This is a genomic window from Variovorax beijingensis, from assembly GCF_007828835.1.
Lineage (GTDB): Bacteria > Pseudomonadota > Gammaproteobacteria > Burkholderiales > Burkholderiaceae_C > Variovorax > Variovorax beijingensis_A.
In genome coordinates this window covers 223092-277112 of sequence record NZ_VIVL01000007.1, presented here as the reverse complement: position 1 = coordinate 277112, position 54021 = coordinate 223092, and the positions used below count along the sequence as shown (strand labels likewise).

The window sequence follows — 54021 nt, the reverse complement described above, 5'->3', positions numbered from 1 at the left end:
TCTGCGAGCCGTACTTCGACCGGCCGCTGAAGGAGATCTCGCTCGGCATGGTGCTGATGCGCCTGTTCCAGACCTCGCGCCGCTTCCACGTCGAGATCCAGCCACAGCTGGTGCTGCTGCAGAAGACCCTGCTCAACATCGAGGGCCTGGGCCGCCAGCTCGACCCCGAACTCGACCTCTGGCACACCGCCAAGCCCTTCCTCGAGAAGTGGATGGTCGACCAGATCGGGCCGAAGAAGCTGTTCCAGCAGCTCAAGGCCGAAGCGCCGCGCTATGCAAAACTGCTGCCCCAATTGCCGCGCCTGCTGCACGATTTCCTTGAAAATCGGCCCGCCGACCACCGCCGCGAGCTGCTGGAACTGCTGGCCGCCCAGAAGCGCACCAACCGGCTGCTGCAGACCATCATCTACGGTGGCATAGGATTTGTATTGGGGTTGCTCGCCATGCAAGTGCTGGTGCGCGTGAAATTGTTCTAGAGGAGTGTCCCCGTGCTGCTGACGCTGGTTGTCGTTTATCTGCTGGTCACCATCGCGATCGGCCTGTACGCCGCCAAGCGGGTGAAGAACACCACCGACTTCGCCATCGCCGGGCGGCACCTGCCGCTCTACATGATCGTGACGACCACCTTCGCGACCTGGTTCGGCTCCGAAACGGTGCTCGGCATTCCGGCCAAGTTCATCGAAGGCGGCCTGAACGGGGTCATCGAAGACCCGTTCGGCGCCGGCACCTGCCTGATCCTGGTGGGCCTGTTCTTCGCGGGCAAGCTCTACCGCATGACGCTCCTGACCATCAGCGACTACTACCGCGAGCGCTACGGCCGCGGCGTCGAGGTGGCCTGTTCGCTCATCATCATGCTGAGCTACCTGGGCTGGGTGTCGGCGCAGGTCACGGCGCTGGGGTTGGTGTTCAACGTGCTTTCGGCCGGCGCTATCTCCATCCCCGCGGGCATGGTGATCGGCGTGGTCTCGATCCTGGCCTACACGCTGTTCGGCGGCATGTGGTCGGTGGCCGTGACCGATTTCATCCAGATGATCATCCTCGTGGCGGGGCTGGCCGGCATTGCGGTGTTTGCCGGCAACCTGGCCGGCGGCGCCGACAAGGTGGTGGCTTTCGCGGTCAGCAAGGAGCTCTTCAAGTTCTGGCCCGAGCCCAACTGGCACGACATGGTGTTCTTCTTTGCCGCGGCCATCACGATGATGCTGGGCTCCATTCCGCAGCAGGACGTGTTCCAGCGTGTGATGTCGGCCAACAGCGTCAAGGCCGCCACCCGCGGTCCGGTGATCGGCGGCGTGGCCTACATCCTGTTCGCCTTCGTGCCGATGTTCCTGGTGGCGAGCGCGCTGCTGATCATGCCGGAGCAGACCGCCGCGCTGCTGAAGGAAGATCCGCAGAAGGTGCTGCCCACGCTGGTGCTCGAGAAAATGCCCTTCGTGATGCAGGTGCTGTTCTTCGGCGCGCTGCTGTCGGCCATCAAGTCGACCGCCTCGGCCACGCTGCTCGCGCCGAGCGTCACATTCACCGAGAACATCTGGCGCCAGTTCCGGCCCGCGGGCACCGACCGCCAGAACCTCATGACCATGCGCATCACGGTGCTGGTCTTCAGTGCGGCCGTGCTGGCCTATGCCATCCGCATGCAGGGCACCCCCATCTACGAACTGGTGTCGGGCGCCTACCAGGTGCCGCTGGTCGGCGCCTTCGTGCCGCTGGTGTGCGGGCTCTACTGGCGCCGCGCTACCACGCAGGGCGCGCTGGCCTCCATTGTGCTGGGCATCGGCACCTGGCTGCTGTTCCTGGCCATGCCCTGGGGCCGCGAATTCCCGGCCCAGCTGGCCGGTGTGCTGGCCTCCTTTGCCGGCCTGGTGGCCGGATCGCTGGCGCCCCAATGGGTCGCCAACACCCGCACGCCGCACCGGATGCTGGCTGTCTAGGGCGTCCCCCCCGAAGCGCGGGGGCGCCCTTATAATCGAGGGCTTTGCGAGCGGTCCCTGCGTCATTTTTGCGCCGCTTTTTCACTCAATTCCATGCCCATCTACGCCTACAAGTGCAGCGCCTGCGGCTTCGCCAAGGACGCCCTGCAGAAAATGTCCGATGCACCCCTCACGGTGTGTCCGGCGTGCGGCGCAAGTGCATTCGAGAAGCAAGTCACCGCCGCCGGTTTCCAGCTCAAGGGTTCCGGCTGGTACGTGACCGATTTCCGCGATGGCGGCGGCAAGAAGGCCGAGCCTGCAACCGCGGCCAAGAACGGCGACGCCGCCGCCGCTCCGGCCGCCAGCACCGCGGAAGCTTCCAGCCCAGCGCCCGCCGCCGCCCCCGCCCCCGCCCCCAGCCCGGCCCCCGCGCCGGTTGCCGCCGCCAAGAGCGACTGAGAAGCCATCCATGCTCGCCCTGCGCAAATGGCTGTTCTCCGGCTTGCTGGTGATCGTTCCGCTGTTCATCACCCTGGCGGTGCTGAAGTGGATCATCGACACGCTGGACCAGACGCTCTGGGTGCTGCCTTCGGTCTGGCAGAAGTGGCTGTACGACAACAACGTGCGCGGGCTCGGCGTGCTGCTCACGCTGGCCATCCTGCTGGGCGTGGGCGCCATTGCGAGCAATTTCGTGGGCAAGCGCCTGCTCGGATGGGGCGACGCCGTGGTGCGGCGCATCCCGGTCGTGCGCTCGATCTACTCCAGCGTCAAGCAGGTGTCCGACACGCTGTTCTCCGAGAATGGCAACGCCTTCCGCACCGCGGTGCTGGTGCAGTGGCCCCGCGAGGGAGTCTGGACCATCGCCTTCGTGACCGGCATGCCCGGCGGCGACGTGGTCGAGCACCTGGGCGGTGGCGACTACCTCAGCGTCTACGTGCCGACCACGCCCAATCCCACGGGCGGCTATTTCGTGATGCTCAGGCGCAGCGACTGCATCGAACTCAAGATGAGCGTGGATGAAGCGCTCAAGTACATCGTCTCGATGGGGGTGGTCGTCCCCGGCGGCCCGTCCTCCCTCGCGAACAAGTAAAAAACGCGCCCCCGCGGCGCCGGAATCCAAGATATGGCCATGCGTACTCACTATTGCGGTCTCGTGACCGAAGCCCTGATGGGCCAAACCGTCACCCTGTGCGGCTGGGTCAACCGCCGCCGCGACCATGGCGGCGTGATCTTCATCGACGTGCGCGACCGCGAAGGCTACGTGCAGGTGGTGTGCGACCCCGACCGCGCCGCCACCTTCGCCGTGGCCGAGAACCTGCGCAACGAGTTCTGCGTGCAGATCACCGGCCTGGTGCGTTCGCGCCCCGAAGGCACCACCAACGACCACCTCAAGAGCGGCAAGATCGAAGTGCTGTGCCATGAGCTCAAGGTGCTGAACCCCTCGGTCACGCCGCCGTTCCTGCTGGACGACGACAACCTGTCCGAAACCACGCGCCTCACGCACCGCGTGCTCGACCTGCGCCGCCCGGCCATGCAGCGCAACATGATGCTGCGCTACAAGGTGACGATGGAAACGCGCAAGTTCCTCGACGCCAACGGTTTCATCGACATCGAGACCCCGATGCTCGGCAAGTCCACGCCCGAAGGCGCACGCGACTACCTGGTGCCCAGCCGCGTGCACGACGGCAGCTTCTTCGCGCTGCCGCAGTCGCCCCAGCTCTTCAAGCAATTGCTGATGGTGGCCGGCTACGACCGCTACTACCAGATCGTGAAGTGCTTCCGCGACGAAGACCTGCGCGCCGACCGCCAGCCCGAATTCACGCAGATCGACATCGAGACCTCGTTCCTCGCCGAGGAAGAGATCCGCGAGATGTTCGAGGGCATGATCCGCAACGTGTTCCGCAACGCCGCGGGCATCGACCTGCCGGTGTTCCCGACCATGACCTACGGCGACGCGATGTTCAAGTACGGCTCGGACAAGCCCGACCTGCGCGTGAAGCTCGAGTTCACCGAGCTCACCGAGCTCATGAAGCGCGTCGAGTTCAAGGTGTTCTCGAACGCCGCCACCATGAAGGGCGGCCGCGTGGTCGCACTGCGCGTGCCGGGCGGCGGCGCCGAGGGCGGCCTTTCGCGCGGCGAGATCGACGCCTACCAGGAGTTCGTCAAGATCTACGGCGCCAAGGGCCTGGCCTACATCAAGGTCAACGACGCCGCGGCCGGCCGCGAAGGCCTGCAGAGCCCGATCGTCAAGAACCTCGACGACGCCTCGCTGGCCGAGATCATCGCCCGCACGGGTGCGCGCAACGGCGACATCCTGTTCTTCGGCGCCGACAAGGAAAAGATCGTCAACGACGCGATCGGCGCGCTGCGCGTGAAGATCGGCCACAGCGCCTTCGGCAAGAAGGCCGGCCTGTTCGACGACCGCTGGGCACCGCTGTGGGTGGTGGACTTCCCGATGTTCGAGTTCGACGAGGAAGGCCAGCGCTGGAGCGCCGTGCACCATCCGTTCACCGCACCGAAGGACGGCCATGAAGACCTCATGGACACGGCTCCCGAGAAGTGCATCGCCAAGGCCTACGACATGGTGCTCAACGGCATCGAGATGGGCGGCGGCTCGGTGCGTATCCACCGCGAGGAAGTGCAGAGCAAGGTGTTCCGCGCGCTCAAGATCAGCGCCGAGGACGCGCAGCTCAAGTTCGGCTTCCTGCTCGACGCGCTGCAGTACGGCGCGCCGCCGCACGGCGGCATCGCCATCGGCCTGGACCGCCTGGTCATGCTCATGACCGGTGCCGAGTCGATCCGCGACGTGATCGCCTTCCCCAAGACCCAGCGCGCGCAGGACCTGCTCACGCAGGCGCCGAGCCCGGTCGACGAGAAGCAGCTGCGCGAGCTGCACATCCGGCTGCGCAACGTCCAGCAACCCGCGTGATGCGCCCATGACCGCCAGCGCCCGGCCCTGGAAGATTCCGGAGTCGGTGCTGGTCGTCATCCATACGCGGGCGCTCGATGTGCTGCTGATCCGCCGCGCCGACGCCGAGGACTTCTGGCAGTCGGTCACCGGCAGCAAGGACCTGGCCGACGAGCCGCTGGCGCTCACCGCCGCGCGCGAGGTGGCCGAGGAAACCGGCATCCAGTGCGGGGAGGGCAGCCCGCTCGCATCGCAGCTGGTCGACTGGCGGCTGCGCAACGTCTACGAGATCTATCCGCGCTGGCGCTCGCGCTATGCGCCCGGCGTGACGCACAACACCGAGCACCTGTTCGGGCTGTGCGTGCCCGAGCGCGTGGTGCCCACGCTGGCGCCGCGCGAGCACACCCACTGGAAGTGGCTGCCCTACCGCGAGGCGGCCGATGCGTGTTTTTCCCCATCCAACGCCGAAGCCATTCTGTTGCTGCCAGAATTTGTGCGATGAACCTGCCGGCATACAACCTCCGGGTGGCCACCTACAACATCCACAAGGGTGTGCAGGGCATCGGGCTGGCCCGGCGACTGGAAATCCACAACCTGGGGCATGCCATCGAGCAGCTCGATGCCGACATCGTCTGCCTGCAGGAGGTGCGCAAGATGAACCGGCAGGCCGCGCTTCGCTTCGAGCGCTGGCCCGAGCTTCCGCAGGCCGACTTCCTCGCGCCCGAGGGCTACACCGCCGTCTACGAGACCAACGCCATCACGCGCCACGGCGAGCACGGCAATGCGTTGCTCACCCGCTGGCCGGTGATCCGCACCGGCCACCAGGACATTTCCGACCACCGCTTCGAGCAGCGCGGCCTGCTGCACGTCGTCATCGAGGTGGAGGGGCGGCCGGTGCATGCCATCGTGGTGCACCTGGGGCTCATCAAGGGCAGCCGCGTGCGGCAGGTGGCGCGGCTGCGCGAATTCATTGACCGCGAGGTGCCGTCCGGCGAGGCGGTCGTCGTCGCGGGCGACTTCAACGACTGGGGCGCGCGCATGCGCTACGCCATGAACGCGATGGGCCTGCGCGACACCAGCGACCTGCGCGGGCCGCGAACCCTCACTTACCCTTCGCGCCTGCCAGTGGCGCAGCTCGATTTCGTCTACGGGCGCCAGCTCGAGCCGGTGGCCTGCTCGGTGCCGCGCGGCCCGATCTGGGCGCGGATGTCCGACCACCTGCCGCTGGTGGCCGATTTTGCGATGGCATGAACGGCGCCGGCGCGGTGTTCCCCGCCGGCCCCGGCCGGAATGCGTTCGCTGATACCATGCGCGGATGCTGAGGAAAACCGACGTGGAACCGCGCCCTGACGGCAACAACGACGACGAGGGTACGCCCGTCTCGGTGAAGATCCGCGAGCGCCTGACGGCCGCGCGCAGGCGCTTCAATGCCAACGACAACATTGCCGAGTTCATCGAACCCGGCGAGCTCGAGTCGCTGCTCGACGAGGTCGAGATCAAGATGAAGGGCGTGCTCGAAAGCCTGGTGATCGACCTCGAGAACGACCACAACACCGGCAACACCGCGCGCCGCGTGGCCAAGATGTACCTGAACGAAGTGTTCAAGGGCCGCTACGTGGCGCCGCCCTCGCTCACCGAATTCCCGAACGCCGAGCACCTGAACGAGCTGATGATCGTCGGCCCGATCACCGTGCGCAGCGCCTGCTCGCACCACTTCTGCCCGATCATCGGCAAGCTGTGGATCGGCATCATGCCCAACGAGCACACCAACGTCATCGGCCTGTCGAAGTACGCGCGCCTGGCCGAATGGGTGATGGGCCGCCCGCAAATCCAGGAAGAGGCCGTGGTGCAGCTGGCCGACCTCATTCAGGAAAAGACACAGCCCGACGGCCTTGCGCTCGTGATGGAAGCCGAGCATTTCTGCATGGCCTGGCGCGGCGTGAAGGAAATGGACAGCAAGATGATCAACTCCGTCATGCGCGGCGTGTTCCTGAAGGACCCGAGCCTGCGGCGCGAATTCCTTTCCCTGCTGCCACGAAGGAGCTGAACATGCTGGTCCGACTTCTCTACGCCAGCCGCGCGGTCGATACCAGCCCCGAGGCCATCGAAGCCATCCTCGCGCAATCGCGCACGCACAACCCGGCCTGCGGCATCACCGGCATTCTTTGCTACGGCGCGGGCACTTTCCTGCAGGCCATCGAGGGCGGGCGCATGGCCATCAGCGAGCTGTACGGTCACATCCAGCGCGATGCACGCCACAAGGACGTGGTGCTGCTGCACTACGAGGAAATCTCCGAGCGCCGCTTCGGCGGCTGGACCATGGGGCAGGTCAACCTCTCGAAGCTCAATGCCTCGACGCTGCTCAAGTATTCGGAAAAGCCCGAGCTCAATCCTTACGCAGTGTCGGGCAAGGTCTCGCTGGCATTGCTCGAGGAGCTGATGGCCACCGCGGCCATCGTCGGGCGCCACTGAACCCCGTTTTTCCGGGGTGCCGCTTTCCGCCTTTGCGCTGATCCTGCTTGCCGGGATCGTCCATGCCAGCTGGAACATCGCCGCCAAGAAGGCGAACGGCGATGCGCGCTTCGCCTTCCAGAGCGGCGTGTTCATGGCCATCGTCTGGGCGCCCGTGGGCATTGCACTGGGCTGGCGCGTGGTGCCGGGCTGGGGCTTGCGGGAGTGGGGCTTCGTCGCAGTGAGCGGCGTGCTGCACGTCTTCTACTACGTCATCCTGCTGCGCGGCTACCGCAAGTCCGACCTCACGGTGGTCTATCCGCTGGCTCGCGGCTCGGGTCCGCTGCTGTCGTCGCTGGTGGCCATCCTGTTCCTTGGCGAGCGCATCAGCCTGGTGGGTGTGGCGGGCATCTTGGGCGTGGTGCTCGGCGTGTTCCTGGTGGCGGGCGGGCCGGGCCTCTGGCGCAAGGCGCATGACCCTGTCCAGCGCGCGCGGGTGCACAAGGGCCTCCGCTACGGCGTGCTGACCGGCGCCTTCATTGCGGCCTACACGGTGGCCGACAGCTATGCCGTGAAGTTCCTGGCGATGTCGCCGATCCTGCTCGACTACTTCAGCAATTTCGTGCGCGTGGGGCTGCTGCTGCCCGCGGCGCTGCACGACCGCGCCGCTACCGCGCGGATGTGGCGCGCGCAGTGGAAGTACGCACTGCTGGTGGCGGCGATCAGCCCGGTCTCCTACGTGCTCGTGCTCTACGCGGTGCAGCAGGCGCCCATTTCGCATGTTGCGCCGGCGCGCGAGGTCTCGATGCTGTTCGCCGCGCTGATCGGCGGCCATCTGCTGCGCGAGGGCGACCGCCTGCTGCGGCTGCTGGGCGCCGGCTTCATCGCGGCTGGCGTGGTGGCACTCGCGCTGGGGTGACGATGAGCGCCGCGCTGCTGTTCGGCTGCGATTTCTCCTGCGCACCCACGGCGCGCAAGCCGATCGTCGTGGCCAGCGGCAGCATCGGCGATGCGGGCGAGCTGGTGCTGGCGGACCTGCGGCGTTTCGCGGCGCTCGATGCCTGGGCCGCATGGCTGCGCAGCGAACCCGCATGGATCGGCGGCTTCGATTTTCCGTTCGGGCTTCCGCGCGAGCTGGTGGAGCATCTGCATTGGCCGCGCGAATGGAAAGCGCTCATGAGCCACTACGCGGGCCTGGGCCGCGCCGAGATCCGCGCCACCTTCGCGGCCTTCTGCGCCGCCCGCCCGGCCGGCGGCAAGTTTGCGCACCGGGCGACCGACGGACCCGCGGGTTCGAGCACGTCGATGAAATGGGTCAATCCGCCCGTGGCTTTCATGCTCCATGCGGGCGTGCCGCCGCTGCTGGATGCAGGCGCGAGCCTGCCGGGGCTGCACGTCGGCAGCAACGGCAGCCGCGTTGCGCTCGAGGCCTATCCGGGGCTGCTCGCGCGCGAGCTGATCGGCCGCCGCAGCTACAAGAGCGATGAGCCTGCGAAGCAGACGCCCGAACGGCTGGCTGCACGCACCGACCTGCTCGCGGCGCTCGAAGGCGGCGCCACGCGGCTCGGCCTGCGGCTGGCGCTCAGTGGCACCCAGGTCACCGAGCTGCTCGGCGACGCCCGCGGCGACCACATCGATGCGGTGCTTTGCCTCGTGCAGGCCGCCTGGGGCGCGCAGCGCGCTTCCACGCCCGGCCCGGGCTACGGCTTGCCGGAGCAGTTCGATCCGCTCGAAGGCTGGATCGTCACGGCTTGACCCTTCCGTCCTACAGGGTTTCGCGCCGCCGGCCATCCTTGCCGGCTCGATCCGAAAGCTAGAGTGGGCCGTGGGCGGTCCCTTCGGACCACGCCCTTTCCTGCTCCCTGCGAGCGACTGGAGGATTCCAAATGAACAATATTCGTCGAACAACCATCGCCATGCCGTCTTCGCGCGCATGGCTCGCCGTGCTGCTGGCCGGTACCGCGCTGACCCTTGCCGCGTGCGACAACGCGGGCAACCGCACCGCGGGCGAGAAGCTGGACAGTGCCATCGAAAAGACCGAGAAGGCGGCCGACACGGCCGCCGCCAAGACCGCGGAAGCCCTGAAGGACGCGAAGGCGAAGATCGACGCCTCCGGCACCGCCGCCGAGGTGAAGGACGCGGCAAAGAACGCCGGCGCGGCCGTGAGTGCCACGGTGGACGATGCCGCGATCACCGCGTCGGTGTCCGCAGGCCTCGCCAAGGACCCGGACCTGAGCGCGATCAAGATCGACGTCGACACCAAGGGTGGCGTCGTGAACCTGAAGGGCCCCGCACCCACGGCAGCCGCCAAGGCGAGGGCCGAGGAAATCGCCAAGGGGGTGCAGGGCGTGACCTCGGTGAACAACCAGCTCGAGGTCAGAAGCTGACCGTTCCCTTGCCCAGCAAAAAGCCCGGTTCGTCCGGGCTTTTTGCTGGGCAAGAGAGGGCTGCGTTCGGCCCCCCGGAGATCGTGCTCAGTGGCCGAGCCAGTCCTTGAGTTCGTCCGCGTGCTCTTCCTCGTCGGAAAGAATGTCTTCCAGCATGCGCCGGGTGGTCGGATCCTTGTCGCCGATCAGCGCGATCATCTGCCGGTACGTTTCGACGGCGATGCGCTCGGCCACGAGATTGGCGCGCACCATGGCCTGCAGGTCGGTGGATTCGTCGTAGCTCGCGTGGCTGCGCTCGAGCAGGTGCGTCGGCGCGAAGTCTGGCTCCCCGCCCAGCTGGACGATGCGTTCCGCAATGCGGTCGGCATGGGCCGACTCCGCATTGGCGTGTACCAGGAATTCCTCGGCGATCTTGGGCGACGACACGCCGTTGGCCGTGAAGTAGTGGCGCTTGTAGCGCAGCACGCAAACCAGTTCGGTGGCCAGCGCGTCGTTCAGCAGCTTGAGTACATCGTCGCGCCAGGGGCCGTAGCTTGGCGTGACCGCGCCTTCGTCGAGGCTCCTGGCGGCGGCGCCGATGGCCTGCTCGTCGAGCACCAGGCGCTGATGTTGTGGCGCACCCGTGGCGGTGGAAGCATTGGCATTCATGGAGAATCCTTTCGTGGGCTGGTGTTTTTCTGCATCAACGTGTTGACGACGTCAGCCACGTCCGATGTCTTGAGCACAGCCGCCAGCACCGCCGTGAAGGAGAGCAGGCGCCACGGCTTGGTCAGCACGAGCACCGCCCCCGTGGCGGCCGCCAGCGCCATGAGCTTGGCAGGCTCCTTGCGGGCATAGTGTTCGAGCAGAGGGCGGGCGAGCTGGCCCACCGCATGGGCCGGATGGCGGCGCCACCAGCGCTCGGTCATGCTGCGGGCCATCGACACCCATTGATTGCGCCCGCGCGCCGACGAAGCTCGCCGGTGGTCCGCCGTTTCGCCGGCGGCGTGCATTTCTTCCGGACGTTCCTGCGCCGCGCGGCGCCTGCCGCGACCGCCACCGTCCTCAGGCTCATCCTCGCCATTCAACTGCCTGACGAGCGCACGGCGCGAGATGGCCAGCCGCTCCTGCGGCGTCAGGAAGCTGCGCTCATTGCCGTCCATGGCGAACTCCGGCTTCGTGCAGCGCCCTCAGGTCGGCATCGACCTGGGCGCGCAGATCGTCGAATCCATAGCCGGGGAACGGCCGGGCCGCCATCCAGGCGCAAATGGCGGCGATCACCAGCGCAACGCCGGGCACCGCCACCAGCACCCAGTGGAAGCTGCCGTGGAGCACGCCCATCAGCACGGCCACGCCGATCAGCCCGAGGGCCAGCAGAGCGCTGCCGACTGCCAGGACGCCGGCCACGATGCGGGCAACGATCCCGCGCCCCGCTTCCGAGGCCTCCTGTCTTACCAGCGCCGCGTAGTTGGCGGCGTGGTCGGCGATGAGTTCCGGATGCCCGAGCACCGTGGAAAAAATCGGATGAAGCATGGTGCGCGGAACGGGTGGAACTGCGTGCGTGCCTTCAGCGGATCAAATCAGTAGTCGTCCCGGCGGTTGCGGCTGGCCAGCACGATGAGGGCGGTGATCGCGGCGCCGGCTGCGGCCGCAATCAGCACCGAGCGCACGGGCTGGTCGGAGATATAGCGTCCGGTCACGTCGGCCGCCTGCTCCAGCCGGCGCTGTGCGCGCGCGCTGGTGGTGGAGGCCGCATCGAGGCCGCGCTGCACGGCCTGCTGTACGCGTGCGGCCAGTTGTTCGACCGCGGGTTCCGCGTCGCGGCGCAATTCGCGGACCTTCTCGCCGGCCGCATTCACCGCGTTCTGTGCATAGGCCCGGGTCGTTTCCACCGCATCGTTGGCGGTCTGGCGGGCCTCGTCGGCAATTTGCGAGGGAGTCTTGGTCGTGTTCATGAATTTTTCCTTTCCGGGGAGATGAATTGCGGGAGCCTGTGGATCGTACCTACGCTACTTGCGTCGTAGCAAGCCGGCCAGGAAACTGGCGATGGCAAGCACGGCGAAGATCACGAAAAGGATCTTGGCGATCCCTACCGCGCTGGCTGCAATGCCGCCGAAGCCGAACACGGCGGCGATCAGTGCGATGACCAGAAACACCACTGCGTAATACAACATGTGGACTCCTTCGAGGCTTCGCTCGTTGTTTGGAAATTGCGCGTCCAAGAGGAAATGAACGGCACGTGGGCAACCTTAAGTGGCCCCCCCTGCGAGGGGCTGTCAGCGGCTGGGCGCGGGGAGCGTAGGAGATGGCCGAGTTCCTTGCGCGCCGATCCGTGCAGAAATGCCGAAGGGGATGCCGGCGAGCGCTCAGAGCGGCTTCGCAATGGGCAGCATGGCGCTCACGCGGGTTCCGCGGCCCGGCGTCGAAGAGATCGTGAGCTTGCCCCGGGCCGCCTCGACCCGGTGGCGCATGCCGGCCAGGCCATGCGTCGAGGGGCGCAGGCGCTGGGGGTCGAAGCCCTTGCCGTTGTCGGCCACTTCCACCACCGCGTGGTTCTCGTAATTCTTCAGGACGATCGTCGCTTCGCTGGCCTCGGCGTACTTGCCGATGTTGGTCAGGCTCTCCTGCACCATGCGGTAGATCGTGAGCTGGCGCGATTCGTCCATGGCCACCGGTTCGAGCACCATCTGGACCTGGATGCCCGAGCGTTCGGCGAACTCGCGTCCGAGGATCTCGAGCGAGGCGACCAGCCCGAGGTTCGACAGCGACGACGGCCGCAGGTCCTCGATGATGCGGCGCTTGAGCGCGATGCCGCTGTTGAGCAGCTCGGTCAGGTGCTGCAGCCGCTGGGTGGCGTCGGGTGCCTCCAGCAGCCGCGACTTCAGGCGGGCCACGTCCAGCTTGGCGGCGGTCAGCAGCGAACCGAGTTCGTCGTGCAGCTCCCGCGCGAGATAGCCGCGCTCGGTTTCGCGCACGTCCTGCAGGTGCGTGGCCAGCTCGGCCAGCGATGCGGTGCGTTCGCGCACTTCGTCTTCGAGCGCATTGCGCTCGCGCTGCAGTGTTTCCTGCTGGCGCTCTCCGATGGTGCGCAGCGCGTGCGCCTGCCGCAGGTAGAGGAAGAAGGCCAGGAACGCGGCAAGCGCGACGATGGCGGTGCCGATGCGCGCGAGCCGCAGCGACTTCATCACCTGGATCTGGCTCTGGTGCAGGGTCTGGTTGCTGATCTCCGCCAATTCGCCGGCGGCCTTGCGAATGGAATCCATTTCCTCGCGCCCCACGTCCGTCGTGATGACGAATTTCCAGGCCTCGTCCTTGCCGTCCTGCCGCAGCCGCACGCTCATGTCCATTTCAGCGATCTTGCGCAGCACGTGCTTCGAAAGCTCCGCCAGCCGCGTGCGCTCGGCCGGGCGTTCGGCGTACAGTTGGCGCAGTGCCGCAAGGTGGCCGTCGACCTGCTTGACCGCCGTGTCGTAGGGTTGCCGGTAGCTGGCTTCGCCGGTCAGGAGGTAGCCTCGCTGGCCGGTTTCGGCATCGAGCATGTTCTGCAGGATCTGGTTGAGCGTACCGCGCACCTTCAGGGCCGCGTCGATGTCTGCCAGGGCGCGGCTCGACTGGCGGTAGCCGGCCTCGTTGATGCCGACGAGGGCCAGCGCGGCCAGCGCCGCGAGCAGCAGGCTCACGGCCATTTTTGGAGGGGCTAGCCAATGCATGAAACTTTCGAGGGTGCTTTCAACACAAGTTCGTGAATAATCGACAACAACCAGGGGACCGGCATGCTGCGGCTTGCGCAGGCGCGGCACAACGAAGAAAGTAACAGATGATCAAAATTGGAATTGTGGACGACCACGCCATCGTCAGATCTGGCCTGAGGCAGTTCTTCTCCGAACACGTCGATTTGCGCGTGGCCGGCGAAGCCGCCAGCGGGCGAGAGGCCATCGAGCTCGTGCGCACCACGGAGCTCGACGTGCTGGTGATGGACCTTTCCATGCCGGGGCAGAGCGGCATCGACGCGCTCGCCATGATCCGCGCCAAGGCGCCGGACGTGGGCATCCTCATCCTGAGCGGCTACCCTGAAGAGCACTACGCGATGAATCTCATCCGCCAGGGTGCGAGCGGCTACCTCAACAAGGAGTGCGATCCGATCGAGATCGTCAACGCCATTCGCACCATCTCGCTGGGCCGCCGCTACATCACGCCGGCTGTGGCGGAACTGCTGGCACGCCAACTCGACCGCAAGGACGATGCAGCGCCGCACGAGCAGCTGTCGGAGCGGGAGTTCCAGGTGTTCCTGAAGCTTGCCAAGGGCGAGACCGCGGGCGACATCGCCAAGACGCTCTCGCTGTCGGTGAAGACCGTCAGCACCTACCGCACGCGCCTGATGGAGAAGATGAACCTGTCCTCCAACAGCGACCTCACCTACTACGCGCTGAAGAACAAGCTGATCGATTGACGGCGGCTTCCGGCTTCCGGCTCTTTCTTCAGCCGGTGCCGCCGGTGCCGCTGGTGGGGCGGTGAGCCACTGCCTCCAGGATGCAGAAGTCGACCAGCGCGTCGATCTCGTTCGACTTGTCGAACACCGCATCCACGCCGAACTCGGCGCAGCGCCGCCGGATGTCGGGCGTTGCATAGTTGCTGAGCACCACCACCTTCTGGTTCGCCCGGCGCGAGGTGCAGGCCTGGAGCACGCCCAGGCCGCTGCCTTGTTTGAGAAAGAGGTCGACCACCGCCAGGTCCCACTCCTCGCCGTGATCGTGCAGCCACTGCCTCGCGTGGGCTTCGGTTTCGGCAAAGCCGACCACCGTCGTGCAGGTAAGTTCTTCCAGGGTGCCAATGAGGTTTTCACGGATCGTGAGGTTGTCTTCGACGATGTAGGTCTGCAATCTTGTCTCCATGCCGAACCGCGCTTCCTCTGACGTTGGCAGGTGTCTTCGACGCCCCGCTGGCGAATGCCTGCACACCGTAAATTTGTGGCGCCGCCGACGAGCATCATGCAAGTTTCGGGGGAAGGGTGTTGTAGGCGCGTTCTGACGAGAGGGCCGGCGAGGCCGTTCCGTAGGCAATGCCTCACGGTTTCTGCGGTCCATTGCCGACCCGCGATGCGGCGCGGCGGATATATCCAGCTTTCATGGCAACGAACGTCCTTCGCAACCGGCCGCTCTGGCTCAAGCTGCTTGCGGCTGTGGTGCTGCTGCTTGCCGCGCTGGCGGTGCTGCTGGTGTTCTTCCCGTGGGACACCTTGCGCGGGCCCGTGAATCGCTATGTCAGCGAGAAGACCGGGCGCAAATTCGAGATCACGCGCCAGCTCGATGTGGGCATCGGCCTGCGCGGCGCCACCGTCAAGGCCGACGGCATCGAGTTTGCCAATCCGCCCTGGGCCCGCGACCCCTACCTGGTCAAGGCCGAGCGTGCCGAGTTCGACATCCGGCTGTGGCCGCTGCTCCTCACGCAGAAGGTGGTGATCCCGCGGCTGGCGCTTTCTTCGCCCATCCTGGGCCTGCAAATGGAACAGGACGGGCGCCGCACGTGGGCGCTCGGCAAGGACACCTCCGATCCCGGCACCGTTCCGGTCATCGGCCAGATGCAGGTGGACAGCGGCGCGGTCGATTTCCTGGCCACGCACCTGGGCGTCGACCTGCATGCGGACGTGAGCTACGACACCAGCCGCGGGGCGCTTCCCCTGAACTTTCGCATCAAGGGCCGCTACAAGGGCCAGCCGCTGAGCGCGGAGGGCCGCACCGGCAACGTGCTGCAGCTCAAGGCGGCCGGCCAGCCGCCGTTCCCGATGGAGATCGATGCCGCGGCCGGCCACACCCGGCTGAAGGCATCGGGCACCGTGACCGACTTCGCCGACCTCGACGGCATCGAGGCCAGGTTTGATCTCAAGGGCCAGACCCTCGGCGCCCTGTTCCCGCTGCTGGGCATCGCACTGCCGGAAACCTCTCCTTATGCACTGAGCGGCGACTTGCGCAAGCGCGGCAAGCTGTGGGAGGTGGCGGGACTCAAGGGCCGGCTCGGCCTGTCCGACATCGCCGGCGACATGCGCTTCGACAAGGCCGGCCGGGTGCCGCATCTGGCAGGCGAGTTGCGCTCCCGGCTGATGGACATGGACGACCTGGGCCCGCTGATCGGCCTGCGGCCCACCGAACGCTCGGCCCGGGCGGTGGAAGGCGTGGCGCCGCCGCCGACCATCACCCAGGCCAGGCGCCCCGGCGGCAAGGTGCTGCCCGCGGCCCCGCTCGACTTCGAGCGCGTGCATGCGATGAACGCCGACGTGAAGTACACGGCGGACCGCATCCGGAACGTACGCGACATCCCGCTCGATCGCGGCAGCGTGCAGGTCAAGCTGGCCGACGGCGTGCTGACGCTCGATCCCCTCGACCTCGGCATAGCCGGCGGCAGGATGAGCGGTGCGATCCGCATCGATGCCTCGAAGAACCCGGCAGACATCCGGGCCTCGCTCGACGTGCGCGCGATGCAGCTGGCGCGAGTTTTCCCCAAGCTCGAAACCACGGGCAACAGCGTGGGGCGGCTGGACGGGCGCATCAACCTGTCGGGCCCGGGCAGCACCGTGGCCAACTGGCTCGGGGGCGCCTCGGGCGACGTGGCGGTCATGGCGGGGCGCGGCCAGTTCGGCAACCTGCTGCCTGTGTTCGCGACACTGGTGGGCGGCGACATCATCAAGTTCCTGCTGCGCGGCGACCGCAACGTCGAACTGCGCTGCGCGGCGCTGGCGTTCGACGTGAACAAGGGGCTGATGACGGGGCGCACGCTGATGCTGGACACGACCAATGCCGTGTTTACCGCCACGGGGCAGGCCAACCTGGCCACCGAGGGCCTCGATTTCGTGGTCTATCCGGAGCCCAAGAGCAAGAGCATTTTGTCGGTTCGCACGCCGCTGGTGGTGAGCGGCACCTTCGGCGCACCGAGAGGCGGCCTGAAGGTGGTTCCGCTGGCCCAGCGTGGCCTGGCCGCGCTGGCGCTGGGTGCCGTCAATCCGCTCCTGGCACTGGCCGCGACCGTCGAAAGCGGTCCGGGCGAAGACTCCGATTGCAAGAGCGTGCTGGGGCAGGCCAACAAGCCCAGCGCCGGTCCGGCGGCCGCTGGTGCCGCCAAGGCCAAGGGCGCGAGGGCGCGCTGAGCCGCAGGCGCCCGCTCAGGCGCGCGCGCGCTGCGCGCACACGCTGCAGTGCGGATCGCGCGCGATCTTCAGCGTATCGAAGGCGGTGCGCCGCCCGTCGAACATCAGGAGCTTGCCCGCGAGCGACGGCCCGATGCCTGCGAGCAGCTTGAGCGCTTCGCTGGCCTGCAGCGTGCCGATGGTGCCGACCACCGGGCCGAACACCCCGAGCACCGCGCAGCGCGTTTCCTCGAAGGCCGCATCGGGCGGGAAGATGCAGGCGTAGCAGGGCGAGGCGTCGTCGCGCGTGTCATACACGCTCAACTGGCCGTCGAAGCGGATCGCGGCGCCCGCCACCAGCGGCTTGCCGTGTGCCACGCAGGCCCGGTTGACCGCATGGCGGGTGGCAAAGTTGTCGCAGCAATCGACCACCACGTCCGCTGCCGCGACGAGGCGCGAAAGCAGGGCCTCGTCGGCACGCAGCGCGTGCGTCTCGATCGCGATGTCCGGGTTGATGTCGCGCATGGCCTGGGCCGCCGATTCGACCTTGGGCCGGCCGACGCGCGCATTCGTATGGGCGACTTGGCGCTGCAGGTTGGTGAGGTCGACCTCGTCGTCGTCAACCAGCGTGATCTGGCCGACGCCCGCGGCCGCGAGATAAAGCGCAACCGGCGAGCCCAGCCCGCCGGCACCGATGACAAGAACGCGGCCGGCGCTCACGCGCGCCTGCCCGTCGATGCCGAATTCCTCGAGGAGGATGTGCCGCGAGTAGCGCAGCAGGTCGTGGTCGTCCATGCGCGCGTCGGGCCGCTGCCTCTGGGGCTGCGCGGCTTCAGTTTTCCTTCTTCTCTTCCTTGTTTTCGACAATGACCTGGGTCTTGCTGACCAGCACCGGCTGGCCCTTGAGGCGGTTGAGCGCCTGCACCAGCGGGAAGTCCTTGTCGGTGCCGAACTCGGGCACCTTGCGGTCCTGCGGCGGCTTCTTGGCTTCTTCCTCGAGGCGCTTGCGGGCTTCGTCGCGGGCCTTTTCGCGTTCCGGGTCCTTGGTTTCAGGGCCCTGGCCGCTGGCCAGGTGCTTTTCGAGGTCAGCCTCGCGCATGCGCAGGGCGGCGAAGGGGCTGCCCTCGGCGCTTTCGTCGATCAGCACGTTGGGCACGATGCCCTTGGCCTGGATCGAGGTGCCGCTGGGCGTGTAGTAGCGCGCCGTGGTGATCTTGAGGCCCGTGTCCGGACCGAGCGGGCGCACCGTCTGCACCGAGCCCTTGCCGAAGGTCTGGCTCCCCATGATGGTGGCGCGCTTGTGGTCCTGCAGCGCGCCGGCCACGATCTCGCTCGCGGAGGCCGAGCCTTCGTTCACCAGCACCACCAGCGGCACGGTCTTGAGCGCCGCGGGCAGGTTGCGCAGCGGGTCGCTGCCGGAGCGGCGCTGGTAGAACTCGGGCGCCGCCTTGTAGACGGACTTGCTCTCGGCCAGCTGGCCGTCGGTCGACACCACGGTGACGTTCTCGGGCAGGAAGGCGGCCGAGATGGCGACGGCCGCGTCGAGCAGGCCGCCCGGGTCGTTGCGCAGGTCGAGCACCAGGCCCTTGAGGTTGGGCTCTTCCTTGTAGATGTCCTCGACCTTCTTCACGAAGTCGTCGACCGTGCGTTCCTGGAACTGCGACAGCCGGATCCAGCCGTAGCCGGGCTCCATGACCTTGCCGCGCACCGACTGGGTACGGATTTCCTCGCGCGTGATCGTGACCGGGAAGGTGCGGCTCTCGTCCTTGCGGAAGATGGTCAGCAGCACCTTGGTGTTGGCCTCGCCGCGCATGCGCTTGACGGCTTCGTTGAGCGACAGGCCGCGCACGGCCGTGTCGTCGATCTTGGTGATCAGGTCGTTGGGCTTCAGGCCCGCGCGGAAGGCCGGCGAGCCCTCGATCGGCGACACCACCTTGATGAGTCCGTCTTCCTGGGAAATTTCGATGCCCACGCCGACGAAGCGGCCGGTGGTGCCTTCCCGGAATTCCTTGAAGGACTTCTTGTCGAAGTACTGGGAATGCGGATCGAGTCCGGCCACCATCCCCGAGATGGCGTCGGAAATGAGCTTTTTCTCGTCGACCGGCTCGACATAGTCGCTCTTGACCATGCCGAACACCGCGGCGAGCTGCTGCAATTCTTCGAGTGGGAGCGGCGCAAGCGAACCGCGTGCAACCGTCTGCAACGAGACGGTGGTCAAGACGCCGGCAACGGCGCCGGCGGCAACCCAGCCGGTAATCTTCAGTTTCTGACCCATCATGAGTGATTGTCCTTGTCGGCTGTCGAACCAATATACACAGCTTGGAAGCAAATTGCCTGCCGGGGTTCCACGGGGGAGCGCCGCCGAGGGGCTTTCTTTTTTCAGCCCTTGCCCTGCGAGGCCACCGCTGCGGCGGCCTTTTCGGCGGCTGCGGCGTCGCCGAGGTAGTAGTGCCGCAGCGGCTTGAGCTCGTCGTCGAGTTCGTAGACCAGCGGGATGCCGTTCGGGATGTTCAGGCCGACGATGGCGTCGTCCGAAATGCCGTCGAGGTACTTGACCAGCGCCCGGATCGAATTGCCGTGCGCAGCCACCACCAGGCGGCGCCCGGCGCGGATGGCCGGTGCCATCGATTCGTTCCAGAACGGCAGCACGCGCGCCACCGTGTCCTTCAGGCACTCGGTCAGCGGGATCTGCTCGGGCGCGAGCTTGGCGTAGCGCACGTCGGAGCGTTCGCTGCGCGGGTCGTCGGCTTCCAGGGGCGGCGGCGGGGTGCCGTAGCTGCGGCGCCAGACCAGCACCTGCTCGTCGCCGTACTTCTTGGCGGTTTCAGCCTTGTTGAGGCCCTGCAGGGCGCCGTAGTGGCGCTCGTTCAGGCGCCACGAATGCACCACGGGCAGCCAGGTGCGGTCGAGCTCGTCCAGGGTGTGCCAGAGCGTGCGGGTGGCGCGCTTGAGCACGCTGGTGTAGGCCACGTCGAAGTCGTAGCCCTCGGCCTTGAGCAGCCGGCCGGCCTGCTTGGCCTGTTCGATGCCGGTTTCGGTCAGGTCGACGTCGGTCCAGCCGGTGAAACGGTTTTCGAGATTCCAGGTCGATTCGCCATGGCGGATCAGTACCAGTTTGTGCATGTGGGAAGCCTTTGGCAGCGCTTGGGAAAACCAGCATTCTAAAATCCCGGGTTTGCCATCCAAGGAACCCCCGTGAAATTGATCGAATTCGTCACCGCGAACTGGATGCTGATCCTGATCGCACTCAGCTCGGGTGGCATGCTGGCCTGGCCGCTCGTGCGCGGCGCCGGCGGCGGCACGCTCACGGCCCAGGGGGCGGTGCATCTCATCAACCGCGAACGCGCGGTGCTGGTCGACGTGCGCGAACCCGAAGAGTTCGCCACCGGCCACATGATCGGCGCCAAGAACGTGCCCCTGAACCAGCTCGAGGAAAAACTGACCGGCGCGGTCAAGAACAAGAACGTGCCGCTGCTGCTGGTGTGCGCCACGGGCGCCCGCGCCCAGCGCGCCGTGGCCATGGCCAAGAAACTCGGCTACGAGCAGGCCCAAGCGGTTTCCGGCGGCCTCAAGGCCTGGAAAGAGGCTAACCTGCCGGTTGAAAAAGCCTAGTCATCGGCTCGCCCCCAGTCTTCGCGCACTTCGTGTCGCTTCGCCAACCCCCTACCGGGGGCAACGCCAGCGGCCCGGCGAAGCCGGTTCCGCGGCGTTTCCCCTGAAGGGAGTGCGGCATGGCCGAAGCTGTTGAAATTCTCAAAGTCTTCCCAAGGTACAGCGTATGCAAGCCGTCAAGATGTACACCACCGCCTTCTGCCCGTACTGCGTCCGCGCCAAGCAGATCCTCAAGTCCAAGGGTGTCGAGGAGATCGAAGAGATCCGCATCGACAGCGATCCCGCGGCCCGCAGCACCATGATGGAGATCACCCAGCGCCGCACGGTGCCGCAGATCTTCATCGGCGACACCCATGTGGGCGGCTGCGACGACCTGGTGGCGCTGGACGGCCGCGGTGGCCTGATGCCCCTGCTGCAAGGCGCTTGATGAGGCGCTCCCCCAGTCTTCGCGCACCTTCGCCCACCCCCTCGCCGGGGGCAGCACCTGCGGCCCGGCAAAGCCGGTTCCGCGGTGTTTCACGAATGGGTCCGGGCGCCGGGCGATAATCGTTTACCCATTCATCTGCAGCCCGCTGCGGGAAGCTCTCCCCGGCGGGCATTGTTTTGATCCTCGAAAGTTCAGCCATGGCCGACCAGCAAGCCCAAGATCCCGTTTTCCAGATCCAGCGCGTCTACCTCAAGGACCTGTCGCTCGAACAGCCCAATTCGCCCGCCATCCTGCTCGAGCAGGAGCAGCCCACGGTCGACATCCAGCTCGGCGTGGACGCTCAGCCGGTGGCCGAAGGCATCTTCGAGATCACCGTCTCGGCCACGGTGCAGACCAAGATCCAGGACAAGACCGTGTTCCTGGTCGAAGCCAAGCAGGCCGGCATCTTCGAGATCCGCAACCTGCCCGAAGACCAGATGGGCCCGATCCTCGGCATCGCCTGCCCGCAGATCGTCTATCCGTACCTGCGCGGCAACGTGGCCGACGTGATCCAGCGCGGCGGCTTCCCGCCCGTGCACCTGGCGGAAATCAACTTCCAGGCGATGTACGAGCAGCAGCAGGCGCAGGCCGCCGGCCAGCCCTCGCCGATCGTCACGCAGTAAAGCCGGCGCAGCGCCGCAACGCCGATGAAGATCTGCGTTCATGGCGCCGGTGCCTGGGGCACGGCGCTGGCTGTCAACGCGGCGGGCCGCCACGAGGTCACGCTCTGGGCGCGTGACGCGGCCCAGGCGGCGGCCATGTCCAAGGCGCGCGAAAACGTCCGCTACCTGCCCGGCCTGGCACTGCCCCCCGCACTCACGGTGCGCGCCGGCGACCTGCGCCAGGCCCAGGCGGGTGCCGAACTCGTCGTCGTGGCCACGCCCATGGCCGCCTTGCGCCAGCAGCTCATTGCCCTGCGCGGCACCTCCGTGCCGGTGGCGTGGCTGTGCAAGGGCGTCGAGCCCGCGCTCGATGCCTCTTCTCCCACCTCCTACGGCCTGCTGGCCCACGAAATCTGGGGACAGGTCGCGCCTGAACTGATGGCCGGCGTGCTCAGCGGCCCGAGCTTTGCGCAGGAAGTCGCCGAAGGCCGCCCGACGGCGCTGGTGGCCGCAAGCCCCCATGCCGCGGTGCGCGACGCGCTGGTCGACGCCTTCCACGGACCGGCCCTGCGCGTCTACGCCAACGACGACATCGTGGGCGTCGAGGTCGGCGGCGCCGTCAAGAACGTGCTGGCGATTGCCACCGGCCTCTGCGACGGCCTGGCGCTGGGGCTCAATGCGCGCGCGGCGCTCATCACGCGGGGCCTGGCCGAAATGACGCGCTTCGGACTGGCGCTTGGCGCCCGCGCCGAGACCTTCATGGGCCTTTCGGGCCTTGGCGACCTGGTGCTGACGGCCACCGGCGACCTCTCGCGCAACCGCAAGGTGGGCCTGCTGCTGGCCCAGGGCCACACGCTCGCGCAGGCCGTCGCTTCGCTGGGCCATGTGGCCGAAGGCGTCTATTGCGCGCGCACCGTGGTGCAGCGCGCGCGTGGCCTGGGCGTGGAAATGCCCATCGCCGAAGGCGTGGTCGCGCTGCTCGACGGCCGGCTGAGCCCGCAGCAGGCGGTGGCTTCGCTGACCGGCCGCGATCCGGTCCCTGAATCCGTCAGGGGCTAAGGGACGCACACCTCGAATCGCATGCCAAGGCCCTGCCGCATGCCATGAATCACCACAAGACTGAAGAGACAAGACAGCCATGAGCCCTCGCTTTGATTTTTCGGCGCCGGCCGTGGCCGCGCTGGCCCAGGCCGACGCCGCCCGGGCCCTGCAGGAAGACGTGGCCGACGGCGACCTGACCGCCTCGCTGGTCGACCCCGGCCGCCGCGCCCATGCCAGGGTGCTGGCGCGCGAGGCGGCCGTGCTCTGCGGCGCGCCCTGGGTCGAAGCCACCGTGCGGCAGCTCGATCCGCAGGCCCGCATCCGCTGGCTGTGTGGCGAGGGCGAGCGCTGTGCGGCCGACCAGACCGTGCTCGAGATCGAGGGCACCGCGCGCGCACTGCTCACGGCCGAGCGCACCGCGCTCAACTTTCTTCAGCTCCTGAGCGGGGTCGCCACCAAGACGGCGGCCTACGCCGACGCGGTGCGCGGCACGCGCGCGCGCATCGTCGACACCCGCAAGACCCTGCCGGGCCTGCGCCTGGCGCAGAAGTACGCGGTGCGCACGGGCGGCGGCGTGAACCACCGCATCGGCCTTTACGACGCGGTGCTCATCAAGGAAAACCACATTGCCGCGGCCGGCGGCGTGGCCGCGGCGCTGCGCGCGGTGGCACCGGTGGCGCAGCGCGCGGCCTTCGTCGAGGTCGAGGTCGAAACCCTGGCGCAGCTGCGCGAGGCGCTGGAGGCGGGCGCGCGCATGGTGCTGCTCGACAACATGGACCTGCCGACCCTGCGCGAAGCCGTCCGCATCAACGCGCAAGCTGGCGAGGACCGCAAGGCCGTGCTCGAAATTTCGGGCGGCGTGACGCTCGAGGGCCTGCGCACGCTGGCCGACACCGGCGTGGACCGCATCTCCATCGGCGCGCTCACCAAGGACGTGAAGGCGATCGATTTCTCCATGCGTTTCCAGGAAGGCTGAGCGCGCCATGGCTGCTCCTTCCTTCGTCATCGACGTCGACTACGAACAACCCGCGGCCGGGGCCGGCGCGGCCTGCGACACGCGCCACGCCTGGGCCCGCGTGCCGCCCGAGCCCTCGCCCGGCGAACGCAGCGCGCTCAAGGAACGCATCCGCCGCCTGCTGCGCGAACGCAATGCCGTGATGGTGTCGCACTTCTACGTGCACCCCGACCTGCAGGACCTGGCCGAGGAAACCGGCGGCATCGTGAGCGATTCGCTCGAGATGGCGCGCTTCGGCCGCGACCATGCGGCGCAGACGCTGGTGGTGTCGGGCGTGCGCTTCATGGGCGAGACCGCCAAGATCCTCTCGCCCGAGAAGCGCGTGCTCATGCCCGATCTGGACGCCAACTGCTCGCTCGACCTGGGCTGTCCGGTCGACGAATTCAGCGCCTTCTGCGACCGGCACCCGGACCGCACCGTGGTGGTCTACGCCAACACCAGCGCGGCCGTGAAGGCGCGCGCCGACTGGCTCGTCACCTCGAGCTGCGCGCTCGACGTGGTGAGCGCGCTGCATGCGCAGGGCCGCAAGATCCTCTGGGGCCCCGACCGCCACCTGGGCGACTACATCCAGCGCCAGACCGGCGCCGACATGGTGAGCTGGAACGGCGCCTGCATCGTGCACGACGAATTCAAGGCGCTGGAGCTCGAGTTGCTCAAGAAGGCGCACCCGGCCGCGAAGGTGCTGGTGCATCCCGAATCGCCGGCCGACGTGATCGCGCTGGCCGATGCGGTGGGTTCCACCTCGGCCATCCTGAACGCGGCGCAGCGCCTGGACGCGAGCGAATTCATCGTCGCCACCGACACCGGCATGCTGCACAAGCTGCGTACGCTGAACCCCGGCAAGACCTTCATCGAGGCGCCCACGGCCGGCAACGGTGGCACTTGCAAGAGTTGCGCGCATTGCCCGTGGATGGCGATGAATGGGTTGGTGGAGCTGGCGAATGCGCTGGAGACGGGTGCGGGCGAGATCCACGTCGATCCGGCGCTGGGGCTGCGCGCGCGCGTGCCGATCGATCGGATGCTGGCGTTCACGGCGGGGCTGAAGAATGGACAGGCGCCCGGCAGCCTGGTTGCGGGCATCGGCGCGGCCTGATTGCGTATATGGGGGCGGGCAGTGCGCTCGATGGAGGCGCCGCTTGCCCCCACCCCGACCCTCCCCCGGAAGGGGAGGGAGTAAAACCTAGAACTCCAGCGTACAGCTGTCCCCCAGCGCCTCGCGCCACACGCGCACCCGCGCGAGCGAGGGACGGAATTCGGGCAGCGCGTCCGCAATGAACAGGCACAGGTTTTCGAGCGTCGGCGGATGCAGTCCCGCCACGTCGTCGAGCAGGTGATGGTCGAGCTGCTCGCGCACGTCGTCGAGCCGGCGGCGCAGCAATCCGAGGTCGACGACCATGCCCGTGACGGGGTCGCGCTGGCCCGCAAGCCAGACTTCGGCATGGTAGGTATGGCCGTGGATACGGCGGCTGCCTTCGGCTTCGATCTCGCGCTTGAGCGTGTGCGCGGCGTCGAAGAAAAAGCGTTGGCTGATGGTGAATCGCATCTGAAGAAATTCCGCGCTCAGCGGATGCCGGTGATCTTGTGGGTCTGCACGCTCAGGCGCCACGCCGGATGGCGCATGCATTCGGTAATGCACAGCTCGGTGTTGGCCGCGCGGTCGGGCCCGTCCATCGGCTGCAGGAAGCGGTGCGTGAACTCGCCGGTGCATGCCATGGTGTCGAGATCGAACCCGGTCTGCGGCCACACCAGCTTGAGTTCCTGTCCGCGCTGCTGCACCCAGGGCGCGCCGGCCTTGGGGCTGATGCAGAGCCAGTCGATGCCCTCGGGTGCGGCGACCGTGCCGTTGCTCTCCACCGCGATGCGAAAGCGCCGCGCGTGCAGCGCGTCGACCAGCGCGGCGTCCACCTGCAGCAGCGGCTCGCCGCCGGTCAGCACGACCAACCGATGCTTGGCGTCGTCGGCCGGCCATTGCGCGGCGATGGTGTCGGCCAGCAGCTCGGAATCCTTGAACTTGCCGCCCAGCGTGCCGTCGGTGCCGACGAAGTCGGTGTCGCAGAAACGGCAGACGGCCGTGGCGCGGTCTTCCTCGCGGCCGGTCCAGAGGTTGCAGCCCGCGAAGCGGCAGAACACGGCCGGCATGCCGGCCTGGCCGCCTTCGCCCTGCAGGGTGTAGAAGATTTCCTTGACGCTGTAGGTCATGACGGTATTGCGTCGATTTCGAGGTTGTCGATCAGCCGCGTACCGCCCAGCCGCGCCGCGGCCAGCGCTACCAGCGGCTCGCCGGCCGAGGGCGCCTGCAGATCGGAGCGGCGCCGCAGTACAAGATAGTCCGGTTGCCAGCCGCGCTGCGCCAGCGCCTGCATTGCCCGCGCTTCGATCGCGGCCAAATCGCGTTCGCCGGCTTGCACGGCTTCGGCCATGGCCTTCAGCGCCTTCGAGAGCTGCACGGCTTCCGCGCGCTCGGCCTCGCTCAGGTAGCCGTTGCGCGACGACAGCGCGAGTCCGTCGTCGGCGCGGAAGGTCTCGCCGCCGACGATCTCGATCGGCAGCGCGAACTGCCGCACCATGTGGCGGATCATCATGAGCTGCTGGTAGTCCTTCTTGCCGAACACCGCCACGCGCGGCTGCACGCACTGGAAGAGCTTGAGCACCACCGTGCACACGCCGACGAAGAAGCCCGGGCGGAAGTGGCCTTCGAGGATGTCGGCCAGCGCCGGGTCCGGGTGCACCTTGCAGGTTTGCGGCTCGGGGTAGAGCGCCTTTTCGTCGGGCGCAAAGAGCACGTCGCAGCCGGCCGTGCGCAGCTTCTCGCAGTCGCTGTCCCAGGTGCGCGGGTAGGTGTCGAAATCCTCGTGCGGCAGGAACTGCAGGCGGTTCACGAAGATGCTCGCCACGGTGACGTCGCCCAGCGGCCTGGCCTGCTGCACGAGGGCCAGGTGGCCGTCGTGCAGGTTGCCCATGGTGGGGACGAAGGCAGGGCGCTTGAAGGCCGCCAGATGGTTGCGCAGTTCGGCGATGGTGTGTGCGATGTACATGGTCTCGGTTCCTTCCTTACCAGGCGTGGAGTTGGTCGTCGGGGAAGCTGCCGTCCTTGACGGCCTGCACGTAGGCTTTGAGGGCGGGCAGCACGCCCGGCGCGTCGGCCATGAAGTTGCGCACGAACTTCGGCATCTTTCCGAGGTTGATGCCCAGCATGTCGTGCAACACCAGCACTTGCCCGGCGGTGCCCTTGCCCGCGCCGATGCCGATGGTGGCGCAGTGCTTCAGCTCATTCGTGAGCTCGGCGGCCAGCGCGGCCGGCACCATCTCGAGCACCAGCATCGTCGCGCCCGCGTCCTGCAGCGCATGGGCCTGCTGCTTGAGGAGCGCGCCGGCATCGCCCTTGCCCTGCACGCGGTAGCCGCCGAGCGCATGCACGGTCTGCGGCGTCAGGCCCAGGTGCGCGCACACCGGAATGCCGCGCTCGACCAGGAAGCGCACCGTCTCGGTGGTCCAGCCGCCGCCTTCGAGCTTGACCATGTGGGCGCCGACTTGCATCAGCACCGTGGCGCTGCGCAAGGCCTGCTCGCGCGATTCCTGGTAGCTGCCGAAGGGCAGGTCGGCAATCAGCCAGGCCGTGCCCTGCACGCGGCGCAGGCCGCGCGAGACGCTGTCGGTGTGGTAGCGCATGGTGTCCAGCGTCACGCCCACGGTGCTCGCCAGGCCCTGGCAGACCATGCCGAGCGAATCGCCGACCAAAAGGCAGTCGATGCCGGCCGCGTCGGCCATGGCCGCAAAGGTGGCGTCGTAGGCGGTGAGCATGGTGATCTTCTCGCCGCGCGCATGCATGTCGGCCAGGCGCGGCAGGCTCACGGGCTTGCGCGAGGCGGGCGTCGAAGCGGGCGGCAGCGTGCCGTAGGGCGAGGCTGGTGTGGTCTCTGGCTGTGGGGTGGTGGTGTTCGACATGGTTGGGTTTCTCCCTGCGGGCGTCGGTGGCCGGGCATCCTTGAGTGAAGAAAAGACGAAACGGGGTGGGTCAGTCGGCCGGCGGCACCAGCACCGTGGGCGCGGTGGGCTCGGCGAGCGAGGGGTAGTCACGGCTGAAATGCAGGCCGCGGCTCTCGTGGCGGGCCTGCGCGCAGCGCACGATCAGCTCGGCCACTTGCACCAGGTTGCGCAGTTCGAGCAGGTCGCGCGTGACGTGGAAGTTCGCGTAGAACTCCTGGATCTCGGCCTGCAGCAGCGCGATGCGGTGGCTCGCACGCTCCAGGCGCTTGTTGGTTCGCACGATGCCGACGTAGTCCCACATGAAGCGGCGCAGTTCGTCCCAGTTGTGCGAGATGACCACGGCCTCGTCGGCATCGGTGACGCGGCTTTCGTCCCAGGCCGGCAGCTCGATGCGCTCGCGCGCCGGTGCCGCGGCAATGGCGCCGGCCGCGGCGCGTGCGAACACCATGCACTCGACCAGCGAATTGCTCGCGAGGCGGTTGGCGCCATGCAGGCCGGTGCAGGCGGTCTCGCCGATGGCGTAGAGGCCGGGCAGGTCGGTGCGCCCGGCCAGGTCGCTCCGTACGCCGCCGCAGGTGTAGTGCGCGGCCGGCACCACGGGAATGGGATCGCGCGTGATGTCGATGCCCAGCTCCAGGCAGCGCGCCAGGATGTTGGGGAAGTGTTCCTGGAGAAACTCCGGCGGCTGGTGAGAGATGTCGAGGTACACGCAGTCCAGGCCGTGCTTCTTCATCTCGAAGTCGATGGCGCGGGCCACCACGTCGCGCGGCGCGAGTTCGGCGCGTTCATCATGCTTTGGCATGAAGCGCGTGCCGTCGGGCAACTTGAGCAAGCCGCCTTCGCCGCGCACCGCCTCGCTGATCAGGAAGGACTTGGCGTGCGGGTGGTAGAGGCAGGTCGGGTGGAACTGGATGAACTCCATGTTCGACACCCGGCAGCCCGCGCGCCAGGCCGCGGCAATGCCGTCGCCGGTGGCGGTGTCGGGGTTGGTGGTGTAGAGGTACACCTTGCCCGCGCCGCCGGTCGCCAGGATGGTGTGCGGCGCGCGGAAGGCCAGCACTTCATCGGTTTGGCTGTCGAGCGCATAGAGGCCCACGCAGGCGGGGTCCTTCAGGCCCAGCTTGGTGCCGGTGACCAGGTCGACCAGCGTGTGGTGCTCGAAGAGCGAGATGTTGGGCGTGCGGCGCACCTGCTCGATCAGCGTGCGCTGCACGGCCGCGCCGGTGGCGTCGGTCACGTGCACGATGCGGCGCTGGCTGTGGCCGCCTTCGCGCGTCAGGTGCAGGCCGCCGCCTTCCTCCGAGAACGGCACGCCGAGTTCGCGCAGCCAGGCGATGGCCTGCGGCGCGCCCTCGACGACCAGGCGCGTGGCCTCGGGGTCGCACAGGCCGGCACCGGCAATCAGCGTGTCTTCGACATGGGCGTCGAAGCTGTCGCCCGCGGCCAGCACCGCGGCAATGCCGCCCTGCGCCCAGGCGCTGGAGCCGTCGTTGAGCGCGCGCTTGGTCAGCACGGCCACGCGGTGCGTGGGCGCCAGGTGCAGCGCGGCGGAGAGGCCTGCAAGGCCGCTGCCGACGATGAGGACGTCGAAGTCGTGCACGGCGGAATTCTCGGAGTGGGGGATGGGTTCAGGCCGGCGAGTAAGCGAGGCGAACGTAGATCGGCGCGAAGGCTTCCGCCTGCGTGATGTCGATCAGCGTTTCCTTCGCGAGCTCGAGCATCGCGATGAAGGTGACGATCAGCACCGGCGCGCCGCGCGACACGTCGAACAGCTTCTCGAACTCGACGAAGCGCTGCCCCTGCAGGTGGCGCAGCACGATGCTCATGTGCTCGCGCACGTTGAGCTCCTCGCGCGAGATCTTGTGGTGCTGCACGAGCTTGGCGCGCTTCATGATGTCGGCCCAGGCGTCGCGCAGCTCGATCACGTTCACATCGGGAAAGCGCGGCTTGAGCGACTGCTCGATGTAGACCTGCCCCTTCCAGAAGTCGCGCCCGTAGGTCGGCAGCGCGCTGATGGCGGCGGCCTGCAGCTTGGTCTGCTCGTACTCGAGCAGGCGGCGCACGAGTTCGGCGCGCGGGTCTTCGGCCTCTTCGCCGTCGGCCACCTTCTTGGGCGGCAGCAGCATGCGCGACTTGATCTCGATCAGCATCGCGGCCATCAGCAAATACTCGGCCGCGAGCTCGAGGTTGGTCTGGCGGATCTCGTCGACGTAGCTCAGGTACTGTCGCGTGAGCCCCGCCATCGGGATGTCGAGGATGTTGAAGTTCTGCTTCCTGATCAGGTAGAGCAGCAAATCGAGCGGGCCTTCGAAGGCCTCCAGGAAGACCTGCAGCGCCTCCGGCGGGATGTACAGGTCCTTCGGCATCGCGAACAACGGCTCGCCATAGAGCCTGGCGAGCGCGACCTGGTCGACCACTTCGGGCATGCTGGCCACGAGCGTGTCGCTGTCCTCGTTGTCCTTCATCGGGTGCTTGCTATCATTTCAATAGCTGCGCACGATGGATGCCGGCTGGGCACCATTACTTGGCTTGGGTCTGGTAGACGTAGGGCTGCTGCGGCACGCGGGCTTCGCTGTACTCCTCGAGCAGGCTGCGGTCGAGGTGCTTGTCCCAGAGCAGGGCGCGGCCGGCACGCTGTTCGGCTTCCAGCGTCGGCTTCTTGGCTTTCATCTCCTCGATGAAGTTGGTGATCTCGGAGGTGTAGTGGGGGCGGCGGAAGATGGACATAGACTGGACCTTTGTGGTGCGAATTTTACCGGGGATGGAATGAAGCAGCGAAAACAGTGGCGGATCGGCATGGCGGCGGCACTGCTGGCGGGTGTGATGGGGCTTGCGGGCTGCGACAACCAGCGCATCGCAGAACTGGAGGAAGGCGTCTCCACCGAAGCCGACGTGCGCGCCCGGTTCGGCCAGCCCGAGAACATCTGGGACGCGCCCAGCGGCCGCGTGTTCGAGTACAACCGCCAGCCGCAGGGCCAGAAGAACTACATGATCACCATCGGCGCCGACGGCAAGATGAGTGCGCTGCGCCAGGTGCTCACGCCCGAGAATTTCGCCAAGGTGCAGCCGGGCATGATGATGGAAGACCTGCGCAAGATGCTCGGCAAGCCCGCGAAGATCTCGCCCTATGCGCTCAAGCGCGAAACCGAGTGGGAGTGGCGCTGGGTCCAGCCGCCGAATTCGCCCATGGTGTTCACTGCCACGCTCAACGACGACCAGCGCGTGGTGCGCAGCGGCTCTTCGCCCGACCGGAGCACCGAGGCCAACTAGCCTTCCGCCGCGCGCGGCTGGCCGCTCGTCAGCTCGTCGGCAAACCCCGAGCGCACGATCACCTCGAGCGGCTGCGGCTGCAGCGACTCCACCCGCAGCAGCCCGCCGCGCGCCAGCACCGCGCGGTGCAGCTGGCGCAGCGCATCGACGCCCGTGGCGTCCAGGTAGATGAGGTGCGTGGCGTCGAGCACCACCGTCATGCCGCGCGGCGCGCTTTCGGCGGCGTTGACGGCCTCGTCCAGCTTGGCCGCCGCCCCGAAGAACAGCGCCCCATAGAGCCGGTAGGTGAGCACCGGCGGCTGCATCGTGACCAGTTCGACGCTGAAGAGCTCGCTCATGCGCCGGATGAAGAGCGCGCAGGCCAGCACAAGGCCCACCTGCACCGCCACCGTCAGGTCGAACACCACCGTGAGAAAGAAGGTGCCGAGCATCAGCAGCCGGTAGTGGCGGCTGAAGTGGCGCAGCTGCCCCGGCGTGAACTCGCGCCATTCGCCCATGTTCAGGCCCACGAAGACCAGGATGCCCGCCAGCACCGCGAGCGGCACGTGGCGCGCGAGCGGCGCGGCCAGCAGCACCACCACCATCAGCGTGAGTGCATGCACGATGCCCGCGATCGGCGAACTGGCGCCCGAGCGGATGTTGGTCACCGTGCGCGCGATGGTGCCGGTGGCCGGCATGCCGCCGAAGAAAGGCGCCACCACGTTGGCGATGCCCTGAGCCATCAGCTCCTGGTTCGGGTCGTGGCGCGGCTGGCCGCTGACCTGGTCCGACACGCGCGCGCACAGCAGCGACTCGATGGCGCCCAGGATCGCGATGGTCAGCGTCGGCGTGACCAGCTGCTTGACCGTCTCCCACGAAAAGTCGGGCAGCGCAAAGGCCGGCAGGCCTTCGGGAATGCCGCCGAAGCGCGTGCCGATGGTTTCCACCGGCAGGTTGAAGCCCCACGACACCAGCGTGAGCGTGACCAGCGCGACGATCGGCCCCGGCATGCGCGCACCCGCCTGAACCGCGCGCGTGCGCGCCATGCGCCCGGCCAGGCGCTGCACCGCATGGCCCACCTTCGATTCGTCGCTCAGCAGCAGCGGCCAGATCGCGAGGCCGGCCAGGCAGGCCAGTCCGAGCGCGAAGGCATAGGGATTGAAGGTGCCGATCTGCAGCGCCATGGCATGCAGCTGCGAGAACACGTCCGCCGGCATCTTGGCGACCGTGAGCCCGAGCAGGTCCTTGAGCTGCGACAGCAGGATGAGCACCGCGATGCCGTTGGTGAACCCGACCACGATCGACAGCGGCACGAAGCGCACCAGCCGCCCGAGCCCGAACAACCCCGCCGCGAACAGCAGCACGCCGGCGCAGGCGGTGGAAATCAGCAGGTTCGCCACGCCATAGCGTTCGACGATGCCGTAGACGATCACGATGAAGGCGCCGGCCGGCCCGCCGATCTGCACCGCCGAGCCGCCCAGCAGCGAGATCAGCAAGCCCGTGATGATTGCCGTCCAGATGCCGGCCTCGGGCTTGAGCCCGGAGGCGATGGCAAAGGCCATGGCCAGCGGCAGCGCCACGATGCCCACCGTGGCGCCTGCCCCCAGGTCCTTGAAGAAGCGCTCCCGGCTGTAGCTCGCCATGGCGTCCAGCAGGCGCGGGCGGAAGCGGGTGATGTTCAGCGGTGACTGCATGTGGCGCCCATTGTGACCCGCGCGCAGCGTGCGCGGGAAGGCTTGTGGACAGCGCGCCGGGGCGCTGACGGCTCAGTCGCTGTCTGGAATCACCGCGTCGGCGGCCGCGCCCACGGCCTTGCCGGTGATGCGCGCGGTGCCGATGGCGGCATCCGCCGCGAGGCCGACCGCGCCGGCGCCCACGCTCACGGCGGTGCCGGCCACGGTGACCACGGCGCAGCCGCCCAGCAGCAGGGCGCCCACGAGGCTGAGCGCGGCGAACACGAAAGGTCGGAAGCGGGAGCGAGGGCTTTGCATGCGCGGATTTTGCACCGTGCGCCTACGGCCGCGCTCAGCGGCCCTTGAAGACCGGCGTGCGCTTCTCGCGCCAGGCGCGGCCGCCCTCGGCCAGGTCTTCGGATGCGACAGTGCGCTGCACCTCGCGCTGGATCGAGGCGGCGTCGGCCGTGCCGCGCGCGATCTGGTTCAGGTGCTTCTTCATGCCCAAAAGCGCAAGTGGCGCCATCCCGGCGAGCGTGGTGCGCAGGCGCAGAACCTCCGCGTCGAGCGCCGCCGCGTCCTCGGCCAGGTGCGTGAGGAATCCGCATTCGCGCATCGCGCTGCCGTCGAGCTTCTCGGCGGTCAGGAAGAGCCGCTTGGCCGTGTCCAGCCCGAGGCGGGAGACATAGCGCTCCATGCCGCTCTGGTAGTAGTGCAGGCCGAGCCGGACGGCCGGCATGAACATCTCGGCGGCCCGCACGCCCACGCGGAAGTCGCAGGCCAGCACCAGGTCGGTGGCGCCGCCGAAGACGCCGCCGTGCACCGCCGCGATGGTGACGGGACGGCAGTTTTCCAGCGCATCGACCATCTCGCCGAAGCTGCGGCCCTCGGTCTGGCTGCTGGCGGCGACCTCTGAAATGTCGTAGCCGCTGCAAAAATACTTGCCCTCCGAGCGCACGACCAGCACCAGCACGTCCGGCGAGCCATTCACCGCCTCCAGGTGGCTGACGATGGCCGGCAGGTCCTCCGGCGTCAGCTTGTTGGCGGCCTGCGGACGGCGCAGGGTGAGGTAGGCGGCGTGGCCGTCGATCTGGAGCGTGGGAAGCATGGGTGTATTGAAATCAGTCCTGGCGGGTCGCCAAGCTTCTGCGTCAGCGCACGCGCATGCCCGGCGTCGCGCCCGGCCAGGGCTCGAGCACGTGGATGCCGGGGTGGGCCTTTTCGTCGCCATGGCTCGCGGCCAGCACCATGCCTTCGCTGATGCCGAACTTCATCTTGCGCGGCGCCAGGTTGGCGACCAGCACCGTGAGCTTGCCCACGAGCTGCTCCGGCTGGTAGGCCGAGGCGATGCCGCTGAACACGTTGCGGGTCTTGCCTTCGCCCGCATCGAGCGTCAGGCGCAGCAGCTTGGTCGAGCCCTCGACCTTCTCGCAGGCGACGATCTTTGCGATGCGCAGGTCGATCTTGGCGAAGTCGTCGATGGTGATGGCGGGCGCAATGGCCTCGCCGCCCGGCAGTGCTTCCTGCGCCACGGCGGCGGCCGGCGCCGGCTCGGGCGCGTCGAACAGCTTGTCGACCACCTTGGCGTCGGCGCGCTGCATCAGGTGCTTGTACTCGCCGATGGCATGGCCCGCGGGCAGCGATTGCGCCGCATCCGCCCAGGCCAGCGGCGAGATCTTCAGGAAGGCCTCGACATTCGCCGCCAGCGCCGGCAGCACCGGCTTCAGGTACAGCGTGAGTAGGCGGAAGGCCTCGATGCACACGGTGCACACGTCGTGCAGCCGCGCCTCCTGGCCTTCCTTCTTGGCCAGCTCCCAGGGCTTGTTCTGGTCGACGTACTCGTTCACCTTGTCGGCCAGCGCCATCACCTCGCGCAGTGCGCGGGCGTAGTCGCGGCCGTCGTAGAGCGAATGCAGCTGCGGCGCCGCATCGCGCAGCGCGAACAGCAGCGCGTCGCCGTCGGCCGACACCTCGCCCAGCTTGCCGCCGAAGCGCTTGCCGATGAAGCCCGCCGCGCGGCTCGCGATGTTGATGTACTTGCCCACGAGGTCGCTGTTGACGCGCGCGACGAAGTCCTCGGGGTTGAAGTCGATGTCCTCGTTGCGGCCGTTGAGCTTGGCCGCGATGTAGTAGCGCAGCCACTCCGGGTCGAGCCCGATCGACAGGTACCTGAGCGGGTCGATGCCGGTGCCGCGGCTCTTGCTCATCTTCTCGCCGCTGACCGTGAGGTGGCCGTGCACGTACACCGCGTCGGGCGCCTTGCGGCCGCTGAAGTGCAGCATCGCGGGCCAGAACAGGGTGTGGAAGGTGATGATGTCCTTGCCGATGAAGTGCACCTGCTCCAGGTCGGGGTCGGCCATGTACTCGGTGTACGAGATGCCGTCGCCGCCGAGCTCGATGCAGCGCTTGTCGAGCAGGTTCTTGAGCGACGCCAGGTAGCCCACGGGCGCATCGAGCCACACGTAGAAGTACTTGCCCGGCGCATCGGGAATCTCGATGCCGAAGTAGGGCGCGTCGCGGCTGATGTCCCAGTCGCCGAGGCCGCCCTTGCCTTCGTCGTCCTTGTAGAGCCACTCGCGGATCTTGTTCTGCACCTCGGACTGCACGTGGCCGGGCGCGGCGGTCCATTCCTTCAGGTAGGCCTCGCAGCGCGGGTCCGAGAGCTTGAAGAAGAAGTGGTCCGAGCTGCGCAGCTCGGGCTTGGCACCCGACAGCGCCGAGTAGGGATTGATCAGCTCGGTGGGCGCGTACACGGCGCCGCACACCTCGCAGTTGTCGCCGTACTGGTCCTTCGAATGGCAGTTGGGGCACTCGCCCTTGATGAAGCGGTCGGCCAGGAACATGCCCTTTTCGGGGTCGTAGAACTGCTCGACGCTCTTGGTTTCGATGAGGCCGTTGGCGCGCAGGTCGCGGTAGATGTCCTGCGCGAGCTGGTGGTTCTCGGGCGCGTCGGTCGAGTGCCAGTTGTCGAACGAGATGTAGTAGCCGTCGAGGTAGGGCTTGCGGCCCGCGGCGATCTCGGCCACGAAGGCCTGCGGCGTCACGCCGGCCTTGTCGGCCGCGATGGTGATGGCCGCGCCGTGCGCGTCGTCGGCGCAGACGAAGTTGACTTCGGCGCCATTCATTCGCTGGTTCCGCACCCAGATGTCGGCCTGGATGTATTCCATCATGTGGCCGATGTGGAACTTGCCGTTGGCATACGGCAGGGCGGTGGTGACGAAGAGCTTGCGCGGGGCGGACATCGGGGAGGGCGCTTTCGGGGAGTGGCGAACGAACTTGCGGGAACCGGGCATTTTAGGTGGCAGCACCGCGGCATGCCGAATGCCGTCGATCCGGGCGCCTGCATCAGCGGTTTTGCCGCGCCGGGCGGACCCAGTGACCCGCAAGGTGCCGGGGTGTCTCCGGCGCGACGTATGCTCCATGCCGCGCATTTCGCGAACGCCCTCTCTGCTGATAGGGCGAAGAGATATACAAGATGGATATACAGAAAGCGAGTTTCCGATGACCACCCCCATTCCCGCAACCCTGATTCCCGGCGATGGCATCGGCCCCGAAATCGTCGACGCCACCCTGGCCGCGCTCGACGCGCTGAAGGCGCCCTTCGAGTGGGACCGCCAGATTGCCGGCCTCGGCGGCGTCCAGGCCTCGGGCGATCCGCTGCCGCAGGCCACGCTGGACAGCATCCGCCGCACCCGCCTCGCCCTCAAGGGCCCGCTGGAGACGCCCTCGGGCGGCGGCTACCGCTCGTCGAACGTGCGGCTGCGCGAGGAATTCCAGCTCTATGCCAACCTGCGCCCCGCGCGCACCATCATTCCGGGCGGCCGCTTCGACAAGATCGACCTGATGGTCGTGCGCGAGAACCTCGAAGGCCTGTACATCGGCCACGAGCACTATGTGCGCATCGACGGCGACCCGCATGCCGTGGGCATGGCCACCGGCATCAACACGCGCCAGGGCTGCCTGCGCCTGCTCGAATACGCCTTCGAGACCGCCGTGGCCACCGGCCGCAAGAAGGTCACGCTGGTGCACAAGGCCAACATCATGAAGGTGCTGACCGGCCTGTTCCTGGAGACGGGCCTGCGGCTCTACGAAGAAAAGTACAAGGGCAAGTTCGAGCTCGACACCATCATCGTCGACGCCTGCGCGATGAAGCTGGTGCTCAATCCGTGGCAGTTCGACATGCTGGTGACGACCAACCTGTTCGGCGACATCCTGTCCGACCTGGTGGCGGGCCTGGTGGGCGGCTTGGGCATGGCGCCCGGCGCCAACATCGGCGCCGATGCGGCGATCTTCGAGGCCGTGCACGGCTCGGCGCCCGACATCGCCGGCAAGAGCATCGCCAATCCCACGGCACTGCTGTTGGCCGCCGCGCTGATGCTCGAGCACGTCAGGCTGCCCGAGCTGGCCGCGCGCCTGCGCAAGGCCATCGACGACACGCTCAACATCGACAAGGTGCGCACTGGCGACCTCGGCGGCAGCGCTGGCACGGCGGCATTCACCAAGGCACTGGTCAGCCGCATTCAAAACGGCTGAAGCAGGTGCGCCGCGGCTGCGGGGTTCGATGAGAAAGCTGCTGCTACTGCTGGCCCTGTGCGTGGCTGGTGCGGCCGGCCTGGCCTCCGCGGCAGCCGCCGAACCGCGCTATACCGTCGTGAAGATCGATCTGCGCCGGGAACGGCTCGAGCTGTTCCTGCGCGACGACACGGGCGCCCCGTTCAAGCGCCTCGACCGCCTCGAAGCCTGGCTCGCCGCGCGCAACCGGCAACTCGTGTTCGCGATGAACGCCGGCATGTACCACGCCGATTTTTCCCCCGTCGGCCTGCTGGTGCAGGAGGGGCAGGAAGTGGCGCCGCTCAACCTGGCGGCCGGCACGGGCAACTTCTTCCTCAAGCCGAACGGCGTGTTCCTGGTGTCGGGCGAGGGGCGGCCGCGCGTGGTCGAGTCGTCGGAGTACCCGGCGCTGTCCAGGGGCGTCCGGCTGGCGACCCAGTCGGGCCCGCTGCTGCTGCGCCGCGGCGTGGTGCATCCCGCCTTCATCCCGAATTCGGATTCGCGCAAGATCCGCAACGGCGTGGGCGTGTCGGGCCACACGGCGATCTTCGTGATCAGCGAGCAGCCGGTGAATTTCTACGAGTTCGCGCGCTATTTCCGCGACGTGCTGCATGTGCGCGACGCGCTCTACCTCGACGGCACCGTCTCCGCGCTGCATTCGCCCGCGCTCGGGCGCAGCGACTTCACCAGGGAGCTGGGACCGATACTCGGCGTGGCGGTGCCGTGAACAAGCGGCCTTTGCCGCCATCGTTTTCATTCAGGATTCCTTCCGCAATGACCCAGGCCCTTCCCATTCTTTCGCTCGTCGAAACCCGCGTGCTCGGCGTGCTGGCCGAGAAGCAGCGCACCGTGCCCGACAGCTATCCGCTGACGCTCAATTCGCTGGTGTCCGGCTGCAACCAGAAGACCAGCCGCAACCCGGTGCTCGAACTGAGCGAGGCCCAGGTGCAGGCCGCCATCGACAGCCTCAAGGGCTACAGCCTGGTGGCCGAAACCAGCGGCGGCCGGGCGTTCCGCTACGAGCACAACATCGACCGCGTGCTGCGCATTCCGTCGCAGTCGGTGATCCTGCTCACCGTGCTGATGCTGCGCGGGCCGCAAACGGCGGGCGAACTGCGCATTGCCTGCGACCGCATGCACAACTTCGCCGACATCTCGTCGGTCGAGGGCTTTCTCGACGAACTGGCGGAGCGCCCGGCCGGCGCGCTGGTGGTCAAGCTCGCGCGCCTGCCGGGTGCGCGCGAAAGCCGCTGGGCGCATCTTTTGAGCGGCGCGCCGGCGGAAGAACTGGCCGGGCCGGGCGCATCGGCCGACGGGGCGCATGCATCGCACGATGCGTCGCTCGGCGAGGTGGCCGCCCTCAAGGCCAACGTGGCGCGGCTCGAGGCCGAACTCGCATCGCTGAAGGCGCTGGTGGGACGGGTGTGCTCGGAGCTCGGGATTTCCGAAGCGGGTTAGCGCCTCGAGGTGTGTTCCCGCCGAGAGCTGCAGTGCACGCTGATCGGCTTCAGACCGCCGCATCCCACCCGAAGAAGCGCAGCACCTCGCCCTGCTGGCGCATCGCGTCGGCCCGCCCGAGCGCCATCAGCTCGCGCGTGTAGCCGGCCTCGAACAGCAGGTAGCTCGCGAGCGCGCCGCCCTTCACATCGGCCGCAACCCTGGAGCCGCCCAGCAGATGGCGCACCGCGCCGGGCAGCGCATCGACATGGCGCGCCGCAATCACGTCCAGGCGCTCCGACGGCGCGATCACCAGCAGGTCGAGCGGGCGCAGCGTGCTCGATGCGCGCGCTTCCTCGGGAATCAGGCCGAGCGTGTGGTTGATGCGCCGCAGCCGCTCGATGTCCACCGCCAGCGCGTCGAGAAAGATGCTCGACAGCGCATGGCCCGCAATCTGCGCCATGGTGGGATAGCCGCTGTAGGTGTTGGGCGCGTCGGCGTCGCGCGGCTCGTGCATGCGGCCCGCGCCGATCACCAGGATGCGCCGGGCGCCGAGGTGGATGGCCGCCGCGATGGGGGCCGACTGGCGCATCGAGCCGTCGCCGAAATATTCGGTATGCCCCTGCATCGGCAGCGCGGTGGCCGGAAACACGAAGGGAATGGCCGAGGAGGCCAGCAGGTGCGCGTGGCTGATGCGGTCGCGCACCGACAGCCGCTGCGAGCGCACCCAGGGCTCCATCGGCACCGCGGCCTCGAAGAAGGTGACGTGCTCGCCCGAGCTGTAGCTCGATGCGGTCACGGCCAGCGCCTGCAGGTGGCCCTGCCGCATGAGCTGCGGCAGGCGCTCGAGCGGCACCATGCGCGCCAGCAGCTCGGCCAGCGGCGCGTTGTCCAGCAGCGAGCGCGGCTTGATGCGCATCCAGTTGGCGGCAAAGCGCCCGAGCCCGAGCAGCATGCGCCAGCGCGTGCCGCTGCCGAGCACCGAGAGCGAGTCGGCGCGGTAGACCTGCCCGGCGTGGAAGTCGCGCCAGACCTGCGCGATGCGCTCGACGGCCCCTTCGAAGTCGTCGGCGCCGCAGGCCAGCGCGGCCGCATTGATCGCGCCGGCCGAGGTGCCCGTGATCACTTCGAAGGGATTGCGCTGGCCGGCAAAGCCCGCCACGCGCCGGATCCCGGCAATGGCCTCGAGCACGCCGACCTGGTAGGCGGCCCGGGCGCCGCCGCCGGTGAGCAGGAGACCGGTGGCGGGGGGTGTCTCTGGCATTGGATTGGTGTCGTTGTCCCCGGTGGGGGAAAGGCGAAGCGTGCGCACCCGGGGGCGAGCCATGAGACCCACTAGACTACCCGCCATTCAGGAGTTAGATCAATGGCACTCACCCCAGAAGGGATCATGGACGCGCTCAAGGCCGTCGCAGACCCCAACACCGGCAAGAATTTCGTGGCGACCCGGTCGCTCAAGAACCTGCAGATATCGGAGGGCGACGTGTCGTTCGACCTCGAGCTCGGCTACCCGGCCAAGAGCCAGCACGCGGCCATGCGCAAGGCGCTGGTGGCAGCGGCAAAGACGGTGCCGGGCGTGAGCAACGTCTCGGTCAACATCACGACCAAGGTCATCAGCCATGCGGTGCAGCGCGGCGTGCAGCTGATGCCCAACGTGAAGAACATCATCGCGGTGGCGTCCGGCAAGGGCGGCGTGGGCAAGAGCACCACGGCGGCCAACCTGGCGCTGGCGCTGGCCGCCGAAGGCGCGGCCGTCGGGCTGCTGGACGCCGACATCTACGGCCCGAGCCAGCCGATGATGCTGGGCATCGAGGGCCGGCCCGAGAGCGAGGACGGCAAGACCATGGAGCCGCTCGAGAACCACGGCGTGCAGGTCATGTCGATCGGCTTCCTGGTCGACCAGGACGAGGCCATGATCTGGCGCGGCCCCATGGCCACCCAGGCGCTGGAGCAGCTGCTGCGCCAGACCAACTGGAAAGACCTCGACTACCTGATCGTCGACATGCCGCCCGGCACCGGCGACATCCAGCTGACCCTTTCGCAGCGGGTGCCGATGACCGGCGCCGTGATCGTCACCACGCCGCAGGACATCGCATTGCTCGATGCCAAGAAGGGCATCAAGATGTTCGAGAAGGTCGGCGTGCCGATCCTGGGCATCGTGGAGAACATGGCGGTGCACATCTGCTCCAACTGCGGCCACGTCGAGCACATCTTCGGCTCCGAGGGTGGCAAGAAGATGGCTGAGCAGTACCAGATGGAATACCTGGGCGCGCTGCCGCTGGACATCAACATCCGGCTGCAGGCCGACAGCGGCAAGCCGACCGTGGTGGCCGACCCCGACGGCGAAGTGGCCGGCATCTACAAGGCCGTCGCACGGCAGGTGGCGGTGGGCATCGCCGAGAAGGCCAAGGACTTCTCGGCGAAGTTCCCGACCATCTCCATCAGCAAGAACACCTGATCGGCGGCGCGCCCGTGAATCTTCTCGCGTCGATGCGCTATCTGGTTGCGCTCAGCGAGCACAAGCATTTCGGACGCGCGGCGCAGGCCTGCCACATCACGCAGCCGGCGCTTTCGAACGCGCTGCGCTCGCTCGAAAGCGAATTCGGCGTGGTCATCGTCAAGCGTGCGCGCGTCTACGTGGGGCTCACGCACGAAGGCGAGCGGGTGCTGGCCACGGCCCAGCGCATGCTGCGCGACAACGAGGTGCTGCAGCAGGAGCTGCGCAGCGAAGAGGGCCATCCGCGCGGACGGCTGCGCATGGCGGCGGTGCCCACCGCCATTCCGATGCTGTCGCGCTTTGCCGCGATGCTGCACGAGCTGCACCCGGGCATCGTGCCGGCGGTGCTCTCGATGAGCTCGCAAGACCTGGAAACGGGGCTCGAAAGCCTCTCGGTCGACCTCGCGCTCGGCTATACCGAGCGCATGCATTTGCCTGGCATCAAGCTCACGGCCTGGCCGCAGAGCGTGGAGCACTACTTCCTGCTGCGGCGCGCGGCCAGGCCCTCGGCCGACCGGCTGCGCATCGGCCAGCCGATGTCATGGGCCGAGGCCGGCCAGCGGCCGCTGTGCCTGCTCACGCCCGACATGCACAACCGCTCCATCATCGACCAGGCGCTGCGCGACGCCGGCATTGCGCTGGAGCCGGCGATCGAGACCAACTCGGTACTTACCCTTGCATTGGCCGTGCTCGCGGGCACCGTGAGCAGCGTGCTGCCGGGGTCGATGGTGGCGGCCGTGCGCAGCTACCGCGAGCTGGAGGCCTTGCCGCTGGTCGCTCCCGAGGTCAAGACCCCGCTGGGCTTCATGACCCAGACCGGCGTGCGCCCCTCGCGCGCGCTCGATGCCGCCCTGGTGTTCCTGCAGACGCCGGCATGGCGCGAGCAGGTGCGGCTGCACAGCGGCGCCCTCGGCGAATAGCCTCGGTGCGGCGGCCGCCCCGGACGGCCATTTAGTTATTGAATCGATCGATGTGCCGATCGAATTTGACGCGCCCAGGGCCGCCCCACACACTCGGTCAGCCTCAAGCATTGTTGGGGCATTTCCGAGACATCGAAAAAAGGCCCAGGCAGTGAACAACCACCCAGCCACGACCCGCGAGACAACAACAAAGGCGGCCAGCACGCACACCATCGTGCCGCTCGCCACCGCCGACGAGATGCGCGAGCGCATCCGCCGCAAGAGCAAGCTCAAGGGCCGCCAGCCCGAGGAAGCGGCGCTCGTCGAAGTGCGCACGCTGATCGGCGCGCGTCCGGCCGAGGGCCACCGGCGCGACCTGCTCATCGAGCACCTGCACAAGCTCAACGACGCCTTCCGCTGCCTGCACGACCGCCACCTGGTGGCGCTGGCACGGGAAATGAACATTCCCATGGCCGAGGTCTACGAGGTGGCGACCTTCTATCACCACTTCGAAGTGGTGCGCGGCGACGAAGCGGCGCCGGGCCTCACGGTCCGCGTGTGCGACGGCCTGGCCTGCGAACTGGCCGGTGCGAAGGACCTGATGGCGCGGCTGCCCGAACTGCTCGGCGTCGAGGGCGGCGACGTGCGCGTGATTGCGGCGCCCTGCATCGGCCGCTGCGAGCAGGCGCCCGCAGTGGCCGTCGACCGGCAGGCCGTGCCGCTTGCGACCACGGCCAAGGTGCTGCAGGCCCTGAAGTCCGATCCCGACGAAGCCACGGTCGCGTATTTCGACGCAGCCGCGTTCGCCGAGAAAAGCATCTCGCCGCTGCCCGGCGCCATCGAACGCATGCCGGCCTTCACCGACTACGCCACCTACCGCGCGCACGGCGGCTACGCGCTCGCATCCGCGCTCGTCAACGGCGAGGAAGACGCCGAAGCCATCATCAAGACCATGGAAGACTCGGGCCTGCGCGGCCTGGGCGGCGCGGGCTTTCCGGCCGGGCGCAAGTGGCGCATCGTGCGCGACCAGCCCGCGCCCCGGCTCATGGCGGTGAACATCGACGAAGGCGAGCCCGGCACCTTCAAGGACCGCACGTATCTCGAGCGCGACCCGCACCGTTTTCTCGAAGGCCTGGTGGTGGCGGCACAGATCGTCGGCATCGAGCAGTGCTACATCTACCTGCGCGACGAATACCACGACTGCCGCGCGCTGCTCGAAACCGAGCTGGCCCGGCTGCAGGCCGATCCGCCCTGCGCGCTGCCGCGCATCGAGCTGCGGCGCGGCGCGGGCGCCTACATCTGCGGCGAAGAGTCGGCCATGATCGAAAGCATCGAGGGCAAGCGCGGCGAACCGCGCATGCGCCCGCCCTACATCGCGCAGGTGGGCCTGTTCGGCCGCCCGACGCTGGAGCACAACTTCGAAACCCTCTACTGGGTGCGCGACATCGTCGAAAAAGGTGCGGCCTGGTTCAGCGGCTTCGGCCGCCACGGCCGCAAGGGCCTGCGCAGCTTCAGCGTGAGCGGCCGCGTGAAGCACCCGGGCGTCAAGCTCGCACCCGCGGGCATCACGGTGCAGGAGCTCATCGACGAATACTGCGGCGGCATGCTCGATGGCCACTCGCTGTACGCCTACCTGCCGGGCGGTGCCTCGGGAGGCATCCTGCCGGCGCGCATGAACGACATTCCGCTCGACTTCGACACGCTGCAGCCCTACGGCTGCTTCATCGGCTCGGCTGCCGTGATGGTGCTGAGCCAGCACGACCGCGCCCGAGACGCCGCGCTCAACGTGATGCGCTTCTTCGAGCACGAGAGCTGCGGCCAGTGCACGCCCTGCCGCGTCGGCACCGCCAAGGCCGCGGCACTGATGCATGCGCCGGTATGGGACAACGCCACGCTCGAAGACCTGGCGCAGGTGATGGGCGATGCCTCCATCTGCGGGCTCGGCCAGGCGGCCCCCAACCCGATCCGCTGCATCCAGCAATATTTCCCGGAGGAGGTGGCATGAACGCCCCGTCCAAGCTCGCGGAGCTGATGCCGCAAACCATCGAATTCACGCTCGACGGCCAAGCCATCCAGGCCTTCGACGGCGAGACCATCTACAAGGCGGCCGAGCGCCACGGCGTCGAGATTCCCCACCTGTGCTTCAAGGACGGCTACCGCGCTGACGGCAACTGCCGCGCCTGCGTGGTCGAGGTGAAGGGCGAGCGTACGCTCGCACCCAGCTGCTGCCGCAACGTGACGGCCGGCATGGAAGTGAAGGCCACCAGCGAGCGCGCGCTCAAGAGCCAGAAGATGGTGGTCGAGATGCTGCTGTCCGACATGCCCGACGCCGGCTACAAGTGGATCGGCGACGACGCCACCCAGCAGCACGGCGAGCTCAGCGCCTGGGCGAAGAAGCTCGACATCGCGGTGCGGCCCGAACTCAAGGCGCTGCGCCGCGAGCAGCCCAAGGCCGACATCTCGCATCCCGCGATGGCCGTCAACCTCGATGCCTGCATCCAGTGCAACCGCTGCGTGCGCGCCTGCCGTGAGGAGCAGGTCAACGACGTCATCGGCTATGCGCTGCGCGGCGGCGACAGCAAGATCGTGTTCGACCTGGACGACCCGATGGGCGACAGCACCTGCGTGGCCTGCGGCGAATGCGTGCAGGCCTGCCCGACCGGCGCGCTGATGCCCAAGAGCCACATTGGCTCGCAGCAGGTCGACCGCAAGGTCGATTCGGTGTGCCCGTTCTGCGGCGTGGGCTGCCTCGTGACCTACAACGTGAAGGACGAAAAGATCGTCAGCGTCGACGGCCGCGACGGCCCGGCCAACCATAACCGCCTGTGCGTGAAGGGCCGCTTCGGCTTCGACTACGCGCACCATCCGCAGCGCCTGACCAAGCCGCTGATCCGCAAGGCCGGCGTGCCGAAGGACTTCGGCGACACGCCGCGGCCGGACGACTGGAGCGAATATTTCCGCGAGGCCACCTGGGAAGAGGCGCTCGCGCTCACCACCGGCAAGCTCTCTCAGCTGCGCGACGGCTACGGACCCAAGTCGCTCGCGGGCTTCGGCTCGGCCAAGGGCAGCAACGAGGAGGCCTACCTGTTCCAGAAGCTCGTGCGCACGGGCTTCGGCAGCAACAACATCGACCACTGCACGCGGCTGTGCCACGCCTCCAGCGTGGCGGCGCTGCTCGAAGGCGTGGGCTCGGGCGCGGTGAGCAACCAGGTCAACGACGTGGAGCATGCGGGGCTGATCTTCGTCATCGGCTCCAACCCCACGGCCAACCATCCGGTGGCGGCCACCTGGATGAAGAACGCCGCCCAGCGCGGCGCCAAGATCGTGCTGGCCGACCCGCGCCGCACCGACATCAGCCGCCATGCCTGGCGCACGCTGCAGTTCAAGGCCGACACCGACGTGGCCATGCTCAATGCGCTGATCCATGCCGTGATCGACGAAGGCCTGGTCGACCAGGAGTTCGTGCGCACGCGCGCCAGCAACTACGAGGCGCTGCGCGAGAACGTCAAGGGCTACAGCCCCGAGGCGATGGCGCCCATCTGCGGCGTGCCGGCGGAAACGCTGCGCGAAGTGGCGCGGGCCTTTGCCACCGCCAAGGGCTCGATGATCCTCTGGGGCATGGGCGTGAGCCAGCACGTGCACGGCACCGACAACGCGCGCTGCCTCATCGCGCTGGCCACCGTCACCGGCCAGATCGGCAAGCCGGGCTCGGGCCTGCATCCGCTGCGCGGCCAGAACAACGTGCAGGGCGCGAGCGACGCGGGCCTGATCCCGATGATGTTCCCCAACTACCAGCGCGTCGACAACCCGGCGGTGCATGCGTGGTTCGAGAACTTCTGGGGCACGCCGCTGGACGCGACGCCGGGCTACACCGTGGTCGAGATCATGCACAAGGCGCTCGCGCCCGACACCGATCCGCACAAGGTGCGCGGCATGTACATCATGGGCGAGAACCCGGCCATGAGCGACCCGGACCTGAACCATGCGCGCCATGCGCTCGCGAGCCTCGAGCACCTGGTGGTGCAGGACATCTTCATGACCGAGACCGCCTGGCTCGCCGACGTGGTGCTGCCCGCGAGCGCCTGGCCCGAGAAGACCGGCACGGTAAGCAACACCGACCGCATGGTGCAGCTCGGAAAGCGCGCGCTCAACCCGCCGGGCGACGCGCGGCCCGATCTCTGGATCATCCAGCAGATCGCCCGGGGCATGGGCCTGCAGTGGAACTACGAGGGCGAGGAATCGGGCGTGGCCGCGGTCTACGAGGAGATGCGCCAGGCCATGCATGCGGTCATCAGCGGCATCAGCTGGGAGCGGCTGCAGCGCGACTCGAGCGTGACCTACCCCTGCCTGAGCGAGGACGACCCGGGCCAGCCCACGGTGTTCATCGACGACTTCCCCACGGCCGACGGCCGCGTGAAACTGGTGCCCGCCGACATCATTCCGGCCGACGAGCGGCCCGATGCCGAATACCCCTTCGTGCTCATCACGGGACGCCAGCTCGAGCACTGGCACACGGGCAGCATGACGCGGCGCGCCACGGTGCTCGATGCGCTCGAGCCTATGGCCACGGCTTCGATGAACCAGGCCGACCTGCTGAAGCTCGGGCTCGAGGCCGGCGACGTGATCACCATCCAGTCGCGCCGCGGCGAGGTGGCCATCCACGTGCGGCGCGACGACGGCACGCCCAGCGGCGCGGTGTTCGTTCCCTTTGCCTACTACGAGGCGGCGGCCAACCTGATGACCAATGCCGCGCTCGATCCCATGGGCAAGATCCCGGAGTTCAAGTATTGCGCGGTGCGCATCGCGCGCGGCGGCCAGCCGATGGCGGCGGCCGGCTACGGCACCGGCTCGGGCGTGCTCGCGGCGGTGGACTGAGGGCGGGGCGGAGGCGGAAGCGGGGGCCATGGTTTAACCTTGGCGCCAAGCTCCTCCCGCACCGTTCCTTCGCATCACCACCGGCATGAAAACCAGAGTCCAGTTCCGCCTGCGCATCTACAGGGACGACAGCATCGCCATCGGCCCCGGCAAGATCGCCGTGCTGGAGGCGGTGGCGGAAACCGGCTCGATCTCGGCCGCGGCGCGCCAGCTGGGCATGTCGTACCGGCGTGCCTGGATGCTGATCGATGAGATGAACCACGCCCTGAGTTCCCCGGCCGTGAACACCGCGGCCGGCGGCTCGCGCGGCGGCGGCACCGCGCTCACCCCGGTGGGCGAGGAAATCGTCAAGCACTACCGTGCCATTGAGAACGCCGCGCGCCTGGCCACGGCGGCCGACGTGCGCGCGCTGACGCGCCTGCTGGCACCCTGAACTGTTCCACGCGCTGTATCCGAAGGGATATCGGCGCCATCCTCCTGCACCTGCCACGGACGCCCCTGCGTGGGGGAAGGTCCGTTCGTGCAACAATTGCGTTGTATCTTCATGAATACGACGAACTCCCTCATCGCCTCGGCCGACTGGTTCCCGCTGGTGCTGTCGCTCAAGGTGGCCGCGGTCGCGACCCTGCTGGCGCTCGTTGCCGGCGTGGCGCTGGGCTGGGTGTTCGCGCGCAAGCGGTTCCCGGGCCGCATGGTGCTCGAGGCGGTGTTCATGCTGCCGCTGGTGCTGCCGCCCACGGTCATCGGCTATGCCATCCTGGTGGCGGCGGGGCGCCACAGCCCGCTCGGCAGCTGGCTGCGCGAGCATTTCGACTACAGCATCATCTTCAGCTGGCATGGGGCCGTGGTGGCGTCGGCCGTGGTGGCGCTGCCGCTGGTGCTGAAGTCGGCCAGCGCCGCTTTCGCGGGCGTGGACCGCTCGCTCGAAGCCGCCGCCAGCACGCTGCGCCAGTCGCCGCTCTCGGTTTTTCTGCGCGTGACGCTGCCGCTGGCCTGGCCCGGCATCCTGGCCGGCACCCTGCTCGCGTTCGCGCGCGCCATGGGCGAATTCGGCGCCTCGCTGATGGTGGCGGGCTCCATTCCGCAGCAGACCCAGACCCTGTCGATGGCCATCTACGACGCGGTGCAGGCCGGCCACGACGACCTCGCGCTGCTGCTGGTGGTGGTGACCTCGCTGCTGTCGGTCACCGTGCTGGTGCTGTCGAACCGCTTCTTCTCGCTGCGCTGAGCGATCCACTCCCCAACCAGGAAAACCAGGAAACCCGTCCATGCGTGCGTTGCGTCTTCTTCTGCCTCTTGTGCTGGCCATGGTGCTGCCGCTGGGCGCGGCGGCCCAGCAGATCACCGTGTCCGCGGCCGCCAGCCTGACGGACGCGTTCAAGGAGCTCGGCCCGAAGTTCGAGGCCGCGACGCCGGGCGCCACGGTGCGCTTCAATTTCGCGGCCTCGGGCGTGCTGCTGCAGCAGATCGGGCAGGGCGCGCCGGTCGACGTGTTCGCAAGCGCCGACCAGGAGACCATGGGCCGCGCCGCCGAACAGAAGCTCATCGATGCGGCCACGCGCCGCAACTTCGCGAGCAACGCCCTGGTGCTGATCGAGCCGGCCAAGGGCGCGGCCGGCGTCAAGTCGCTGCAGGACCTTTCCGGCGCGGGCGTCCGGAGGATTGCCGTCGGCAAGACAGCCACCGTGCCGGTCGGCCGCTACACACGGCAGGTGCTGGAAGGCGCGGGGCTCTGGAGCGTGCTCGAGCCCAAGTTCGTGCAGGCCGACAGCGTGCGCCAGGTGCTCGACTACGTGGCCCGCGGCGAGGTCGAGGCCGGCTTCGTCTACCGCACCGATGCGGGCGTGATGAGCGAGAAGGTCCGGGTCGCCTTCGCGCCGGCGGCCACCATGCCGGTGACCTACCCGGTCGCGGTGGTCGCCGACAGCCGCCAGAAAACCCTGGCCGGCGATTTCGTGGCCTTTCTTTCCAGCGACGCCGCGCGCGAGGTGCTCGCGCGCCACGGCTTCGGCAAGCCATGATCGACGTCGACCTGAAGCTCACGGTCACCGACGGCACGCGCCGCTTCGACCTGGCAGCGCGCTTTGCGACGGACGTGCCTTTTGCCGCGCTCTACGGCCCTTCGGGCGCGGGCAAGACGCTCACCTTGCAGGCCATCGCGGGACTGCTGCATCCGTCCGCGGGCCATGTGCGGCTCGACGGCCGCACGCTCTACGACTCCGCCCGCGGCATCGACGTGCCCGCGCCGGCGCGGCGCATCGGCTATCTGTTCCAGAACTACGCGTTGTTCCCGCACCTGTCGGTGCGCGAGAACGTGGCGTTCGGCCTGACCGCCTGGCACCGGCGGAGGCTGCCGCCGCGCGAGGCCGAGCGGGTGCAGGCATTGCTCGAAGGCTTTGGCCTGGCGGCGCTTGCCGACAGCCGGCCGCAGAAGCTCTCGGGCGGCCAGCAGCAGCGCGTGGCGCTGGCCCGCGCGCTGGCCTGCCAGCCGCAGGTGCTGCTGCTCGACGAGCCCTTTGCCGCGCTCAACCCCATGCTGCGCAGCGAACTGCGCCGCGAACTCGCGCAGGTCAGCCGTCAATGGGGGATTCCCGTGCTGATGATCACGCACGACATCGAGGACGTGCTGGCGCTGGCCGACGTGGCCTTCGTCTACAGCGACGGCCAGGTGGTGCGCGAGATCGACCTGCACAACGCGCAGAGCCGCGATTTCGCGCTGCGCGAGGCGGGCGGCGTGCCGGCCGCCGAGGCTTCGCCGCTGCATCGAAAGCTGCGCGGCCTGCTGCTGCAGGATGCCGGATGCCCCTCAAGCTGAAAGCGGCATGCGGCGGCGCTACGATCGCCGCATGAATCCTTCCATCGACGTTGCCGTCGTGATGCGCCGCGAGCGCGTCGAGAGCCGCTGGCAGTCCTGGCGCTGGATTCTCGAAAGCGTCGGCCCCGACCAGCCCGGCTTCGGCACCGAGCCGCGCCTGCTCGAGGCGAACGAGAGCGCGCAGCGCTGGCTGCACCCCGGCTTCAAGACCGAGCTGTTCCGCGACGACGTGGAGGGCTACCACCTGAACGCCACCACGCCCGCGCCCTGCTGGTTCGTGCTGTGGCGCATGGAGGAAGAGCCCACGGTGGCCGACGAGCCGATCGCGCGGCCGGTGGTGGTGAGCCTCAGCTACAACGAGGCCGGCCGCTGGCTCGACGCGCAGGAAACGGTGGAGCAGGTGCCCGCGCCCGAGGAGGTGATCGAGTGGATGCGCGGCTTCGTGCAGGCGCATTACGTGATCGAGCCCAAGCGCCGCAAGCGGCCCGAGAGCTTCCGTCCGCTGGTCGACCGCTTCGGCAATGCGGCCAGCGTGTCGACCGAGAAGAAGCGCGGGCGCGGAGCGGGCGATGTCTGAGAATTTCTTCGACCGCTGGTCGCGCCGCAAGAAGGAAGCGCGCGAAGAGCTCTCGCCTCCTCCCGCCGTGCAAGAGGTGGAAGAGGCGGCCGGTGCGCGCGTCGAAACCCCAACGCCTGTGACCGCAGCTGCGAGCCCCGCGGCCGGCCTTCCCGCCGAAGGGCAAGCGGAAATCCCCCCGCCCACGCTCGCCGACGCACAGGCGCTCACGCCCGAGTCCGACTTCCGGCCCTTCATGGCCAGGAACGTCGCGCCAGAGGTTAAAAACACGGCATTTAGAAAGCTCTTTGCCGACCCGCAGTTCAATGTGATGGACGGCATGGACACTTACGTCGACGACTACTCCCAATCGACGCCGATTCCCGACAGCGTGCTGCGCCAGATGGCCAGCGCCAAGTTCCTCAGGCTGTTCGAGCACGAGGAAGAGGCCGAGGCGCAACAGCAGGAACCCGCTGTCCCCGCGGAAACCCCGCAAGGCGCCGCACCGCCGGACGTGGCACAGTCCCAGCCTCCGGAGGAATTCCTCCCCAGCCAGCAGGTTGCAGATGCGCAGCCCGCAAGCCAGAAGACCGATGACCACAACGCTGATCTGCGACTGCAACCAGACGATGCCGCTCGAGCCGAAGACGCTCGGCGCGGCGCTGGCTGAGCCGCTGCCCCTTCATTCCACCCTGTGCCGCCGCGAGGCGCCGGCTTTCCAGCGCGCCATCCGCTCGGGCGACGACGTGGTGGTGGCCTGCACGCAGGAGCGCAGGCTGTTCACCGAGCTGGCCGAACAGACCGAGGGCGCAACCTCGCCGATCCGCTTCGTGAACATCCGCGAAACCGGCGGCTGGAGCCGCGACGCCAAGAGCGCGAGCCCCAAGATCGCCGCGCTGCTGGCCGCGGCCCACCTGCCCGAGCCCGATCCGGTTGCGACCGTGAGCTACGCGAGCCGGGGCCGGCTCTTGATCGTCGGCCCGCTCGATGCGGCCGAGAAGGCCGCCGCGCTGGTGGCCGATTCGCTGCAGGTCTCCATCTTCTCCACCGGCCCCGGCGCCGCCGGCGGCGCCCAGGAACGCCGCTGGCCCGTGATGGCGGGGCGCATCGCATCGCTCACGGGCTGGCTCGGCGCCTTTTCGCTGCGGTGGACGCGCGACAACCCCATCGACCTCGATCTGTGCACGCGCTGCAATGCGTGCCTGAGCGCCTGCCCCGAGCAGGCGATCGGGCTCGACTACCAGATCGACATGGCGAAGTGCACCTCGCACCGCGACTGCGAAAAAGCCTGCAGCGTAGCCGGCGCCATCCACTTCGGCCGCGCGTCCGAGGCGCTCGATGCCGAGTTCGACCTGGTGCTCGACCTGGGTGCGAACGCGCTGATCGACTGGCATGCGCCGCCGCAGGGCTATTTCCACCTGGCCGGTGGGCTGGCGCATGCCGAGGGTCTGTCGACCGTGCTGCGCCTGCGCGAGCTGGTGGGTGAATTCGAAAAGCCGAAATTCTTCGACTACAAGCAGAAGCTCTGCGCCCACAGCCGCAACGAGGTGGTGGGCTGCAACGCCTGCGTCGAGGTCTGCTCGGCGCATGCCATCTCGAGCGACAAGGAGCGCCAGCGCATCGTCGTCAATCCGCAGCTGTGCGTGGGCTGCGGCGCCTGCACCACCGTGTGCCCGACCGGTGCGCTGGGCTACACCTACCCGCGCACGCCCGACCAGGGCCGCAAGCTGCGCACGCTGCTCGCCACCTATCTTGGGGCCGGCGGCCGCGACGCCACGGTGCTGCTGCACAGCGAAGAGGGCGGGCAGGTGCTCATCGAACAGCTCGGCCGCGCGGCCCAGCTGGGGCGCGGCAAGCGCGACGGCCTCGCCGGCGTGCCCGCGCACGTGCTGCCGGTGGCGCTCATGCATGTTGCGAGCACCGGCATCGACCTGTGGCTCAGCGCCATCGCCTTCGGCGCCTCGCAGGTGGCGGTGCTCGCCATCGGCGAGGAGGCGCCGCAATACCTCGAAGCGCTGAAGAAGCAGATGGCCGTCGCGCAGGCGCTGCTGACGGGCCTGGGCTACTCCGGCACCCACTTCCACCTGGTCGAGGCTGGCACGCCGGCGGCACTCGATGCGGCCCTGGCGGGCCTGCGCGCCACGCGCCAGCGCGTGCCCGCCGCTGCCGCGCGCTTTGCCGTGGGCGCCGAGAAGCGCGGCACGCTCGAGATGACGCTCGACCACCTGATGGCACAGGCGCCGGCGCTTTCGGCGCCGCCTGCCGATGCCGCTGCAGCGCTTGAAATCGCACTGCCCGCCGGCTCCCCCTTTGGCGCGGTCACGGTCAACAGGGACAGCTGCACGCTGTGCCTGGCCTGCGTGAGCGCCTGCCCCGCGAGCGCGCTGCAGGACAACCAGAATGCGCCGCAGCTGCGCTTCATCGAGAAGAACTGCGTGCAGTGCGGGCTGTGCGCAACCACCTGCCCCGAGAACGCGATTGCGCTCGTGCCGCGCCTGCTCGCCGCCCCCGAGCGCAAGCAGCCCGTGGTGCTCAACGAGGCCAAGCCCTGGGCCTGCATCCGCTGCGGCAAGCCCTTCGGCACGCAGAAGGCCATCGAGGCGATGCTCGGCAGGCTCGCGGGCCACGCCATGTTCCAGGGCGAGGCGCTCGAGCGGCTCAAGATGTGCAGCGACTGCCGGGTGATCGACCTGTACAGCGCGCAAAACGAAATGAAGATCACGCAGCTATGAGCGAATTTCCTCCCATGACCTCGGCGCTCGACGAGGAGATCGCGCGGGCCGAGGTCTACGGCCTGCTCGCGCGCCTCTGGTATGCGGCGCCCGACGCCGAGCTGCTCGGCGCCTTCGGCGTGGCGCCCACCGAGGCGCCCGCGGCCGGCGCCTTCCTCGAGGAGCCCTGGCGGCAGCTGGTCGGCGCGGCGCGCGGCACCGACGCGGCCGCGGTGCATGCCGAGTACGACGCGCTCTTCGGCGGCATGGGCAAGCCCGAGATCTACCTGTTCGGCTCGCACTACCTGAGCGGCTTTCTCAACGACAAGCCGCTGGCGCAGCTGCGCACCGACCTGGCACGGCTCGGGCTCGCGCGCGGCGAGGCCGTGTCCGAAAGCGAAGACCATGTTGCCTGCCTGTTCGAGGTGATGCGCTACCTTATTGCCGGCGACGACGCGGCGGTGGCCAACCTCGCGCAGCAGCAGGCTTTTTTTGCCACCCACCTGCAGTCGTGGCTGCCGACGCTGTGCGATGCGGTGGCCCAACATCCGAAGGCGCATTTCTATGCGTCGCTGGCCGGCTTCACCCGGGCCTTCGCCGAGGTCGAAGTCCAGGGCTTCGACATGCTCGGTTGATCGTTCAAAGGAAGAGCTTGATGGTCGGGAATAAGGGTCTCGACTAGTATCCAGATGTATGCAAATCGGTTCATATCTGGTTTGTCCCCCAGCCACTCCTGGAGATCACATGCAGGACAGCCAAGCGGCCGGCACCCAGCCGGCCTCGCGTCGAGGTTTCTTTCTAGGTGCCGCCGGCGCCGGTGCCGCGGTTGCCGCGGTTTCGGTGCTTCCGAAGATGGTCGACACCCCCGCGGCGGCCGTCGAAGCCGCAGCGCCCGCGGCGAAGCCCGCGCCTGAAAAAGGCGGCGGCTATTCGCTGAGCGAACACGTCAAGCGCTATTACAAGACCGCTTCGGCCTGAAGCGGAAGATCCAAGATGTTGCTGACCAAGAAAACAGCCCCCGCGAACGGTGTCTCGCGGCAAGGGGAGCGCGAGTCGTCCTCCCCCTTCATTCACAGCCTGCGGCGCGGCCTTTCCGGCGCGCTGCCCACCATGGACCGGCGCGCGTTCCTGCGGCGCTCCGGGCTTGGCGTGGGCGTGGGCCTGGCCGCGGGCCAGCTCACGCTGATGCGCAAGGCCGAGGCGGCCGGCGATGCGCGGCCCGCCGCGATCGGCGCCGGCAAGGTCGAGATCAAGCGCACCGTGTGCTCCCACTGCTCGGTCGGCTG

At 68.1% G+C, this 54021-nt stretch carries 60 protein-coding genes (2 of these 60 running past the window's edge); 38 read left to right on the top strand and 22 right to left on the bottom strand.

The window, feature by feature from the left end:
- The 12 genes from ubiB to FB547_RS21245 all read left to right on the top strand — a co-directional run.
- Window positions 1-476, top strand: partial view of a ubiquinone biosynthesis regulatory protein kinase UbiB gene (gene ubiB, locus FB547_RS21300; protein WP_145745678.1) — the 3' portion only. It extends 1090 nt beyond the left edge of the window; the window shows 476 of its 1566 coding nt (coding positions 1091-1566); its start codon lies off the left edge, out of view; its stop codon occupies window positions 474-476.
- A gap of 12 nt (window positions 477-488) precedes the next feature.
- The gene (locus tag FB547_RS21295) at window positions 489-1928 is read left to right on the top strand and encodes a sodium:solute symporter family protein (RefSeq protein ID WP_145745677.1); all 1440 of its coding nucleotides are present in this window, start codon (window positions 489-491) and stop codon (window positions 1926-1928) included.
- A gap of 93 nt (window positions 1929-2021) precedes the next feature.
- On the top strand, window positions 2022-2366 hold the full coding sequence (locus tag FB547_RS21290; RefSeq protein WP_145745676.1) for an FmdB family zinc ribbon protein: 345 nt from the start codon (window positions 2022-2024) through the stop codon (window positions 2364-2366).
- A gap of 10 nt (window positions 2367-2376) precedes the next feature.
- The gene (locus tag FB547_RS21285; RefSeq protein ID WP_145745675.1) at window positions 2377-2997 is read left to right on the top strand and encodes a DUF502 domain-containing protein; all 621 of its coding nucleotides are present in this window, start codon (window positions 2377-2379) and stop codon (window positions 2995-2997) included.
- Window positions 2998-3030: 33 nt separating this feature from the next.
- The gene (gene aspS, locus FB547_RS21280; protein ID WP_145745674.1) at window positions 3031-4836 is read left to right on the top strand and encodes an aspartate--tRNA ligase; all 1806 of its coding nucleotides are present in this window, start codon (window positions 3031-3033) and stop codon (window positions 4834-4836) included.
- Window positions 4837-4843: 7 nt separating this feature from the next.
- Window positions 4844-5317: a dihydroneopterin triphosphate diphosphatase gene (gene nudB, locus FB547_RS21275; RefSeq protein ID WP_145745673.1), complete on the top strand. Its 474-nt coding sequence runs from the start codon at window positions 4844-4846 to the stop codon at window positions 5315-5317.
- Window positions 5314-6066 carry an endonuclease/exonuclease/phosphatase family protein gene (locus FB547_RS21270; protein WP_145745672.1) on the top strand — a complete coding sequence of 251 codons (753 nt, stop codon included), beginning with the start codon at window positions 5314-5316 and terminating at the stop codon, window positions 6064-6066. The genes nudB and FB547_RS21270 overlap by 4 nt, the downstream gene beginning before the upstream one ends.
- 64 nt (window positions 6067-6130) lie before the next feature.
- Window positions 6131-6862 carry a GTP cyclohydrolase I gene (gene folE / locus FB547_RS21265; RefSeq protein ID WP_145745671.1) on the top strand — a complete coding sequence of 244 codons (732 nt, stop codon included), beginning with the start codon at window positions 6131-6133 and terminating at the stop codon, window positions 6860-6862.
- Between the two features lie 2 nt (window positions 6863-6864).
- Window positions 6865-7287, top strand: coding sequence for a BLUF domain-containing protein (locus FB547_RS21260; protein ID WP_145745670.1), 423 nt, complete (start codon window positions 6865-6867; stop codon window positions 7285-7287).
- Window positions 7288-7303: 16 nt separating this feature from the next.
- Window positions 7304-8185 (top strand): DMT family transporter, encoded by an 882-nt coding sequence (locus FB547_RS21255; protein WP_145745669.1) that lies wholly within the window; start codon window positions 7304-7306, stop codon window positions 8183-8185.
- 2 nt (window positions 8186-8187) lie between these two features.
- Window positions 8188-9021 carry a DUF429 domain-containing protein gene (locus tag FB547_RS21250; protein WP_145745668.1) on the top strand — a complete coding sequence of 278 codons (834 nt, stop codon included), beginning with the start codon at window positions 8188-8190 and terminating at the stop codon, window positions 9019-9021.
- Window positions 9022-9152: 131 nt separating this feature from the next.
- A complete protein-coding gene (locus tag FB547_RS21245) occupies window positions 9153-9653 on the top strand; it encodes a BON domain-containing protein (protein WP_145745667.1) in 501 nt (166 codons plus the stop codon).
- A gap of 87 nt (window positions 9654-9740) precedes the next feature.
- On the opposite strand, the gene FB547_RS21240 is transcribed toward FB547_RS21245, so the two are convergent.
- From FB547_RS21240 to FB547_RS21215, 6 genes are all read right to left on the bottom strand, one after another.
- Window positions 9741-10301, bottom strand: a complete 561-nt coding sequence (locus FB547_RS21240) for a bacterioferritin (RefSeq protein WP_145745666.1) — start codon at window positions 10299-10301, stop codon at window positions 9741-9743.
- On the bottom strand, window positions 10298-10795 hold the full coding sequence (locus FB547_RS21235) for a hypothetical protein (protein WP_145745665.1): 498 nt from the start codon (window positions 10793-10795) through the stop codon (window positions 10298-10300). Before FB547_RS21235 ends, FB547_RS21240 begins: the two co-directional genes overlap by 4 nt.
- Window positions 10782-11165, bottom strand: coding sequence for a phage holin family protein (locus FB547_RS21230; protein ID WP_145745664.1), 384 nt, complete (start codon window positions 11163-11165; stop codon window positions 10782-10784). The genes FB547_RS21235 and FB547_RS21230 overlap by 14 nt, the downstream gene beginning before the upstream one ends.
- A 47-nt stretch (window positions 11166-11212) precedes the next feature.
- Window positions 11213-11587: a hypothetical protein gene (locus FB547_RS21225; RefSeq protein ID WP_124956642.1), complete on the bottom strand. Its 375-nt coding sequence runs from the start codon at window positions 11585-11587 to the stop codon at window positions 11213-11215.
- Window positions 11588-11641: 54 nt separating this feature from the next.
- Window positions 11642-11806 (bottom strand): DUF1328 domain-containing protein, encoded by a 165-nt coding sequence (locus tag FB547_RS21220; protein WP_015866884.1) that lies wholly within the window; start codon window positions 11804-11806, stop codon window positions 11642-11644.
- A gap of 192 nt (window positions 11807-11998) precedes the next feature.
- Window positions 11999-13342, bottom strand: a complete 1344-nt coding sequence (locus FB547_RS21215; protein ID WP_370878884.1) for a CHASE3 domain-containing protein — start codon at window positions 13340-13342, stop codon at window positions 11999-12001.
- Window positions 13343-13449: 107 nt separating this feature from the next.
- On the opposite strand from FB547_RS21215, the gene FB547_RS21210 reads away from it, so the two are divergent.
- A complete protein-coding gene (locus FB547_RS21210) occupies window positions 13450-14082 on the top strand; it encodes a response regulator transcription factor (protein ID WP_007837167.1) in 633 nt (210 codons plus the stop codon).
- Window positions 14083-14110: 28 nt separating this feature from the next.
- Here the strand turns inward: FB547_RS21210 and FB547_RS21205 are convergent, their stop codons facing one another.
- Window positions 14111-14524: a response regulator gene (locus tag FB547_RS21205; RefSeq protein WP_145745663.1), complete on the bottom strand. Its 414-nt coding sequence runs from the start codon at window positions 14522-14524 to the stop codon at window positions 14111-14113.
- 233 nt (window positions 14525-14757) lie between these two features.
- On the opposite strand from FB547_RS21205, the gene FB547_RS21200 reads away from it, so the two are divergent.
- Window positions 14758-16770, top strand: coding sequence for an AsmA family protein (locus FB547_RS21200; protein WP_145745662.1), 2013 nt, complete (start codon window positions 14758-14760; stop codon window positions 16768-16770).
- Between the two features lie 15 nt (window positions 16771-16785).
- Here FB547_RS21200 and FB547_RS21195 read toward each other — a convergent pair whose 3' ends face one another.
- The 3 genes from FB547_RS21195 to gpmA form a co-directional block, all read right to left on the bottom strand.
- Entirely contained in the window at window positions 16786-17544 is a 759-nt protein-coding gene (locus tag FB547_RS21195; protein WP_145745661.1) for a HesA/MoeB/ThiF family protein, read from the bottom strand.
- 37 nt (window positions 17545-17581) lie between these two features.
- Window positions 17582-19024: a S41 family peptidase gene (locus tag FB547_RS21190; protein ID WP_145745729.1), complete on the bottom strand. Its 1443-nt coding sequence runs from the start codon at window positions 19022-19024 to the stop codon at window positions 17582-17584.
- A 104-nt stretch (window positions 19025-19128) separates the two neighbouring features.
- Complete coding sequence (gpmA, locus tag FB547_RS21185; RefSeq protein ID WP_145745660.1) at window positions 19129-19872, bottom strand: 2,3-diphosphoglycerate-dependent phosphoglycerate mutase; 744 nt, start codon at window positions 19870-19872, stop codon at window positions 19129-19131.
- Window positions 19873-19977: 105 nt separating this feature from the next.
- Here gpmA and FB547_RS21180 point away from each other — a divergent pair, with 105 nt between their 5' ends.
- The 6 genes from FB547_RS21180 to nadA all read left to right on the top strand — a co-directional run bounded on the left by FB547_RS21180 (window position 19978) and on the right by nadA (window position 24578).
- Window positions 19978-20361, top strand: coding sequence for a rhodanese-like domain-containing protein (locus tag FB547_RS21180; protein ID WP_225612694.1), 384 nt, complete (start codon window positions 19978-19980; stop codon window positions 20359-20361).
- A gap of 166 nt (window positions 20362-20527) precedes the next feature.
- Window positions 20528-20788 (top strand): glutaredoxin 3, encoded by a 261-nt coding sequence (gene grxC / locus FB547_RS21175; protein WP_145745658.1) that lies wholly within the window; start codon window positions 20528-20530, stop codon window positions 20786-20788.
- A 197-nt stretch (window positions 20789-20985) separates the two neighbouring features.
- Window positions 20986-21450, top strand: coding sequence for a protein-export chaperone SecB (gene secB, locus FB547_RS21170; protein ID WP_015866874.1), 465 nt, complete (start codon window positions 20986-20988; stop codon window positions 21448-21450).
- A gap of 24 nt (window positions 21451-21474) precedes the next feature.
- Window positions 21475-22488, top strand: a complete 1014-nt coding sequence (locus FB547_RS21165; RefSeq protein ID WP_145745657.1) for an NAD(P)H-dependent glycerol-3-phosphate dehydrogenase — start codon at window positions 21475-21477, stop codon at window positions 22486-22488.
- Window positions 22489-22567: 79 nt separating this feature from the next.
- Window positions 22568-23446, top strand: a complete 879-nt coding sequence (gene nadC / locus FB547_RS21160) for a carboxylating nicotinate-nucleotide diphosphorylase (RefSeq protein WP_145745656.1) — start codon at window positions 22568-22570, stop codon at window positions 23444-23446.
- A gap of 7 nt (window positions 23447-23453) precedes the next feature.
- Window positions 23454-24578 carry a quinolinate synthase NadA gene (gene nadA, locus FB547_RS21155; RefSeq protein ID WP_145745655.1) on the top strand — a complete coding sequence of 375 codons (1125 nt, stop codon included), beginning with the start codon at window positions 23454-23456 and terminating at the stop codon, window positions 24576-24578.
- Between the two features lie 87 nt (window positions 24579-24665).
- On the opposite strand, the gene FB547_RS21150 is transcribed toward nadA, so the two are convergent.
- From FB547_RS21150 to FB547_RS21120, 7 genes are all read right to left on the bottom strand, one after another.
- Complete coding sequence (locus FB547_RS21150; RefSeq protein WP_145745654.1) at window positions 24666-25028, bottom strand: 6-carboxytetrahydropterin synthase; 363 nt, start codon at window positions 25026-25028, stop codon at window positions 24666-24668.
- A gap of 17 nt (window positions 25029-25045) precedes the next feature.
- Complete coding sequence (gene queE / locus FB547_RS21145; RefSeq protein ID WP_145745653.1) at window positions 25046-25684, bottom strand: 7-carboxy-7-deazaguanine synthase; 639 nt, start codon at window positions 25682-25684, stop codon at window positions 25046-25048.
- On the bottom strand, window positions 25681-26520 hold the full coding sequence (gene panC, locus FB547_RS21140; protein ID WP_145745652.1) for a pantoate--beta-alanine ligase: 840 nt from the start codon (window positions 26518-26520) through the stop codon (window positions 25681-25683). The genes queE and panC overlap by 4 nt, the downstream gene beginning before the upstream one ends.
- A gap of 16 nt (window positions 26521-26536) precedes the next feature.
- Window positions 26537-27430 carry a 3-methyl-2-oxobutanoate hydroxymethyltransferase gene (gene panB / locus FB547_RS21135; protein WP_145745651.1) on the bottom strand — a complete coding sequence of 298 codons (894 nt, stop codon included), beginning with the start codon at window positions 27428-27430 and terminating at the stop codon, window positions 26537-26539.
- Window positions 27431-27500: 70 nt separating this feature from the next.
- A complete protein-coding gene (gene nadB, locus FB547_RS21130) occupies window positions 27501-29072 on the bottom strand; it encodes an L-aspartate oxidase (RefSeq protein WP_145745650.1) in 1572 nt (523 codons plus the stop codon).
- Between the two features lie 28 nt (window positions 29073-29100).
- Window positions 29101-29937 (bottom strand): segregation and condensation protein A, encoded by an 837-nt coding sequence (locus FB547_RS21125; RefSeq protein WP_015866865.1) that lies wholly within the window; start codon window positions 29935-29937, stop codon window positions 29101-29103.
- A 55-nt stretch (window positions 29938-29992) separates the two neighbouring features.
- Complete coding sequence (locus FB547_RS21120; protein WP_015866864.1) at window positions 29993-30199, bottom strand: DUF3460 family protein; 207 nt, start codon at window positions 30197-30199, stop codon at window positions 29993-29995.
- A 69-nt stretch (window positions 30200-30268) separates the two neighbouring features.
- Here FB547_RS21120 and FB547_RS21115 point away from each other — a divergent pair, with 69 nt between their 5' ends.
- Complete coding sequence (locus FB547_RS21115) at window positions 30269-30742, top strand: outer membrane protein assembly factor BamE (RefSeq protein ID WP_145745728.1); 474 nt, start codon at window positions 30269-30271, stop codon at window positions 30740-30742.
- Here FB547_RS21115 and FB547_RS21110 read toward each other — a convergent pair.
- From FB547_RS21110 to metG, 4 genes are all read right to left on the bottom strand, one after another.
- A complete protein-coding gene (locus FB547_RS21110) occupies window positions 30739-32415 on the bottom strand; it encodes a SulP family inorganic anion transporter (RefSeq protein ID WP_145745649.1) in 1677 nt (558 codons plus the stop codon). The genes FB547_RS21115 and FB547_RS21110 overlap by 4 nt on opposite strands.
- Window positions 32416-32487: 72 nt before the next feature.
- Window positions 32488-32712, bottom strand: coding sequence for a hypothetical protein (locus tag FB547_RS21105; protein WP_145745648.1), 225 nt, complete (start codon window positions 32710-32712; stop codon window positions 32488-32490).
- Between the two features lie 34 nt (window positions 32713-32746).
- On the bottom strand, window positions 32747-33502 hold the full coding sequence (locus tag FB547_RS21100) for an enoyl-CoA hydratase/isomerase family protein (RefSeq protein WP_145745647.1): 756 nt from the start codon (window positions 33500-33502) through the stop codon (window positions 32747-32749).
- A gap of 43 nt (window positions 33503-33545) precedes the next feature.
- Window positions 33546-35636: a methionine--tRNA ligase gene (gene metG / locus FB547_RS21095; protein ID WP_145745645.1), complete on the bottom strand. Its 2091-nt coding sequence runs from the start codon at window positions 35634-35636 to the stop codon at window positions 33546-33548.
- 259 nt (window positions 35637-35895) lie between these two features.
- Here metG and FB547_RS21090 point away from each other — a divergent pair, with 259 nt between their 5' ends.
- The 3 genes from FB547_RS21090 to FB547_RS21080 are packed head-to-tail and all read left to right on the top strand — an operon-like array spanning window position 35896 to window position 38403.
- Window positions 35896-36927 (top strand): isocitrate/isopropylmalate dehydrogenase family protein, encoded by a 1032-nt coding sequence (locus FB547_RS21090; RefSeq protein ID WP_145745643.1) that lies wholly within the window; start codon window positions 35896-35898, stop codon window positions 36925-36927.
- Window positions 36928-36955: 28 nt separating this feature from the next.
- Window positions 36956-37672, top strand: coding sequence for a phosphodiester glycosidase family protein (locus FB547_RS21085; protein WP_145745641.1), 717 nt, complete (start codon window positions 36956-36958; stop codon window positions 37670-37672).
- A gap of 47 nt (window positions 37673-37719) precedes the next feature.
- A complete protein-coding gene (locus FB547_RS21080) occupies window positions 37720-38403 on the top strand; it encodes a YceH family protein (protein WP_145745639.1) in 684 nt (227 codons plus the stop codon).
- 49 nt (window positions 38404-38452) lie between these two features.
- On the opposite strand, the gene FB547_RS21075 is transcribed toward FB547_RS21080, so the two are convergent.
- A complete protein-coding gene (locus FB547_RS21075) occupies window positions 38453-39646 on the bottom strand; it encodes a patatin-like phospholipase family protein (RefSeq protein ID WP_145745637.1) in 1194 nt (397 codons plus the stop codon).
- A 102-nt stretch (window positions 39647-39748) separates the two neighbouring features.
- Here FB547_RS21075 and apbC point away from each other — a divergent pair, with 102 nt between their 5' ends.
- From apbC to FB547_RS21005, 14 genes are all read left to right on the top strand, one after another.
- Window positions 39749-40840: an iron-sulfur cluster carrier protein ApbC gene (gene apbC, locus FB547_RS21070; protein WP_145745635.1), complete on the top strand. Its 1092-nt coding sequence runs from the start codon at window positions 39749-39751 to the stop codon at window positions 40838-40840.
- A gap of 14 nt (window positions 40841-40854) precedes the next feature.
- Complete coding sequence (locus FB547_RS21065; protein ID WP_145745633.1) at window positions 40855-41799, top strand: LysR substrate-binding domain-containing protein; 945 nt, start codon at window positions 40855-40857, stop codon at window positions 41797-41799.
- Between the two features lie 238 nt (window positions 41800-42037).
- Window positions 42038-43783: an NAD(P)H-dependent oxidoreductase subunit E gene (locus tag FB547_RS21060; RefSeq protein WP_186454217.1), complete on the top strand. Its 1746-nt coding sequence runs from the start codon at window positions 42038-42040 to the stop codon at window positions 43781-43783.
- Window positions 43780-46653, top strand: a complete 2874-nt coding sequence (gene fdhF, locus FB547_RS21055; RefSeq protein ID WP_145745629.1) for a formate dehydrogenase subunit alpha — start codon at window positions 43780-43782, stop codon at window positions 46651-46653. Before FB547_RS21060 ends, fdhF begins: the two co-directional genes overlap by 4 nt.
- An 85-nt stretch (window positions 46654-46738) precedes the next feature.
- Window positions 46739-47086, top strand: a complete 348-nt coding sequence (locus FB547_RS21050) for a winged helix-turn-helix domain-containing protein (RefSeq protein WP_021008748.1) — start codon at window positions 46739-46741, stop codon at window positions 47084-47086.
- Between the two features lie 111 nt (window positions 47087-47197).
- Window positions 47198-47881, top strand: coding sequence for a molybdate ABC transporter permease subunit (gene modB, locus FB547_RS21045; RefSeq protein WP_145745628.1), 684 nt, complete (start codon window positions 47198-47200; stop codon window positions 47879-47881).
- A 40-nt stretch (window positions 47882-47921) separates the two neighbouring features.
- A complete protein-coding gene (gene modA / locus FB547_RS21040) occupies window positions 47922-48674 on the top strand; it encodes a molybdate ABC transporter substrate-binding protein (RefSeq protein ID WP_145745626.1) in 753 nt (250 codons plus the stop codon).
- The gene (locus tag FB547_RS21035) at window positions 48671-49468 is read left to right on the top strand and encodes an ABC transporter ATP-binding protein (RefSeq protein ID WP_145745624.1); all 798 of its coding nucleotides are present in this window, start codon (window positions 48671-48673) and stop codon (window positions 49466-49468) included. Before modA ends, FB547_RS21035 begins: the two co-directional genes overlap by 4 nt.
- Window positions 49469-49475: 7 nt before the next feature.
- Window positions 49476-50045, top strand: coding sequence for a DUF3305 domain-containing protein (locus tag FB547_RS21030; RefSeq protein WP_062365734.1), 570 nt, complete (start codon window positions 49476-49478; stop codon window positions 50043-50045).
- Window positions 50038-50694: a DUF3306 domain-containing protein gene (locus FB547_RS21025; RefSeq protein WP_145745622.1), complete on the top strand. Its 657-nt coding sequence runs from the start codon at window positions 50038-50040 to the stop codon at window positions 50692-50694. Before FB547_RS21030 ends, FB547_RS21025 begins: the two co-directional genes overlap by 8 nt.
- Window positions 50618-52756: a 4Fe-4S dicluster domain-containing protein gene (locus FB547_RS21020; RefSeq protein WP_261380347.1), complete on the top strand. Its 2139-nt coding sequence runs from the start codon at window positions 50618-50620 to the stop codon at window positions 52754-52756. The genes FB547_RS21025 and FB547_RS21020 overlap by 77 nt, the downstream gene beginning before the upstream one ends.
- A complete protein-coding gene (locus FB547_RS21015; protein ID WP_145745620.1) occupies window positions 52753-53370 on the top strand; it encodes a molecular chaperone in 618 nt (205 codons plus the stop codon). Before FB547_RS21020 ends, FB547_RS21015 begins: the two co-directional genes overlap by 4 nt.
- A 109-nt stretch (window positions 53371-53479) precedes the next feature.
- Window positions 53480-53713 (top strand): formate dehydrogenase, encoded by a 234-nt coding sequence (locus FB547_RS21010; protein ID WP_145745618.1) that lies wholly within the window; start codon window positions 53480-53482, stop codon window positions 53711-53713.
- Window positions 53714-53728: 15 nt separating this feature from the next.
- On the top strand, window positions 53729-54021 hold the 5' end (the start) of the coding sequence (locus tag FB547_RS21005; RefSeq protein WP_145745616.1) for a formate dehydrogenase subunit alpha. It continues 2698 nt past the right edge of the window; 293 of the gene's 2991 nt are visible here — the first part of the coding sequence; it begins with the start codon at window positions 53729-53731; the stop codon falls past the right edge of the window.

What these genes read in the sequence shown, in the direction of transcription:
- FB547_RS21290 (WP_145745676.1), top strand. Translation starts at nt 2,022, where the DNA reads ATGCCCATCTACGCCTACAAGTGCAGCGCCTGCGGCTTCGCCAAGGAC.
- FB547_RS21285 (WP_145745675.1), top strand. Translation starts at nt 2,377, where the DNA reads ATGCTCGCCCTGCGCAAATGGCTGTTCTCCGGCTTGCTGGTGATCGTT.
- aspS (WP_145745674.1), top strand. Translation starts at nt 3,031, where the DNA reads ATGGCCATGCGTACTCACTATTGCGGTCTCGTGACCGAAGCCCTGATG.
- nudB (WP_145745673.1), top strand. Translation starts at nt 4,844, where the DNA reads ATGACCGCCAGCGCCCGGCCCTGGAAGATTCCGGAGTCGGTGCTGGTC.
- FB547_RS21270 (WP_145745672.1), top strand. Translation starts at nt 5,314, where the DNA reads ATGAACCTGCCGGCATACAACCTCCGGGTGGCCACCTACAACATCCAC.
- folE (WP_145745671.1), top strand. Translation starts at nt 6,131, where the DNA reads ATGCTGAGGAAAACCGACGTGGAACCGCGCCCTGACGGCAACAACGAC.
- FB547_RS21260 (WP_145745670.1), top strand. Translation starts at nt 6,865, where the DNA reads ATGCTGGTCCGACTTCTCTACGCCAGCCGCGCGGTCGATACCAGCCCC.
- FB547_RS21250 (WP_145745668.1), top strand. Translation starts at nt 8,188, where the DNA reads ATGAGCGCCGCGCTGCTGTTCGGCTGCGATTTCTCCTGCGCACCCACG.
- FB547_RS21245 (WP_145745667.1), top strand. Translation starts at nt 9,153, where the DNA reads ATGAACAATATTCGTCGAACAACCATCGCCATGCCGTCTTCGCGCGCA.
- FB547_RS21240 (WP_145745666.1), bottom strand. Translation starts at nt 10,301, where the DNA reads ATGAATGCCAATGCTTCCACCGCCACGGGTGCGCCACAACATCAGCGC.
- FB547_RS21235 (WP_145745665.1), bottom strand. Translation starts at nt 10,795, where the DNA reads ATGGACGGCAATGAGCGCAGCTTCCTGACGCCGCAGGAGCGGCTGGCC.
- FB547_RS21230 (WP_145745664.1), bottom strand. Translation starts at nt 11,165, where the DNA reads ATGCTTCATCCGATTTTTTCCACGGTGCTCGGGCATCCGGAACTCATC.
- FB547_RS21225 (WP_124956642.1), bottom strand. Translation starts at nt 11,587, where the DNA reads ATGAACACGACCAAGACTCCCTCGCAAATTGCCGACGAGGCCCGCCAG.
- FB547_RS21220 (WP_015866884.1), bottom strand. Translation starts at nt 11,806, where the DNA reads ATGTTGTATTACGCAGTGGTGTTTCTGGTCATCGCACTGATCGCCGCC.
- FB547_RS21215 (WP_370878884.1), bottom strand. Translation starts at nt 13,342, where the DNA reads ATGCATTGGCTAGCCCCTCCAAAAATGGCCGTGAGCCTGCTGCTCGCG.
- FB547_RS21210 (WP_007837167.1), top strand. Translation starts at nt 13,450, where the DNA reads ATGATCAAAATTGGAATTGTGGACGACCACGCCATCGTCAGATCTGGC.
- FB547_RS21205 (WP_145745663.1), bottom strand. Translation starts at nt 14,524, where the DNA reads ATGGAGACAAGATTGCAGACCTACATCGTCGAAGACAACCTCACGATC.
- FB547_RS21200 (WP_145745662.1), top strand. Translation starts at nt 14,758, where the DNA reads ATGGCAACGAACGTCCTTCGCAACCGGCCGCTCTGGCTCAAGCTGCTT.
- FB547_RS21195 (WP_145745661.1), bottom strand. Translation starts at nt 17,544, where the DNA reads ATGGACGACCACGACCTGCTGCGCTACTCGCGGCACATCCTCCTCGAG.
- FB547_RS21190 (WP_145745729.1), bottom strand. Translation starts at nt 19,024, where the DNA reads ATGGGTCAGAAACTGAAGATTACCGGCTGGGTTGCCGCCGGCGCCGTT.
- gpmA (WP_145745660.1), bottom strand. Translation starts at nt 19,872, where the DNA reads ATGCACAAACTGGTACTGATCCGCCATGGCGAATCGACCTGGAATCTC.
- FB547_RS21180 (WP_225612694.1), top strand. Translation starts at nt 19,978, where the DNA reads ATGCTGATCCTGATCGCACTCAGCTCGGGTGGCATGCTGGCCTGGCCG.
- grxC (WP_145745658.1), top strand. Translation starts at nt 20,528, where the DNA reads ATGCAAGCCGTCAAGATGTACACCACCGCCTTCTGCCCGTACTGCGTC.
- secB (WP_015866874.1), top strand. Translation starts at nt 20,986, where the DNA reads ATGGCCGACCAGCAAGCCCAAGATCCCGTTTTCCAGATCCAGCGCGTC.
- FB547_RS21165 (WP_145745657.1), top strand. Translation starts at nt 21,475, where the DNA reads ATGAAGATCTGCGTTCATGGCGCCGGTGCCTGGGGCACGGCGCTGGCT.
- nadC (WP_145745656.1), top strand. Translation starts at nt 22,568, where the DNA reads ATGAGCCCTCGCTTTGATTTTTCGGCGCCGGCCGTGGCCGCGCTGGCC.
- nadA (WP_145745655.1), top strand. Translation starts at nt 23,454, where the DNA reads ATGGCTGCTCCTTCCTTCGTCATCGACGTCGACTACGAACAACCCGCG.
- FB547_RS21150 (WP_145745654.1), bottom strand. Translation starts at nt 25,028, where the DNA reads ATGCGATTCACCATCAGCCAACGCTTTTTCTTCGACGCCGCGCACACG.
- queE (WP_145745653.1), bottom strand. Translation starts at nt 25,684, where the DNA reads ATGACCTACAGCGTCAAGGAAATCTTCTACACCCTGCAGGGCGAAGGC.
- panC (WP_145745652.1), bottom strand. Translation starts at nt 26,520, where the DNA reads ATGTACATCGCACACACCATCGCCGAACTGCGCAACCATCTGGCGGCC.
- panB (WP_145745651.1), bottom strand. Translation starts at nt 27,430, where the DNA reads ATGTCGAACACCACCACCCCACAGCCAGAGACCACACCAGCCTCGCCC.
- FB547_RS21125 (WP_015866865.1), bottom strand. Translation starts at nt 29,937, where the DNA reads ATGAAGGACAACGAGGACAGCGACACGCTCGTGGCCAGCATGCCCGAA.
- FB547_RS21120 (WP_015866864.1), bottom strand. Translation starts at nt 30,199, where the DNA reads ATGTCCATCTTCCGCCGCCCCCACTACACCTCCGAGATCACCAACTTC.
- FB547_RS21115 (WP_145745728.1), top strand. Translation starts at nt 30,269, where the DNA reads ATGGCGGCGGCACTGCTGGCGGGTGTGATGGGGCTTGCGGGCTGCGAC.
- FB547_RS21110 (WP_145745649.1), bottom strand. Translation starts at nt 32,415, where the DNA reads ATGCAGTCACCGCTGAACATCACCCGCTTCCGCCCGCGCCTGCTGGAC.
- FB547_RS21105 (WP_145745648.1), bottom strand. Translation starts at nt 32,712, where the DNA reads ATGCAAAGCCCTCGCTCCCGCTTCCGACCTTTCGTGTTCGCCGCGCTC.
- FB547_RS21100 (WP_145745647.1), bottom strand. Translation starts at nt 33,502, where the DNA reads ATGCTTCCCACGCTCCAGATCGACGGCCACGCCGCCTACCTCACCCTG.
- metG (WP_145745645.1), bottom strand. Translation starts at nt 35,636, where the DNA reads ATGTCCGCCCCGCGCAAGCTCTTCGTCACCACCGCCCTGCCGTATGCC.
- FB547_RS21090 (WP_145745643.1), top strand. Translation starts at nt 35,896, where the DNA reads ATGACCACCCCCATTCCCGCAACCCTGATTCCCGGCGATGGCATCGGC.
- FB547_RS21085 (WP_145745641.1), top strand. Translation starts at nt 36,956, where the DNA reads ATGAGAAAGCTGCTGCTACTGCTGGCCCTGTGCGTGGCTGGTGCGGCC.
- FB547_RS21080 (WP_145745639.1), top strand. Translation starts at nt 37,720, where the DNA reads ATGACCCAGGCCCTTCCCATTCTTTCGCTCGTCGAAACCCGCGTGCTC.
- FB547_RS21075 (WP_145745637.1), bottom strand. Translation starts at nt 39,646, where the DNA reads ATGCCAGAGACACCCCCCGCCACCGGTCTCCTGCTCACCGGCGGCGGC.
- apbC (WP_145745635.1), top strand. Translation starts at nt 39,749, where the DNA reads ATGGCACTCACCCCAGAAGGGATCATGGACGCGCTCAAGGCCGTCGCA.
- FB547_RS21060 (WP_186454217.1), top strand. Translation starts at nt 42,038, where the DNA reads ATGCGCGAGCGCATCCGCCGCAAGAGCAAGCTCAAGGGCCGCCAGCCC.
- fdhF (WP_145745629.1), top strand. Translation starts at nt 43,780, where the DNA reads ATGAACGCCCCGTCCAAGCTCGCGGAGCTGATGCCGCAAACCATCGAA.
- FB547_RS21050 (WP_021008748.1), top strand. Translation starts at nt 46,739, where the DNA reads ATGAAAACCAGAGTCCAGTTCCGCCTGCGCATCTACAGGGACGACAGC.
- modB (WP_145745628.1), top strand. Translation starts at nt 47,198, where the DNA reads ATGAATACGACGAACTCCCTCATCGCCTCGGCCGACTGGTTCCCGCTG.
- modA (WP_145745626.1), top strand. Translation starts at nt 47,922, where the DNA reads ATGCGTGCGTTGCGTCTTCTTCTGCCTCTTGTGCTGGCCATGGTGCTG.
- FB547_RS21035 (WP_145745624.1), top strand. Translation starts at nt 48,671, where the DNA reads ATGATCGACGTCGACCTGAAGCTCACGGTCACCGACGGCACGCGCCGC.
- FB547_RS21030 (WP_062365734.1), top strand. Translation starts at nt 49,476, where the DNA reads ATGCGGCGGCGCTACGATCGCCGCATGAATCCTTCCATCGACGTTGCC.
- FB547_RS21025 (WP_145745622.1), top strand. Translation starts at nt 50,038, where the DNA reads ATGTCTGAGAATTTCTTCGACCGCTGGTCGCGCCGCAAGAAGGAAGCG.
- FB547_RS21020 (WP_261380347.1), top strand. Translation starts at nt 50,618, where the DNA reads ATGACCACAACGCTGATCTGCGACTGCAACCAGACGATGCCGCTCGAG.
- FB547_RS21015 (WP_145745620.1), top strand. Translation starts at nt 52,753, where the DNA reads ATGAGCGAATTTCCTCCCATGACCTCGGCGCTCGACGAGGAGATCGCG.
- FB547_RS21010 (WP_145745618.1), top strand. Translation starts at nt 53,480, where the DNA reads ATGCAGGACAGCCAAGCGGCCGGCACCCAGCCGGCCTCGCGTCGAGGT.